The 57107-nt window shown below is 65.5% G+C and carries 51 protein-coding genes and 1 tRNA gene (1 of these 52 cut by a window edge); 27 read left to right on the forward strand and 25 right to left on the reverse strand.

Annotated elements, in window-relative coordinates:
• The first annotated feature begins 104 nt into the window (after positions 1-104).
• The 3 genes from mtgA to fdhF all read left to right on the forward strand — a co-directional run bounded on the left by mtgA (position 105) and on the right by fdhF (position 5495).
• Positions 105-809 carry a monofunctional biosynthetic peptidoglycan transglycosylase gene (gene mtgA / locus NHL60_RS04550; RefSeq protein ID WP_253452004.1) on the forward strand — a complete coding sequence of 235 codons (705 nt, stop codon included), beginning with the start codon at positions 105-107 and terminating at the stop codon, positions 807-809.
• A gap of 109 nt (positions 810-918) precedes the next feature.
• Positions 919-2637: an NADH-ubiquinone oxidoreductase-F iron-sulfur binding region domain-containing protein gene (locus NHL60_RS04555; protein ID WP_253449529.1), complete on the forward strand. Its 1719-nt coding sequence runs from the start codon at positions 919-921 to the stop codon at positions 2635-2637.
• Positions 2638-2648: 11 nt separating this feature from the next.
• The gene (gene fdhF, locus NHL60_RS04560; protein WP_253449532.1) at positions 2649-5495 is read left to right on the forward strand and encodes a formate dehydrogenase subunit alpha; all 2847 of its coding nucleotides are present in this window, start codon (positions 2649-2651) and stop codon (positions 5493-5495) included.
• On the opposite strand, the gene NHL60_RS04565 is transcribed toward fdhF, so the two are convergent.
• Complete coding sequence (locus NHL60_RS04565; RefSeq protein WP_253449535.1) at positions 5455-6387, reverse strand: DMT family transporter; 933 nt, start codon at positions 6385-6387, stop codon at positions 5455-5457. The genes fdhF and NHL60_RS04565 overlap by 41 nt on opposite strands.
• A 308-nt stretch (positions 6388-6695) precedes the next feature.
• On the opposite strand from NHL60_RS04565, the gene NHL60_RS04570 reads away from it, so the two are divergent.
• The 3 genes from NHL60_RS04570 (at position 6696) to NHL60_RS04580 (ending at position 9882) form a co-directional block, all read left to right on the forward strand.
• Positions 6696-7079, forward strand: a complete 384-nt coding sequence (locus NHL60_RS04570) for a DUF4168 domain-containing protein (protein WP_253449538.1) — start codon at positions 6696-6698, stop codon at positions 7077-7079.
• Positions 7080-7237: 158 nt separating this feature from the next.
• Positions 7238-9160, forward strand: coding sequence for a DUF294 nucleotidyltransferase-like domain-containing protein (locus NHL60_RS04575; RefSeq protein ID WP_253449541.1), 1923 nt, complete (start codon positions 7238-7240; stop codon positions 9158-9160).
• On the forward strand, positions 9157-9882 hold the full coding sequence (locus tag NHL60_RS04580) for a 3'-5' exonuclease (protein WP_253449544.1): 726 nt from the start codon (positions 9157-9159) through the stop codon (positions 9880-9882). The genes NHL60_RS04575 and NHL60_RS04580 overlap by 4 nt, the downstream gene beginning before the upstream one ends.
• Positions 9883-9939: 57 nt before the next feature.
• On the opposite strand, the gene NHL60_RS04585 is transcribed toward NHL60_RS04580, so the two are convergent.
• Together NHL60_RS04585 and NHL60_RS04590 are read right to left on the reverse strand one after the other, a co-directional pair.
• Positions 9940-11586, reverse strand: a complete 1647-nt coding sequence (locus tag NHL60_RS04585) for a BCCT family transporter (protein ID WP_253449547.1) — start codon at positions 11584-11586, stop codon at positions 9940-9942.
• Positions 11587-11646: 60 nt separating this feature from the next.
• Positions 11647-12072 (reverse strand): universal stress protein, encoded by a 426-nt coding sequence (locus NHL60_RS04590; protein ID WP_253449550.1) that lies wholly within the window; start codon positions 12070-12072, stop codon positions 11647-11649.
• 331 nt (positions 12073-12403) lie between these two features.
• Here NHL60_RS04590 and NHL60_RS04595 point away from each other — a divergent pair, with 331 nt between their 5' ends.
• Positions 12404-12724: a hypothetical protein gene (locus NHL60_RS04595; RefSeq protein ID WP_253449553.1), complete on the forward strand. Its 321-nt coding sequence runs from the start codon at positions 12404-12406 to the stop codon at positions 12722-12724.
• Positions 12725-12794: 70 nt separating this feature from the next.
• On the opposite strand, the gene NHL60_RS04600 is transcribed toward NHL60_RS04595, so the two are convergent.
• The 6 genes from NHL60_RS04600 to NHL60_RS04625 all read right to left on the reverse strand — a co-directional run bounded on the left by NHL60_RS04600 (position 12795) and on the right by NHL60_RS04625 (position 21305).
• Positions 12795-14183 carry a sigma-54 dependent transcriptional regulator gene (locus NHL60_RS04600; RefSeq protein WP_253449556.1) on the reverse strand — a complete coding sequence of 463 codons (1389 nt, stop codon included), beginning with the start codon at positions 14181-14183 and terminating at the stop codon, positions 12795-12797.
• Positions 14184-14194: 11 nt separating this feature from the next.
• On the reverse strand, positions 14195-15676 hold the full coding sequence (locus NHL60_RS04605; RefSeq protein ID WP_253449559.1) for an ATP-binding protein: 1482 nt from the start codon (positions 15674-15676) through the stop codon (positions 14195-14197).
• A 77-nt stretch (positions 15677-15753) separates the two neighbouring features.
• On the reverse strand, positions 15754-16917 hold the full coding sequence (locus NHL60_RS04610; protein WP_253449562.1) for a PQQ-dependent sugar dehydrogenase: 1164 nt from the start codon (positions 16915-16917) through the stop codon (positions 15754-15756).
• A gap of 104 nt (positions 16918-17021) precedes the next feature.
• Positions 17022-17897, reverse strand: a complete 876-nt coding sequence (locus tag NHL60_RS04615; protein WP_253449565.1) for an AEC family transporter — start codon at positions 17895-17897, stop codon at positions 17022-17024.
• Between the two features lie 66 nt (positions 17898-17963).
• Positions 17964-18878: a LysR family transcriptional regulator gene (locus NHL60_RS04620; RefSeq protein WP_253449568.1), complete on the reverse strand. Its 915-nt coding sequence runs from the start codon at positions 18876-18878 to the stop codon at positions 17964-17966.
• A gap of 219 nt (positions 18879-19097) precedes the next feature.
• A complete protein-coding gene (locus NHL60_RS04625) occupies positions 19098-21305 on the reverse strand; it encodes a TonB-dependent receptor (protein ID WP_253449571.1) in 2208 nt (735 codons plus the stop codon).
• A gap of 244 nt (positions 21306-21549) precedes the next feature.
• Here NHL60_RS04625 and NHL60_RS04630 point away from each other — a divergent pair, with 244 nt between their 5' ends.
• From NHL60_RS04630 to NHL60_RS04660, 7 genes are all read left to right on the forward strand, one after another.
• Positions 21550-22476 carry an ABC transporter substrate-binding protein gene (locus NHL60_RS04630; RefSeq protein ID WP_253452005.1) on the forward strand — a complete coding sequence of 309 codons (927 nt, stop codon included), beginning with the start codon at positions 21550-21552 and terminating at the stop codon, positions 22474-22476.
• A gap of 53 nt (positions 22477-22529) precedes the next feature.
• Positions 22530-23501, forward strand: coding sequence for an iron ABC transporter permease (locus tag NHL60_RS04635; RefSeq protein WP_253452008.1), 972 nt, complete (start codon positions 22530-22532; stop codon positions 23499-23501).
• An 18-nt stretch (positions 23502-23519) separates the two neighbouring features.
• Positions 23520-24635 (forward strand): iron chelate uptake ABC transporter family permease subunit, encoded by a 1116-nt coding sequence (locus tag NHL60_RS04640; protein ID WP_253449574.1) that lies wholly within the window; start codon positions 23520-23522, stop codon positions 24633-24635.
• A complete protein-coding gene (locus NHL60_RS04645; protein ID WP_301271092.1) occupies positions 24632-25444 on the forward strand; it encodes an ABC transporter ATP-binding protein in 813 nt (270 codons plus the stop codon). Before NHL60_RS04640 ends, NHL60_RS04645 begins: the two co-directional genes overlap by 4 nt.
• 56 nt (positions 25445-25500) lie before the next feature.
• Entirely contained in the window at positions 25501-26550 is a 1050-nt protein-coding gene (locus NHL60_RS04650) for an extracellular solute-binding protein (protein WP_253449577.1), read from the forward strand.
• Positions 26551-26623: 73 nt separating this feature from the next.
• Positions 26624-28444 (forward strand): ABC transporter ATP-binding protein, encoded by a 1821-nt coding sequence (locus tag NHL60_RS04655; protein ID WP_253449581.1) that lies wholly within the window; start codon positions 26624-26626, stop codon positions 28442-28444.
• 110 nt (positions 28445-28554) lie between these two features.
• Positions 28555-29916, forward strand: coding sequence for a serine hydrolase (locus NHL60_RS04660; protein WP_253449584.1), 1362 nt, complete (start codon positions 28555-28557; stop codon positions 29914-29916).
• Positions 29917-29936: 20 nt separating this feature from the next.
• On the opposite strand, the gene NHL60_RS04665 is transcribed toward NHL60_RS04660, so the two are convergent.
• The 7 genes from NHL60_RS04665 to NHL60_RS04695 all read right to left on the reverse strand — a co-directional run bounded on the left by NHL60_RS04665 (position 29937) and on the right by NHL60_RS04695 (position 36207).
• Entirely contained in the window at positions 29937-30155 is a 219-nt protein-coding gene (locus tag NHL60_RS04665; RefSeq protein ID WP_253449587.1) for a hypothetical protein, read from the reverse strand.
• Positions 30145-31062, reverse strand: coding sequence for an ABC transporter substrate-binding protein (locus NHL60_RS04670; protein ID WP_253449590.1), 918 nt, complete (start codon positions 31060-31062; stop codon positions 30145-30147). The genes NHL60_RS04665 and NHL60_RS04670 overlap by 11 nt, the downstream gene beginning before the upstream one ends.
• Positions 31063-31115: 53 nt before the next feature.
• Entirely contained in the window at positions 31116-31622 is a 507-nt protein-coding gene (locus tag NHL60_RS04675) for an ATP-binding cassette domain-containing protein (protein WP_253449593.1), read from the reverse strand.
• A 21-nt stretch (positions 31623-31643) separates the two neighbouring features.
• On the reverse strand, positions 31644-33719 hold the full coding sequence (locus NHL60_RS04680) for a TonB-dependent siderophore receptor (protein ID WP_253449596.1): 2076 nt from the start codon (positions 33717-33719) through the stop codon (positions 31644-31646).
• A 105-nt stretch (positions 33720-33824) separates the two neighbouring features.
• Positions 33825-34757, reverse strand: a complete 933-nt coding sequence (locus NHL60_RS04685; protein ID WP_253449599.1) for a helix-turn-helix transcriptional regulator — start codon at positions 34755-34757, stop codon at positions 33825-33827.
• Positions 34758-34773: 16 nt separating this feature from the next.
• A complete protein-coding gene (fhuF, locus tag NHL60_RS04690; protein ID WP_253449602.1) occupies positions 34774-35541 on the reverse strand; it encodes a siderophore-iron reductase FhuF in 768 nt (255 codons plus the stop codon).
• Positions 35542-35607: 66 nt separating this feature from the next.
• The gene (locus NHL60_RS04695) at positions 35608-36207 is read right to left on the reverse strand and encodes a hypothetical protein (RefSeq protein ID WP_253449605.1); all 600 of its coding nucleotides are present in this window, start codon (positions 36205-36207) and stop codon (positions 35608-35610) included.
• 147 nt (positions 36208-36354) lie between these two features.
• Between NHL60_RS04695 and NHL60_RS04700 the strand changes: the two genes are divergently transcribed.
• The 5 genes from NHL60_RS04700 to NHL60_RS04720 all read left to right on the forward strand — a co-directional run bounded on the left by NHL60_RS04700 (position 36355) and on the right by NHL60_RS04720 (position 40536).
• Positions 36355-36431: transfer RNA gene (locus tag NHL60_RS04700), tRNA-Ile, on the forward strand.
• Positions 36432-36528: 97 nt separating this feature from the next.
• On the forward strand, positions 36529-37587 hold the full coding sequence (locus NHL60_RS04705; RefSeq protein ID WP_253449608.1) for a site-specific integrase: 1059 nt from the start codon (positions 36529-36531) through the stop codon (positions 37585-37587).
• Positions 37588-37637: 50 nt separating this feature from the next.
• Positions 37638-38126 (forward strand): NUDIX hydrolase, encoded by a 489-nt coding sequence (locus tag NHL60_RS04710; protein WP_253449611.1) that lies wholly within the window; start codon positions 37638-37640, stop codon positions 38124-38126.
• A gap of 36 nt (positions 38127-38162) precedes the next feature.
• Complete coding sequence (locus NHL60_RS04715; protein WP_253449614.1) at positions 38163-39251, forward strand: IS630 family transposase; 1089 nt, start codon at positions 38163-38165, stop codon at positions 39249-39251.
• A gap of 103 nt (positions 39252-39354) precedes the next feature.
• On the forward strand, positions 39355-40536 hold the full coding sequence (locus NHL60_RS04720; RefSeq protein ID WP_253449617.1) for an IS701 family transposase: 1182 nt from the start codon (positions 39355-39357) through the stop codon (positions 40534-40536).
• A gap of 500 nt (positions 40537-41036) precedes the next feature.
• Here NHL60_RS04720 and NHL60_RS04725 read toward each other — a convergent pair whose 3' ends face one another.
• The 4 genes from NHL60_RS04725 to NHL60_RS04740 all read right to left on the reverse strand — a co-directional run bounded on the left by NHL60_RS04725 (position 41037) and on the right by NHL60_RS04740 (position 44880).
• Entirely contained in the window at positions 41037-41675 is a 639-nt protein-coding gene (locus tag NHL60_RS04725; RefSeq protein WP_367399352.1) for a transposase, read from the reverse strand.
• A 74-nt stretch (positions 41676-41749) separates the two neighbouring features.
• Positions 41750-43276, reverse strand: a complete 1527-nt coding sequence (gene ltrA / locus NHL60_RS04730) for a group II intron reverse transcriptase/maturase (RefSeq protein ID WP_367399343.1) — start codon at positions 43274-43276, stop codon at positions 41750-41752.
• 642 nt (positions 43277-43918) lie between these two features.
• Positions 43919-44386: a helix-turn-helix domain-containing protein gene (locus NHL60_RS04735; RefSeq protein ID WP_253449626.1), complete on the reverse strand. Its 468-nt coding sequence runs from the start codon at positions 44384-44386 to the stop codon at positions 43919-43921.
• Positions 44383-44880: a transposase gene (locus NHL60_RS04740; protein WP_023005187.1), complete on the reverse strand. Its 498-nt coding sequence runs from the start codon at positions 44878-44880 to the stop codon at positions 44383-44385. Before NHL60_RS04740 ends, NHL60_RS04735 begins: the two co-directional genes overlap by 4 nt.
• 181 nt (positions 44881-45061) lie before the next feature.
• On the opposite strand from NHL60_RS04740, the gene NHL60_RS04745 reads away from it, so the two are divergent.
• From NHL60_RS04745 to NHL60_RS04755, 3 genes are all read left to right on the forward strand, one after another.
• Positions 45062-46066 (forward strand): IS481 family transposase, encoded by a 1005-nt coding sequence (locus NHL60_RS04745; RefSeq protein WP_253449629.1) that lies wholly within the window; start codon positions 45062-45064, stop codon positions 46064-46066.
• Between the two features lie 288 nt (positions 46067-46354).
• Positions 46355-47245 carry a PhzF family phenazine biosynthesis protein gene (locus NHL60_RS04750; RefSeq protein ID WP_253449632.1) on the forward strand — a complete coding sequence of 297 codons (891 nt, stop codon included), beginning with the start codon at positions 46355-46357 and terminating at the stop codon, positions 47243-47245.
• A 215-nt stretch (positions 47246-47460) separates the two neighbouring features.
• Positions 47461-48054 (forward strand): LysE family translocator, encoded by a 594-nt coding sequence (locus tag NHL60_RS04755; RefSeq protein WP_110068347.1) that lies wholly within the window; start codon positions 47461-47463, stop codon positions 48052-48054.
• On the opposite strand, the gene NHL60_RS04760 is transcribed toward NHL60_RS04755, so the two are convergent.
• The 5 genes from NHL60_RS04760 to NHL60_RS04780 all read right to left on the reverse strand — a co-directional run bounded on the left by NHL60_RS04760 (position 48013) and on the right by NHL60_RS04780 (position 52109).
• Positions 48013-48831 (reverse strand): helix-turn-helix domain-containing protein, encoded by an 819-nt coding sequence (locus NHL60_RS04760; protein ID WP_367399344.1) that lies wholly within the window; start codon positions 48829-48831, stop codon positions 48013-48015. The genes NHL60_RS04755 and NHL60_RS04760 overlap by 42 nt on opposite strands.
• Before the next feature lie 274 nt (positions 48832-49105).
• Entirely contained in the window at positions 49106-49441 is a 336-nt protein-coding gene (locus NHL60_RS04765) for an AzlD domain-containing protein (protein WP_253449638.1), read from the reverse strand.
• On the reverse strand, positions 49434-50165 hold the full coding sequence (locus NHL60_RS04770; protein ID WP_110068350.1) for an AzlC family ABC transporter permease: 732 nt from the start codon (positions 50163-50165) through the stop codon (positions 49434-49436). The genes NHL60_RS04765 and NHL60_RS04770 overlap by 8 nt, the downstream gene beginning before the upstream one ends.
• Complete coding sequence (locus tag NHL60_RS04775; RefSeq protein ID WP_110068351.1) at positions 50162-50689, reverse strand: helix-turn-helix domain-containing protein; 528 nt, start codon at positions 50687-50689, stop codon at positions 50162-50164. Before NHL60_RS04775 ends, NHL60_RS04770 begins: the two co-directional genes overlap by 4 nt.
• 238 nt (positions 50690-50927) lie before the next feature.
• The gene (locus tag NHL60_RS04780) at positions 50928-52109 is read right to left on the reverse strand and encodes an IS701 family transposase (protein WP_253449617.1); all 1182 of its coding nucleotides are present in this window, start codon (positions 52107-52109) and stop codon (positions 50928-50930) included.
• Positions 52110-52282: 173 nt separating this feature from the next.
• On the opposite strand from NHL60_RS04780, the gene NHL60_RS04785 reads away from it, so the two are divergent.
• The 5 genes from NHL60_RS04785 to NHL60_RS04805 all read left to right on the forward strand — a co-directional run.
• Positions 52283-53587, forward strand: a complete 1305-nt coding sequence (locus tag NHL60_RS04785) for an IS1380 family transposase (protein ID WP_253445583.1) — start codon at positions 52283-52285, stop codon at positions 53585-53587.
• A gap of 182 nt (positions 53588-53769) precedes the next feature.
• The gene (locus tag NHL60_RS04790) at positions 53770-55077 is read left to right on the forward strand and encodes a DNA/RNA helicase domain-containing protein (RefSeq protein WP_301271108.1); all 1308 of its coding nucleotides are present in this window, start codon (positions 53770-53772) and stop codon (positions 55075-55077) included.
• Positions 55078-55184: 107 nt separating this feature from the next.
• The gene (locus NHL60_RS04795; RefSeq protein WP_043527825.1) at positions 55185-55541 is read left to right on the forward strand and encodes a nucleotide pyrophosphohydrolase; all 357 of its coding nucleotides are present in this window, start codon (positions 55185-55187) and stop codon (positions 55539-55541) included.
• A gap of 221 nt (positions 55542-55762) precedes the next feature.
• A complete protein-coding gene (locus NHL60_RS04800) occupies positions 55763-56539 on the forward strand; it encodes a type IV toxin-antitoxin system AbiEi family antitoxin domain-containing protein (protein WP_253449644.1) in 777 nt (258 codons plus the stop codon).
• On the forward strand, positions 56529-57107 hold the 5' portion of the coding sequence (locus tag NHL60_RS04805) for a nucleotidyl transferase AbiEii/AbiGii toxin family protein (RefSeq protein ID WP_253449647.1). The gene runs 342 nt beyond the window's last position; only the first 579 of its 921 coding nucleotides appear in the window; it begins with the start codon at positions 56529-56531; the stop codon falls past the right edge of the window. The genes NHL60_RS04800 and NHL60_RS04805 overlap by 11 nt, the downstream gene beginning before the upstream one ends.

Here is a 57107-nt window from a genome sequence, read left to right on the forward strand (position 1 = left end):
GGAGCCGTTGAGACAGCGTCTGCCGCTCGTCTCCCCGCCGGGCAAGGCCGTATACTGGTGTCAGGGTTTTCGGCGCACAGGGGCGAGCGGCAGTGGTGAGAAAGATGGTAGCGGCATGGGGGGGACGACTCTGGGGCTGGCTGTGGCGAGCCCTGCTGGGCTTCGTGGTGCTCTCGGTGCTGCTGGTGCTGCTCTTCCGCGAGGCGCCGGTATTCGGCTCCATGGTGATGGTGGAGCGCAAGGTCCAGTCCTGGATCGCCAGGGAGCCACTGGAGATTCGCCACCAGTGGCAGCCCTGGGAGGCGCTCTCCAACCATGCCAAGCTGGCGGTGATCGCCGCTGAGGACCAGCGCTTCCCCGAGCACCGCGGCTTCGACCTGGTGGAGATGCGCCGCGCCTGGGAGTCCAACCGCGCCGGCGGGCGGCTGCGCGGGGCCAGCACCCTGAGTCAGCAGACCGCCAAGAACCTCTTCCTCTGGACCGGGCGCAGCTGGACGCGCAAGGGCCTGGAGGCCTGGTTCACCCTGCTGATCGAGACCCTGTGGCCCAAGCAGCGCATTCTCGAGGTCTATCTGAACATCGCCGAGTGGGACAGCGGGGTGTTCGGCCTGGAGGCGGCCGCCCAGCACTATTTCGGGATCTCGGCCAGCCAGCTCAATGCGGTGCAGGCCAGCCGCCTGGCGGCCATCCTGCCCAACCCGCGAGGCTGGGATGCGGCGCGCCCCAGTCCCCACGTGGAGCGGCGCAGCGTCTGGATCCGCCAGCAGATGAATAACCTGGGTGGAGCGACCTACCTGGAAAGGCTGTAGCCAACAAGCCAAGCTGAAGGTGTCAGTCTGCCGTCAGGCCGAGGGCGCCAGCCCAGTAAGCCGGGAACCAACAGCGCAGCGCTTCGCCCCTTCAGACCAGGAGTCCGCCATGGCCGAACCCTCCGCTCCCCCCCAGCGCCGCCGCCGCAGCAGGCCTCGCGGTCGCGAGCTGGCGCCGGTGGCGCTGGCCGCCCTGAGGCTGCTGCTTGGCGATGAGCGCGAGCGGCCGGAGCTGCGTCGCCGCGACCTGCTGATCGAGCACCTGCACGCCATCCAGGATGCCCACGGCCACCTCTCCCTGGTGGAGCTGCGGGCCCTTGCCGCCTACATGAACCTGCCCATGGCGGCCATTTACGAGACCGCCACCTTCTATGCCCACTTCGACGTGGTCCACGACGGCGAGGCGCCGCCGCCGGAGGTCACGGTGCGGGTCTGCGATTCGCTCTCCTGCCAATTGGCCGGCGCCGAGGCGCTGCGCGAACGGCTGGCGGCGGGCCTTGACCCGGAGGCGGTGCGGGTGGTGCGCGCCCCCTGCATGGGGCGCTGCGACACCGCCCCGGTGGTCGAGGTGGGGCACCACCACGTGCTCTACGCCACCCCCGAGGGGGTCGAGGCGGTGGTGGATACCGGCCACACCCATCCCGAGGCGATCCTCTGGCAGCGCCTGGCCGATTACCGCGCCACCGGCGGCTACGCGCTGCTGACCCGGTGTCGTGCCGGCGAGGTGGGCGTCGAGGCCCTGCTCGATGGGCTCGAGCGCGCCGGCCTGCGCGGCCTGGGCGGGGCGGGCTTCCCTACCTTTCGCAAGTGGCAGGCGGTGCGCGCCGAGCCCGCCCCCCGCTACGCGGTGATCAACGCCGACGAGGGCGAGCCCGGCACCTTCAAGGACCGTGTCTATCTCGAGCGCGAGCCGCACCGCTTCCTGGAGGGGGCCCTGGTCAGCGCCTGGGCGGTGGAGGCCAGCGCCCTCTATATCTATCTGCGTGACGAGTATCCCGGGCTGCGCCGGGTGCTCGCCGAGGCGATCGCCGAGCTCGAGGCCGCGTGCCTGGTCGCTCCCGGTTTCGTGGTGCTGCGCCGCGGCGCCGGGACCTACATCTGCGGCGAGGAGTCGGCGCTGATCGAGTCCCTGGAGGGCAAGCCCGGCAAGCCGCGCCACCGGCCGCCCTTCGTGGCCCAGCGGGGGCTCTTCGATCGGCCGACCCTGGTCAACAATGTCGAGACGGTCTACTGGATCCCGCTGATCCACGAGAAGGGCGCCGACTGGTTCGCGAGCCAGGGCCGGCACGGGCGCAAGGGGCTGCGCAGCTTTTCGGTCTCCGGCCGGGTCAAGCGGCCCGGGGTGCACCTGGCCCCCGCCGGCATCACCCTGGCCGAGCTGCTCGAGGAGTACTGCGGCGGCATGGCCGAGGGGCACTGCCTCGCGGGCTACCTGCCGGGCGGCGCCTCGGGGGGCATACTCCCGGCCGGCAAGGCGGATCTCCCGCTGGACTTCGATACGCTCCAGGAGCACGGCTGCTTTATCGGTTCGGCGGCGATCATCGTGCTCTCGGACCGGGACGATCTGCGCGCCGTGGCCGCTAATCTGCTGGCCTTCTTCGCCGACGAATCCTGCGGCCAGTGCACGCCCTGCCGGGTCGGCACCGAGAAGATGCTGACCCTGCTCGAGCGCGACGAGTGGGACGTCGAGGCGCTCGAGCGCCTCGCCCGGGTGATGATGGACGCCTCCATCTGCGGCCTGGGCCAGGCGGCGCCCAACCCGGTGCTGAGCCTGCTGCGGGACTTTCGCGGCGAACTCGAAGCCCAGAACCTCATCGTGAAAGGGTAGGGAGGCAGACCATGCAGACCATGCAGACCACTCAGACCCCGAACCCCGAGACCTTTACCCTGACCCTGGACGGCGTCGAGGTGAGCGCCCGACCCGGCGAGACCCTCTGGCAGGTGGCCAAGCGTGCCGGCGAGACCATTCCCCACCTCTGCTTCAAGGACGCTCCGGGCTATCGGGCCGACGGAAACTGCCGCGCCTGCATGGTGGAGGTCGAGGGAGAGCGGGTGCTCGCCGCCAGCTGTATCCGCGAGGCGGCTCCCGGCATGGTGGTGAGGAGCGCCAGCTCCCCGCGCGCCCGCGAAGCGCGGGAGTCCGTCATGGAGCTGCTGCTCGCCGACCAGCCCGAGCGGGAGGCGAGCCCCGACCGCGCCAGCCACTTCTGGGCCATGGCCGAAGCGCTGGCCATCGACGCCGCGGCGGTGGGCGAGCGGCTGCCCGCCCGGGCGGAGCGCGCCGCGCCCACCGTTCACCATGTGCGCTCCCGAGAGGCGCAGCGCTTACAGGATGCCTCCCATACCGCGATGAACGTCAACCTCGACGCCTGCATCGAGTGCGGGCTCTGCGTGCGCGCCTGCCGCGAGGTGCAGGGCAACGACGTCATCGGCCTGGCCCACCGCGGGGCGGCGGCGAAGATCGTCTTCGACTTCGACGACCCCATGGGGGAGAGCACCTGCGTGGCCTGCGGCGAGTGCGTCCAGGCCTGCCCCACCGGGGCGCTGATGCCGGCGACCCTGATCGACGAGGCGGGCCGCGGCGCCCCCGCCGCGCCCGACCGCACCGTGGACTCCGTCTGTCCCTACTGCGGGGTGGGCTGCCAGCTCAGCTACCACGTCAAGGATGAGCAGATCCTCTTTGTCGAGGGCAGGGACGGCCCCGCCAACCAGGGGCGACTCTGCGTCAAGGGACGCTTTGGCTTCGACTACCCCAACCATCCGGCGCGCCTCACCCGGCCGCTGATCCGCCGGGACGGCGTGGCCAAGGGGCTCGACCCCGACTTCGATCCGGTAAGGCCGCTCACCCACTTCCGCGAGGCCAGCTGGGAGGAGGCGCTGGCGCTCGCCGCCCGCGGCCTCGTCGACCTCAAGTCGGCCCATGGCCCCGGGGCGCTGGCCGGCTTCGGCAGCGCCAAGTGCTCCAACGAGGAGGCCTGGCTCTTCCAGAAGCTGGTGCGCACGGGCTTCGGCTCCAACCACGTGGACCACTGCACCCGGCTCTGCCACGCCAGCTCGGTGGCCGCGCTGATGGAGTGCCTGGGCTCGGGAGCGGTGACGGCGTCGTTCATGCAGGCGCTCGAGGCGGATGTGGTGCTCCTCACCGGCTGCAATCCGGCGGTGAACCACCCGGTGGCGGCCACCTACTTCAAGCAGGCGGCGAGGGGCGGCACCCGGCTGATCATCCTCGACCCCCGCGGCCAGGCGCTGGACGCCTACGCCTGGCGCAGCCTGCGCTTCTCCCCCGGCGGCGACGTGGCGCTCTATAACGCCATGCTCAATGTGATCATCGACGAGGCGCTCTACGACCAGGCCTATATCGACGCCCATACCGAGGGCTTCGCGGCGCTCAGGCAAAGCGTGGTGGACATGACCCCCGAGGCGATGAGCGGCCTGTGCGGCGTGGCCCCCGAGACCATCCGCGAGATCGCTCGCGCCTACGCCACCGCCGAGCGGGCGATGATCTTCTGGGGCATGGGCATCTCCCAGCACGTCCACGGCACCGATAACGCCCGCTGCCTCATCTCGCTGGCCCTGGCTTGCGGCCAGACCGGCCGACCCGGCACCGGCCTGCACCCGCTGCGCGGCCAGAACAACGTCCAGGGCGCCTCGGATGCGGGCCTGATCCCCATGGTGCTGCCCGACTACCAGCCGGTGGCCGACGCCCAGCTGCGCGCCGCCTTCGAGGAGCTCTGGGGCGCCGAACTCGACCCCGAGCCCGGGCTCACCGTGGTGGAGATCATGGATGCCATCCTGGCCGGCCAGGTCCGCGGCATATATATCCTCGGCGAGAACCCGGCCATGTCCGACCCGGACCTGAATCACGCCCGCCAGGCCCTGGCGGCCCTGGAGCACCTGGTGGTGCAGGATCTGTTCGTCACCGAGACCGCCCAGTTCGCCGATGTCATCCTGCCGGCCACCGCCTGGCCGGAGAAGGAGGGTACGGTCACCAATACCAACCGCCAGGTGCAGCTGGGCCGCGCCGCCGTGGCGCCGCCGGGAGAGGCCAAGCCCGACTGGTGGATCATCCAGGAGATCGCCCGGCGCTTCGGCCTGGCCTGGGACTACGCCCACCCGAGCGAGGTGTTCGCCGAGATGAAGCGCGGCATGCCCTCCCTGGACAACATCTCCTGGGAGCGCCTGGCGCGGGAGGGCTCGGTGACCTATCCCTGCCCCGCCGAGGACGCCCCGGGCCAGGACGTGGTCTTCAGCGACGCCTTCCCCCGGGCCGGCGGCCGGGCCAGGTTCGCCCCCACCCGGCCGCTGCCGCCGGACGAGCCCATCGACGCCGACTACCCTACGGTGCTGACCACCGGGCGGCTGCTGGAGCACTGGCATACCGGCGCCATGACCCGCCGCGCCAGCGTGCTCGACGCCCTGGAGCCCGAGGCGACGGCCAGCCTCTCGCCGGGGGAGCTCAACCGCCTCGGGATGGCGCCGGGGGAGGCGATCACCATCGTCACCCGCCGCGGCGAGATCACCCTTGCGGCCCGCAGCGACCCGTGGATGCCCGACGGCATGGTCTTCGTGCCCTTCGCCTATGTGGAGGCGGCGGCCAACCTGCTGACCAACCCGGCCCTGGACCCCTTCGGCAAGATCCCCGAGTTCAAGTACGCCGCCTGCCGACTGTCGCGGGCTGCCCCCTGACCACCAGCACCACCCCGGTGATGGCGACGGCCATGCCGACAAGCGAGATGGGCGGCAGGGCCTCGTCGAAGAGCCACCAGGCCTGCAGGGCGGTCACCGGCGGCACCAGGTAGAAGAGGCTCGCCACCCGGGAGGCCTCGCCGCGCCGGATCAGCGCCATCAGCAGCAGGATGGCGGCGATCGACAGCACCAGCACCAGCCAGCCCAGGGTGAGGGCGAAGGTGGGGGTCCAGGTCACGCTGCGCTCCTCGAAGAGCAGGGCGCCGAGCCCCAGCACCGCCCCCGCCGCCAGGTACTGCACCACGGTGCCGGAGAGCAGCGGCATGCCGGTGCAGTGGCGCTTCTGGTAGAGGGTGCCGCCGGAGATGCCGGCCAGGGCCACCAGGATGGCCAGCAGGGCGCCGGCGCCGAAGCCCTGGAAGAGCGCCTCGCCCGGGTCCAGCTTGCCGCCCAGCACCAGGGCCACGCCCACCAGGCCCAGCACCAGCCCCAGCCACTGGCGGCCGCCCAGCCGCTCGCCCAGCAGGGGGCCGGCCAGCGCCGCGGTGAGCAGCGGCTGTAGCCCCACCAGCAGCGAGGCGAGCCCCGCCGGCATGCCCAGGTAGATGCCGTAGAAGACCCCGCCCAGGTAGGCGCCGTGGACCAGCAGGCCGGAGATGGCGATATGGCCCCAGAGCCGGGCGCCCCGGGGCCACTCCCCGGAGAGCCAGTGGGCCAGGGGTACCAGCAGTGCCAGGGTCAGCGCGAAGCGGATGAACAGGAAGGTGAAGGGCTCGGCGTAGGGCAGGCCGAACTTGGCACCGATGAAGCCGGTGCTCCACAGCACGACGAACAGCAGCGGCATGGCGGCGAGCCACAGGCCGGCGGCACGGGAAGCAGGAGCGGGGGGCATCTGGAACGTCCATGTCAGTTAAAAGGGGAGCCACTGACCATACTGCGCCGCTCGAGTTTCGCCTAGCCCCCGGCAGGCTGCCGGAGGCTCTCCCGGGGAATGAATGTTATTCCCATTCGCCGGCGATGCCTCGAAGCCGCCCATGCCGGGCCTGATGGCGAAGCGATGACTCAGGGTGTCGCTTTTTAGGTACGAATGTAACGCTGGGCGCACTTCATGTTTCCAGCTATTACAAGAAAATTGTGAACGCGAGGCACTCATCGCCGTCACACTCCCCACATACACGCAACGCCCCTCTGGAGGTATTCATGAAACGGATGACTGCTCTGTTCTCTGCCGCCCTGCTCAGCGCCGGCCTGATGTCCGCCACCGCCCACGCCCAGCAGGATCCGGCGGCCGCCCCCGAGCAGCCCCAGGCCGCTGCCCCGGCCATGGACTTCTCCGATGAGCAGCTCCAGCAGTTTGCCGACGCCTCCCAGGAGATCGCCGTGATCTCCCAGGAGTATACCGAGCGCCTGCACGCCGCCGAGGACGAAGCCTCCCAGCAGGAGGTGCGCATGGAAGCCAACGACAAGATGGTCGAAGTGGTCGAGGAGAGCGGTCTCGACGTGGATACCTTCAACGCCATCGGCCAGGCGATCCAGCAGGATCCCGAGCTGATGCAGCGCGTCCAGGAGATGGCCCAGTCATAAGGCTGCGCCCTTCCTGAAGCCGACTCCCATCGGCAGCCGAGACGGCCACCCTCCGGGGTGGCCGTCTTCGTGTGGGCGCCTGCCCGCCATACGCTTTACAGCGCCCCGGCGAACTCCCAGACTTGGCGTGACGATACCGCCAGAGGGGAGCGTGACGCATGGAAGTCGAACTGCTGGAAATTCGCCAGCACATGGGGCGCTTCCCGCCCTTTGATGCGCTCTCCGACGAGCTCCTCGACGAGATCGCCGGCCAGGTCGAGGTCGCCTACTTCCAGGCCGGCAGCGACATCCTGCTGCTCGACCAGGAGATCCACGAGCTGGGCTATATCCGCAGCGGCGCCGTGGAGGTCTATCGCCGCAATGGCGAGCTCTACGACCGCCGCGGTGAGGGCGACATCTTCGGTCACTTCAGCCTGCTGCGAAATCACCGGGTCCGCTATCCCGTGCGGGCTCTCGAGGACACCCTGGTCTACTTCCTCCCCGATGCGCTTTTCCAGCGTCTCTGCGAGGAGGATGAGCACTTCGCCGACTTCGTGGAGCTCGAGCGGCCACGCCTCGAGTCGGTGGTGGAGCATCAGAAGAAGCAGAACGACATGATGATCACCCGGGTGCGCAAGCTGCTGACCCGCTACCCGGTGATGGTGGAGGCGAGCACCACGGTCCAGCAGGCCGCTCGCCAGATCAGCGACTCCGGCGCCTCGGCGGTGCTGGTGCTCGACGCCCCCGGCGACAACCCCCGCTACACCTTCCGGGACAGCGAGGAGCGCGCCTGGCAGGTGTGCGGCATCCTCACCGACAGCGACTTCCGGCGCATGATCGCCGAGGGTCGCGGCCCCGAGACGCCGGTGGGGGAGGTGGTCGGCCACCACCTGGTGGCGATCCAGTCCGACGAGTCGGTGCACGAGGCGATGCTCACCATGCTGCGCAACAATATCCACCACCTCCCGGTGGTGTATCGGCGCCATCCGGTGGGCATCGTGCACCTCTCGGACATCATTCGCTACGAGACCCACTCCAGCCTCTACCTGGTCAGCAACATCTTCAACCAGTCCTCGGCGGAGGGGCTCGCCCGGCTCGCCCCGGACGTGCGCGCCGCCTTCGTGCGCATGGTGGAGGATGGCGCCGACTCGCGGATGATCGGCTCGGCGCTCTCCACCATCGGGCGCAGCTTCACCCGCCGCCTGCTGGAGCTGGCCGAAGAGGCCCTGGGCCCGCCGCCGGTGCCCTACTGTTTCATGGCCATGGGCTCCATGGCGCGCAACGAGCAGTCCATCGTCACCGACCAGGACAACGCCCTGGTGCTGGATGACGCCTTCGACCCCGAGCTCCACGACGCCTACTTCCTGGAGATGGCGAAGATCGTCAGCGACGGGCTGCACGCCTGCGGCTACACCTACTGCACCGGCGATATCATGGCCACCAACCCGCGCTGGCGGCAGCCGCTGTCGGTGTGGAAGGGCTATTTCCTGGACTGGATTCGAGACCCCACCCCGGAGCGGCTGCTGCACAGCTCGATCTTCTTCGACCTGGATGTCGTCCACGGCGAGAACGTCTTCGTCGAGCAGCTCCAGGACCTGGTGGCCGAGCAGGCGCCCCAAAGCCCGCTCTTTCTGGCCGCCATGGCCCGCAACGCCCTGAACCGCACGCCGCCGCTGGGGGTCTTTCGCACCTTCGTGATGGAGAAAGACGGCAAGCAGAACAACACCATCAATATCAAGCGTCGGGGGACCGCGCCTCTCACCGACCTGATCCGCGTTCACGCCCTGGCCTGCGGCTCTCGGGCCCAGAACAGCTTCGAGCGCCTCGACGATATCGGTCGTACCCAGCTGCTGGCGCCGGGGGTCAGCGAGAAGCTGCGTCACGCGCTGGAGTTTCTCTCCATGGTGCGCATTCGCCACCAGGCCTACGATCTGCAGCAGGAGCGTACCCCCGATAACAATATCGAGCCGGAAAACGTCGGCGACACCGAGCGCCATACCCTCAAGGATGCCTTCCAGGTGCTCAGCAACGCCCAGAAGTTTCTCAAGTTCCGCTACCCGGTCCCTTCCGGAGCGGCGCGCCGCTCGCGGGGTAGCCGGTGATTCGGCTGCCGGGCGCGGCGCGCCGGCAGGCGCCCGGCTGGCCCGAGTACCTGGCCGATCGGGCCGCCCGGGTCCAGCATCCGCTGCTCAAGGCCTATTGCGCCGCGGGCTGTCCCGACCCGGCCACCCCCATCGCCGAGGTGCCGATGGCGGCCCTGGATATCGAGACCACCGGGCTCGACCCCCGGCGCCACGCCATCGTCAGCGTCGGCGTGGTGCCCTTTACCCTGGCGCGCATTCCGCTGCGCGAGCGGCGCTACTGGGTGCTCAAGCCGGCTCGCGAGCTCACCGAGACCTCGGTGACCCTGCACCATATCACCCACGCCGAGGTGGAGCGGGCTCCGGACCTCGCCGAGGTGCTCCCCGAGCTGCTGGAGGTGCTGAAGGGGCGCGTCGCCGTGGTGCACTACCGTCAGATCGAGCGGCCCTTCCTCGACAGCGGCATCCAGGCCCGGCTGGGGGAGGGGCTGCGCTTCCCGATGATCGACACCATGTCCCTGGAGGCGCGCCTCCATCGCCAGTCGCTCTGGGCGCGCTTTCGCCGCTGGCTGGGCCGTCCGCCGGTCTCCATCCGCCTGCACAACAGCCGTGAGCGCTACGGCCTGCCTGCCTATCAGGGCCACCACGCCCTGGTCGACGCCCTGGCCACTGCCGAGCTGCTCCAGGCCCAGGTGGCCAGCCGCTACTCGCCCCAGACCCCGGTGGGTGAGCTCTGGAGCTGAACGCGAAAAGGCGACCCGAAGGTCGCCTTTCCACTTTCACGCCGGCTTCGCTTGCCCTTACCTGACGCGAGGCTCGCTCATCAGTCCCTTGATGATGGCGTAGCAGCCCACCAGCAGGACCAAGGTAAAGGGCAGGCCGGTGGAGATCACCGCCGCTTGCAGCGCCGCCAGGCCGCCGCCGATCAGCAGGCCGATGGCGATGGCCCCCTCGATGATGGCCCAGAAGATGCGCTGGGGCTTGGGTGCGTCCACCTTGCCGCCGGCGGTGATGGAGTCGATCACCAGCGACCCGGAGTCTGAGGAGGTGATGAAGAACACGATTACCAGCACGATGGCGATGAAGGAGGTGATCTCGGTGAGCGGCAGGCCGGCGAGCATCACGAAGAGCGCATCCGCCTCGCCCTCGAAGGTGCCGGCCAGCAGCTGGCTGATGCCAGAGCTGCCGAAGGAGGTCATCCACAGTACCGAGACCAGCGACGGCACCAGCAACACGGCGATCAGGAACTCGCGCACGGTACGCCCGCGGGAGACCCGGGCGATGAACATGCCGACGAAGGGCGACCAGGAGATCCACCAGGCCCAGTAGAAGGCGGTCCACCCCTGGCTGAAGTTGGCATCCTCGCGGCCGAAGGGGTTGGAGAGTGCCGGCAGGTAGGTGAGGTAGTGGCCCAGGTTCTTGAAGAAGCCGGTAGCGATCATCAGCGTCGGACCGACGATGATCACGAAGGCCAGCAGCAGGAAGGCCAGGCCCATGTTGAGCTGGGAGAGGCGCTGTACGCCCTTGTCCACCCCGAGAGTAATGGAGCCGATGGCCACGATGGTGATGGCCACGATCAGCAGCACCATGGTGACGTTGGTGTCGGGAATGCCGAACAGGTCGTTCAAGCCGTTGGTGGCCTGCTGGGCGCCCAGGCCCAAGGAGGTGGCCAGGCCGAACAGGGTGGCAAATACCGCCAGGATATCGATCACATGCCCCGGCCAGCCCCAGACGCGCTCACCCAGAATCGGGTAGAAGATCGAGCGCATGGTGAGCGGCAGGCCCTTGTTGAAGGAGAAGATCGCCAGCGACAGCGCCACCACGGCGTAGATGCCCCAGGGGTGCAGGCCCCAGTGGAAGATGGTGGCGGCCATGCCCAGCGCCAGGGCGCCGGCCTCGTCGCCCTCGGCGGCACCAAGGGGGGCCCAATCGGTGCGCGCGCCGTTCTCGGTGCTGATGCCGCCGAGCGCCGCCTGGAAGTGGTCCATGGGCTCGGAGACGCCGAAGTACATCAGGCCGATGCCCATGCCGGCGGCGAACAGCATCGCGAACCAGCCCGCGTAGCTGAAGTCCGGCTTGGCGTCCATGCCGCCGATGCGCACCTTCCCCAGGGGCGTGAAGATCAGCACGACCGACAGCAGCACGAAGATGTTGGCGGCCAGCAGGAAGAACCAGGCCATGTTGCCGGTCAGGAAGGAGAAGGTGGCGCTGAAGAGCGGCGCGACCTGCTCCTGCAGAGCCAGGGTGATGATCACGAAGAACAGCACCACGATGGAGGAGACCGCGAAGACCTTGCCGTGCAGGTCCACGTCGATCCCCATGGGCGAGGCGGAAATATTGTCCTGACCGATCACGTAGTCGGTGTCGATCAGGTTGGCGGCCCCCTCCGGGGCCGGTATGCCTTCGGAAGCCTCCGGCTTCCCGTTGGCATTCTCGTTATCAGCCATAACGGCTATCTCCCTTGGGTGGTCTCTGGTTTGCTCGAGTGGCGAATCCGCTCCGGCGGCTCAGCCCTTGCGGGGCCGCACCAGGAATACCGACACATCGGTATGCGTCGCCACCTTGCCGCCGTGGGACGGCATGATCACGTCGATATGCTTCGGCAGGTGGGTGGGCATCACCACCAGGTCGGCGCCGACCTCATCGATGGCCTTGACGAGGTCCCTGTCGAGGTCGGCCACGGGGTCCGGGCTTGCGATGGTGTGGGTGCTGACCGGCTGGCCATGGACCGCAGCGCGCTTCTGGGCAAAGGCCTCGAGCTTGCGGGTGAACTCCTCGGGGGTCCGGGCCACGCTGCTCGGCGTGGTGGAGGTGACCCCGACGTAGCACACTTCGGCATCGTAGTGGCGGGCCAGGTCCGCCACGGTCTCCAGGGTGGGCTCGATCACCTCGATATGGGCGAGGTCGATCGGCACCATGATCTTTCTGTACATCACGGCATCTCCTTGGTCGGCTGCGATGAGGCTCTCGAGGGCGTCCAGGCCCAGCCGCCAACGGCAGGATGGCGACTCGCGTCTCCGTTCGGTCTACCGAGCAAACTATACCTTTGTATAGCGTTGATTCCGAATAAGCGACGGGGCGAAAACGGGGTGGCAAGGCGCCTCATGTGCCAGATCGACTCACTTCCCGAAGGTGCCCGGGGGCCTGTCGGGATTCGTCTTATTTTCTCAAGTGTATGAAAAATAGATGATATTTATCATTTGGGCTGGTCTGGCATGGAGTGTGCTAAATTTGGGAGAGACTTCGACAAGCGAGGAGGTAAGCATGACCCATCAGCGTTCCGATATGCCGATGCCGTTTGGCCGTCGCCTCAAGGCCATGGCCGCCATCGCCGCGCTTTCGCTCGGCAGCCTGGCCTTGGCCGGCTGCGGGAATGGCGATGATGAGCTGCCGCCCATGGAGCCCGCGGATCCGCCTATGGAGGAGCCGGCCCAGCAGGCGCCCATGGAGGATGAGCCCGCCATGGGGCAGGACCCGGCCATGAATGAGGAGCCCATGGACCCCATGGAGAGCCAGGAGCCGATGATGGACGAGCCGGCAATGGACGAACCGGCAATGGATGAGGAGGAGCCGGGCAGCTTCTGATCGGTTTTCCGGCCTGACCCCTGCGTTCCCCCTGCCAGGTGCAGGGGGTTTTTACATCAGGGCCCCGGGCTCAGCGGTCGTCGAGACGGCGATAGAGTGTGCGCCGGGCGATGCCCAGGATGTCGGCGGTGCGTCGCTTGTTGCCGCCGGTGGCATCCAGCACCTTGCGGATATAGCGCTGCTCGACCTCTTCCAGGCTTGGCCAGGGCTGTGCCCCGTCACCGGGCACCAGGCTGCCTGCCCGGACTTCGCTGCCCTCGGCCCGCGAGGGGTGGGGCCGGTCGCGCAGCCGTTCGGGGAGGTCCGCCAGGCGGATCTCCCCGGCCTCGGCCAGGGTCACGGCGCGCATGATGGCGTTCTCCAGCTCGCGCACGTTGCCGGGGTAGGGGTAGCCGAGCAGCGCCTCCAGGGCGGCAGGCTCGATGCTCTCGATGGGCTTCTCCTGGGCGCCGGCGTGCTTGTCGATCAGCGCCGTGATCAGCCGCTCCACGTCCCCCTCCCGCTCCCGCAGCGGCGGGATGCGCAGCGAGAAGGTCTCCAGGCGATAGAAGAGGTCGTTGCGAAACTGCCCCGTCTCGATGGCCTGCTCCAGATCCCGATGGGTGGCGGCGATGATGCGCACATCCACCGGCTCCTCCCGCTCACCGCCCACCGGACGCACCGTCTTCTCCTGCAGGGCGCGCAGCAGCTTAGCCTGCAGCTCCGGTGACATCTCGCCGATCTCGTCGAGGAAGAGGCTGCCGCCCCGGGCCGACTGGAAGAGCCCCTGGCGGTGCTCGCTGGCCCCGGTGAAGGCGCCCTTCACGTGGCCGAAGAACTCGCTCTCCATCAGCTCGCCGGGGATGCTGGCGCAGTTGACCGCCACGAAGGGCCCCTCGGCGCGCGGGCTCTCGGCATGGATCGCCCGGGCCAGCAGCTCCTTGCCGGTGCCGCTCTCGCCGAGCACCAGGATGGGGGCATCACTTCTCGCCAGGCGGGCGGCGTCATGGAAGAGCCCCTGCATCGCCTCGCTCTCGCCGATGATGCCGTGAAAGTGGCGGGGCGGGCCCTCCCGGTGGAAGCGTTCGGCCAGACGGCGATGCTCCAGCACTCGGAATACCGCCTCCTGGACGTTTTCCAGGTCCAGGGGCTTGGTGAGAAAGTCGTCGGCGCCGAGCTTGAGCGCCTCCACTGCCTGGTCGATGGTGCCGAAGGCGGTGATGACGATGAAGCCCAGCGGGCTATCTTCGGCGCGCAGTCGCTCGAGCAGCTCAAGGCCGCTCATGCCGGGCAGGCGCACGTCGCTGATCACCATGGCCACCGGGGTGTGGCTCAGGGTGGCGATGGCATCCTCGGCGCTGGCAACGCCCAGGGTGCCATGGCCAGCGTCCTGGAGCTCCTCCTCGAGCAGTTCCAGGATGGCCGGGTCGTCCTCGACGATCAGAATCGGGCAGGGGGGCACGGCGTCCTTTCGTGTCACGTTTGGCGTCCTCATGTGGGCGGTTGGGAGGCGGCGGGCAAGGGCTTGCCGTCTTCCAGGCGGTCTTCCAGCGGTAGTGTGATCAAAAAGCCGGCGCCGCCGAGCTCGCTGTCGAAGACCGTGATGGTGCCGCCGTGGTCGTTGACGATGCGATGCACCATGGAGAGCCCCAGGCCGCTGCCCTGGCCCACCGGCTTGGTGGTAAAGAAGGGGTCGAAGACTTGAGGCTTGTCGGCCTCGCTGATGCCGCTGCCGTCATCTTCCAGGCGTAGACGTAGCTGCTCGCCGCGGGTCTCGGCGCTCAGCCGCACGCGACGGGTGCCTGCGGACTGGGCGGCGTTGCGCAGCAGGTTGGTGAGCACCTGGGTCAGCTGCTGGCCGTTGACCAGCAGCCGCGGCGGCGGCTCGGGCAGTTCGGTGTCAAGGTGGGTGCTGTGCTGCTCCAGTTCCTCCTCCACCAGGTCGCGGGCGCCTTGTACCAGGTCGTCCAGGGCCACCCACTCCTTCTCGACGTTGTGGCGCCGCCCCAGCTCCATCAGCTGGCGCACGATCTCCACGATGCGCTCCACCTCGCCGCGAATGCGGGTCAGGCGGGCGCGCTCGTCGTCGCCGATGGTCTCCCGGCGGGCCAGGCGCTGGGCCTGGCCGTTGATCACCGTCAGCGGCGCGCCGATCTCATGGGCGACGCCGGCGGCCAGCACCCCGAGTTCGGCCAGCTTGTGGGACTTGCGCAGCTGTTTCTCCAGGGCGATCTCGTTGAGGCGGCGCGCCTCGATATCGGCATCCTTCTCGGCCATGGCGTCTAGCATGCCGTTGAGGGCCACCGCCAGGCGGCGGTACTCCTCCGGGCCGCGGGGCTCGGCGCGCTGCTGGCGATCACCGTTCTCGACCCGGGCCATCACCTCGAGCAGGCGGTTGAGGGGTCGCTCGATGTGGCGCCTGAAGCCCCACCAGATACCGAACACGATGCCGGCGGAGCCGACCAGGAAGACCGCCCCGGCCACCAGGGTCAGAAAGCCGGTGTAGTTCTCGATGCCGGTGTTGAGGCGGTTGACCTGCAGCACCCCGCGCACTTCGCCGCCTGGCGTGGCCAGCGGCATCAGTGCCGAATAGTAGTTCCAGCCGTCGTGCTGGCGATAGGTCCCGGTGAGCTCGCCGTCTTCCACCACGGCGCGAATCTCCTCGGGCTCGAACAGCTCTCGGCCGAGCCCCAGGCCGTAGACCTCCCGACCCGCCACGTCGAAGACGTAGGCGCCATAGATGCGGTGGAAGGAGAAGGCCGAGTGCAGCGACTCCTCGAGAGACTCCGGAGAATCCCGGGCCAGGGCGTAGCCCAGGGAGGTGCCGATGGCGTGGGTGATGATCTGCACCTCGGTCTGCAGCTTGGAGCGGACGTTGTCCTCCAGGGAGTGGATCGCCACCAGGCTGAAGACCACCAGGATCAGGAACAGCGGCACGATGACGGTCAGAATGATCAGGTTGCGCAGTCGCATGCGGGCTCCCGTGGCTGGCGCTGGCCGGCCACGCTGAGCGCGTGGCCGGCGTCGTGAGCGACCCTTGCCGACAAGCGTCACTGAGCCGGCATCAGCCGGAAGAGGCTGCCGCGCTCATCGTCATCGAGCAGGTAGAGGGCGCCGTCGCGCCCCTGGCGCACGTCGCGGATGCGGCCGATCTCGCCATCGAGAATCACCTCGCTCTCGGCTACCTCGTTGCCTTCCAGCACCAGGCGCTTGAGCAGCTGGCTGCGCAGCCCCCCGGCCAGCAGGCTGCCCTGCCATTCGGGGAAGTGCTCGCTTGCCACCTCGGCGAGCCCAGAGGGGGCCAGGGTGCCGTCGAAGACGTGCACCGGGTCGCGCATCCCGGGCAGGGAATCAGCCCCGATGGGGCGGCCGGTGGCGTAGTCGCGGCCCAGGCTCACCTCGGGCCATCCGTAGTTTTCGCCCGCCTCGATCAGGTTGAGCTCGTCGCCGCCCCTGGGGCCGTGCTCGGTGGCCCAGACCTGCCCCGCTGCGTTCACCACCATGCCCTGAATATTGCGATTGCCGATGCTGTAGAGCTCGTCCAGGGCGTCGGCATCATCCACAAAGGGGTTGTCCTCCGGCGCCTCGCCAGTCTCGGTCAGGCGCAGTACGCTGCCGGCATGGTCCCCCTGGTCCTGAGAGCGCTCGGGATGGCTGCCGCGGTCGCCGATGCTCATCAGCAGGGTGCCGTCGGGCAGCCAGGCCAGGCGCGAGCCGTAGTGGCGGCCGGGGCCGGAGAAGCGGTCCTCGACGAAGAGCTCCTCCACTTCCGCCAGGGCGCCGTCGCCCAGCCGAGCCCGGGAGAGGGCGGTGGCGGTGCCGCCGCTGCCGGCCTGGCTCCAGGTGAAATAGATCCAGTCCTGCTCGCCCCCTTCGCTGCCGTACTCGGGGTGGAGCACCACGTCGAGCAGGCCGCCCTGGCCGCGGGCGTTGACCTCGGGTACGCCCTCCAGATGGCGGATGTCGCCGTTCTCGCTGATATGGGCCAGGCGGCCGGGGCGCTCGCTGACCAGGAAGCTGCCGTCGGGCAGCTGGGCCACCGCCCAGGGGTGCTCGAGGCCGGTGGCCAGGCGCTCCAGGCGCAGGTCGTGGTGGTCGGTGGCGATTCGCTCGATGACTATCTCGGGCAGGGTCTCGGCGGCCAGGGCCTGGCCGCCAACGGCCAGCCCTCCCAGCAGCAGGGCGGTGGGCAGTCTGCGCAGTGGTGCAGGCATGGTCTTCCCCCTCGTTGGCTCGTTCATCGAAAGATGAGGCATCTACCAGCATAGGGACTTTTCGGCGGCGGGCGCGTTCCCTGTCGCCATATGGCAACGCTTGCTTACATCAGCCAGGCCAGCAGCAGCGGCAGATAGAAGAGCGCCATCAGGGTCGAGCAGAACACCAGGCTGGCCACATAGGCGGGCTCGCGGCCGGCCTTCTGGGCGAAGAGGTAGTTGAAGACCGCCACCGGCATGCTCATCTGCAGCACCAGGATGCTCTGGGCCAGGGGGGGCAGTCCCAGCAGGGCGGCGATACCCCAGGCGAGCCCCGCCGCCACCGGGATGCGCACCAGGCTGAAGCCGACCCCGGAGGTGAGGCTCCTGACCTGGATGCTGGCCAGCGACACCCCCAGGGTGATCAGCATCAGCGGCACGGTGAAGCCGGAGATCAGGTCGACGCTGTTGTCGAGCCAGCGCGGGAGCTCGGTGTCGGTGAGCAGCAGCCCCAGGGAGAAGACGATGGCGTAGACGGTGGGGGTGCGGGCCAGGGTCTTCAGGGCGTTGCCCTGGCTCGCCATGATCGAGCCCACGGTGAACTGGAACAGCGATACCGTCACCATCACCGTGATGCCGAAGGCGAAGCCGGCGCTGCCGAAGGCGTAAAGCACTACCGGCAGGCCCATGTTGCCGGTGTTGGGGTACATCATGGGGGCGAGGATCACCCGCCAGTCGCGGCCCAGCAGCCGTGCCATCAGCGGGGTCGCGGCGGCCATGGCGGTCATCACCAGGGCGGCGGCCAGCATGGTGCGCCCGACGCTGCCGGCATCGATCTCGGCGCCGGAGAGGGAGGCGATGATCAGCGCCGGTGTGCCGATATTGAAGACCAGGCGAGTGACGAACTCCACCGGGTAGGGGTGGCCCAGGCGCACCCAGGTATAGCCCAGGCCGGCACCGGCCAGCACCGGGGCCATCACCGCGAAGAGTTCGGCAAGCATGCAGGCGTCCTTGTTGGTCAGGGCGCACTATTGTCCGCAAGGCCAGGGTGGGCGGCAAGGGCGGGCTCAGGCCGCCTGGCGTGCCATCTGCCACGCCTCGGGGACCGCCTGGCGCAGGCAGTCGAGCAGGGCGGTGACCCGCCGCGGCTGATGGCCGAAGGGGTAGAGCAGGGTGATCGGCAGCGGCTCGGGCTGCCATTCGGGCAGGCAGGCCACCAGCTCGCCGGGATGGTGGTGTTCGCGGCGGGCCACCATCCAGTGGGGCAGCAGGCCGAGGCCGCGCCCGCGGGCCACGGCGTCCAGCTGCAGCTCCGGCAGGTCGACCCGCAGCCGCGAGACCGGCGGCTGGAAGTCGAAGCGGCTGCCGTCCCGGTGGTGCAGCGCCACCCCGTCGCGGTTGGCGCCCAGCAGATCGATCCAGGCGTGATGGGCGAGCTCCCGGGGGTGGTCTGGCGACCCGCGGCGGGCCAGGTAGTCGGGGTGGGCGTGCAGGCCCCGGGTCAGGGCCCCCAGGGACTCCTGGCGCAGCGCCGAGCAGGGCACCTCGCCCAGCCAAACGCTCACGCCTCGGCTGTCCGGATGGAGGCAAGGGGTGTCGCAGGTGCGCAGGGTGAGCTCCACCTCGGGATAGCGGGCCAGGAAGGCGTCCAGCACCGGGGCCAGCCAGCTGCGCGTCAGGGCGCAGTGGGCCTCGATGGCCAGCTCGCCGCTCACCTCCTCGCGCAGCTCGTCCAGGGCGGCCTGGCTGCGCTCGGCCAGCGCCAGCATGTCGCGGCAGTAGTCGTGGAAGACCAGACCGGCCTCGGTGGGAATCAGGCGGTTGGCCTGGCGGCGTAGCAGCGGCTGGCCCAGCCGCGCCTCCAGGTGGCTGATGCGGCGGCTCAGCGTCGACTTGGCGAGCCCCAGATCCCGGGCGCTGCGAGTCAGGCTGCCTGAGGCCATGACGGAGGCGAAGGCGTTGAGTTCATCGAAGTCGTGCATGGAAGCAACCGTGGCAGGTGTCCTTGTCCCCGGCAGTATGCCAGCTAATCATGCGGATGAAAATCATTGCTAATTGCTTCTGCGTCTCATGCTTCTCTCTGCCACGCACCCGACGCCGTGGCAAAGGGTGTCGACACAAAAAAGCCCCGGCGGTGCCGGGGCGAAGGTCAGGATCGAAACAGTGCCGTCGGGCGACAGCGCTTCCGGGCGCCGAGCGGCCTAGAAGTCGTAGCTGGCGGAGAGCCAGAAGCTGCGGCCGTCCAGGGCCACGCCGTCGGTGGAGCGTCCGGTCTGGGTGAAGCGGTAGGCCTGGTAGGTGTCACCCTGCCACTCGTAGCTGTCGGCCTTGCCGAAGTCCTTGTCGAAGAGGTTGTAGACGGTGCCGGTCAGGCGTACGTTCTCTGCCAGCTGGTAGGAGCTGCGCAGATGGAAGAGCTCGTAGCCGTCCAGCTTGTTGCCCACCTGCTCGTAGAGCGCCAGGTTCTGGCCCGAGGTGGGCAGGCCGCCGGAGAAGCGCTCCCGGGAGGAGTAATACTCACCGTCCAGGCTGGTGCTCCAGCGGTCGTTGATCTGCCAGGTCACGCCGGCGGTCAGCTTGTGCTTGGGCGCGTTGGTCAGCAGCAGGCCTTCGTTGTCGCCGGAGGTGATCTCGGTGTCGGTCCAGGTATAGCCGCCGCTCAGGTACCAGGAGGGAGTCAGCTCCACCCGGGTGCTGAATTCGATGCCCCGAGTCTCGGCGCGATCGATATTGACCAGCTGGCCGAAGCCCTCCTGGGCGGTGAAGTTGCCCACGCTTAGGCAGTTGGCCAGGCCGGCGTTGGGCGTATTGCCGTCGCTATCCACGAACTGGCAGTTGGGAACATCCGCGGCGCTGGCGATACGGTCGGTGAAGCGGTTGTAGAACGCCGTGGCGCTGGCGGTGATGCCCCGCTGGTTGTCGTAGCTGGCGCCCAGCTCGTAGCTGGTGCTTTTTTCGGGTTCGAGGTCCGGTGAACCGATGGTGACGGTCTGGCCCTGAGCGGTGAAGCCGGTTACGCCGTCGTGAAGCTGGTTGAGGGTCGGCGTCTTGTAGCCGCGGCTGATGCCGCCCTTGAGGGTCCAGTCGTCGCTGGTGTTCCACACCAGATAGCCGCGGGGGCTGAAGTGGCCGCCGAAGGCGTCGTGGTTCTCGTAGCGGCCCCCCAGGGTCAGCGCCAGGTCCTCGGCGAGCCACCACTCGTTCTCGGCAAACAGCGCCCAGCTGTCCTGGCGGAACACCTGACTGCCTGCGGCGCCATCTTCCAGCCGTGAATCGATGTATTGGCCGCCCAGGGTCAGCATATGGTCGCCCAGCGGCATCACGAATTTCGAATCGAAGGTGATATCGCGATTCTCCAGCAGGCGCGGCTCGCCGCCCTCGGCCTCGTAGCCGAAGTCGGGAGCGCTGCCCGCCGGCAGGGTGCGGCCCAGGGTCTCGGTGGTGCTGTGGGTCAGGCTGCTCTCCAGGGTGCCCGCCGGCAGCCGTGCGGTGTGGCCGATGGCCACCTGGTCGCGGTTGAAACGCAGCTCATCCTCGTAGCCGAAGACTCGCTCCGGGGTGTCCAGGTTGCCCAGCCGGCCGTCCGAATTGTCATAGACCTGTCGGGCGCGCTCCAGATCCAGCCACAGCTCGTTCGTCTCGTCCGGGGTGGCGTTGAGCCGGCCGCCGATGGAGTAGATGCGCGCCTCGACGGGGCGAGGGTCGCGGCCGGTGCCGTCTTCGATCAGGCGCTCGGAGGCATCGCGGTCATAGAGGCGGCCGCGCAGCTGGACGCCGAGGCGCTCCTCCACCAATGGGCCTGTGGCATAGAGGTTGAGGGTCTGGGAGTTACCCGCGTCGCGGTCCTCCTGGAAGGTGGTGTCCACCGCCACCGAGCCGCTCCACTCGCTGGCCACCCGGCGGGTAATGATATTGATCACCCCGCCCATGGCGTCGGAGCCGTAGAGGGTCGACATGGGCCCGCGGATCACCTCGATGCGCTCGATGGCGGAGAGCGGCGGAATGAAGCTGGTGGCGGTCTCGCCGAAGCCGTTGGGCGTCACGCTGCCGGCGGTATTCTGACGGCGACCATCGATCAGGATCAGGGTGTACTCCGCCGGCATGCCGCGGATGCTGACGTTGAGCCCGCCGGTCTTGCCGGTGCCCGAACGCACGTCGACCCCGGGCACGTCGGCAATCGCCTCGCCGATATTGGAGAAGCGCCTGCGCTCAAGCTCCTCCCGGGTGACTACCGAGATGCTGGCCGGCGCATCGCGCAGCGCCTGCTCGAAGCCGGCGGCGGTGACCACGATGTTCTCCAGGCGAGCGCTGTCACCGGACTGGGCCTGGGCGGGGAGAGCGGTAACGGCGGCCAGGGCGATGGCGCTGGCCAGCGCCTTGGGCCGGAAGGGGTGGGCTGAGCGAAGCATGGCGTCCTCTTGAATGAGTTTGATTCTCAAATTCAGCGGCGATTCTAGGCCCGAAAGTTCCCCGGCGAACAGCGGCGAGGCCGAAACGCCGCGTTGCCGAAGACGCAACGCGCTCGGTTGCGCTGCCTCGAACGCGGTGTTCCGGCGGTAGGGGTATCTCCTGGGGATGAGAATCATTAACATGCATGGCTTTCAACCTGTCCGGGAGTTCTCCATGCCACGCCAGCCCTTGTTCCCGCCCCTGATGCCCTCCCTTCGCCTGCTGCTGGGCGGGGCATCTCTGGTCCTGGCTCTGGGGGCCCAGGCGCACAGCGTCGAGACGGCCAATGGTCCCGTCGAGGTGCCCGAGTCCCCCGAGCGGATCGTCACCCTCTATGAGGGCGCCCTGGATGCCGCCCTGGCCACCGGCCGGCTGCCCGTGGCGGCGGTGACCACCCGCGGCGGCGACGGCGTGGCCCGCTATATCGAGTCCCACCTGGAGGCGGAGCACCCCGGCGCCGAGCTGGCCATCGTCGGCGTGGTGCGGGAGATCAACCTGGAGGCGGTGCTGGCCCAGCGCCCGGACCTGATCCTGGCCGCGCCGCAGCTCAGCGCCGAGCAGTACGCCCTGCTGTCGCGCATCGCTCCCACCGTGGTGCCGGAGGCTCGCCCCCTGGCGGCGGACAACTGGGAGGCCGAGGCGCGCCTCTTCGGCGAGGCCCTCGGCCAGGCCGACGCCATGGAGGCGGCCATCGCCGAGGTCCACGAGCGCAGCGCCGCCCTGGCCGAGGCGCTGGAGGAAGCCGATGGCCTGGGCAGCGCCAACCTGATCCGTTGGATGCCCCAGGGCCCCATGGTGATGTCGGAGCGGCTCTTTACCTCCGGGCTGATCGCCGAGGCGGGCCTGGATCTCAGCGACGCCGGCCTGGTGCGCGATGGCGTGGTGCACAGCGATACCCTGAGCCTGGAGAGCCTGTCGCGACTGGACGGCGACTGGCTCTTCCTGGCCACTCTCAATGAGGAGGGCCAGGAGGCGCTGGACGCGGCCCGCCGCTCCCCGGCCTTCGCCCGCCTGCCCGCGGTGGCTGCTGACCGGGTGGTGCCGGTGGACGGTCAGCTCTGGACCAGCGCCAACGGCCCCCTGGCCGCCCTGGCGATCCTCGAAGAGCTTGAAGCAGCGCTGCTGCCCTGATGGCGGGAGTGGCGGCCCCTCTAGCCCTGCACGGCCGGCGTTCCCTGGCCGGGATGACGGCGCTGGCCTGCGTCCTGCTGCTGCTGGCGGTGCTGGCCAGCCTGCTGCTGGGCGCCGGTGATGTCGGCCCGGCCCGGGCCCTGGCCGTACTGCTGGGGGCGGGTGACGAGGAGGCACGCTTCGTGGTGGGTTCCTTGCGGCTGCCTCGCACCCTGATCGGTATCGGGGTGGGGCTGGCACTGGCGGTCTCCGGGGCGCTGCTCCAGGCGGTATCCCGCAACCCCCTGGCCGAGCCGGGGCTGCTCGGGGTCAGCGCCGGGGCCGCCTTCGCCGTGGGCGTGGCGCTCTGGCTGGGCGCCAGCACCGCCACCCTGCGCGTGGCCGTGGGCCAGCTCGGCGCGCTGCTCGGCTGCGCCGCCGTGCTCAGCGTGGTACGCCTGCGTGGCGTGGGCAGCGACCCGGTGCGCCTGGTGCTGGCCGGGGCGGCGCTCTCGGCGCTGCTCGCCTCGCTGACCGCGCTGCTGCTGCTGTTCGATCAGCGCAGCGCCGACGAGATTCGCTTCTGGGTGATCGGCAGCCTCTCCGGGCGGCGCTTGGAGGACCTGCTGGCGGTGCTGCCGAGCCTCGCCCTGGCCCTGGGCCTGACCCTGTGGCTGGCCCGCCCCCTGGCGGCGCTGGCCCTGGGCGAGCGGGTGGCCGCGGGCCTGGGGCACCATCCCGGCCGGGTGCGCCTGCTGGTGGTCCTGGCGGTGGCGCTGCTGGTGGGTGCCGCCACGGCCATCGCCGGCCCCATCGCCTTCGTGGGCCTGGTGGTGCCCTTCGCCGCCCGGGCCCTGGCCGGCCCCGATATCCGCCGCACCCTCTGGCTCTGCCTGCCGTTGGGCCCGCTGATGGTGCTCGGCGCCGACGTCGCCGCCCGGCTGCTGGTCAGCCCCGCGGAGATGCCCCTGGGCGTGCTGACCGCCCTGCTCGGCGCGCCGGTGCTGGTGGCGGTGGTGCGCGCCCGCCGCCTGCCGACGCTCTAGGAAAAGGAAAAGACAACGATGGAGACGCAGCGCCTTCGGGGGCAGTCAGTTCGGTGGCAGTCAGCGGCGGCGGGGCAGGACTCGCAGGGCGATAGCCAGCCGCCTTCCGGCTACTGGCACCTGACCGCCGGCCGGGCCAGCCTGCTGCTCGAGCGCCGTGCCCTGGCGGTGAACCTGCTGCTGCTGGCGCTGCTGCTGGCCGCTTCCGCTGCCTACCTGATGGCCGGCAGCATCCCGGTGAGCGCCAGCGAGCTGATCCGGGCACTCGCCGGCGACGGCGAGGTGGTCACCGCTTTCGTGATCCACGACCTGCGCCTGCCGCGGCTGGCGGCCGCCTGGCTTACCGGCGCCGCCTTCGCCGTGGCGGGCTGCCTGATGCAGACCCTGGCCCGCAACCGCCTGGCCACGCCCGGCATCATCGGCATCGACAACGGCGCTACCGCCTTCGCCGTGGCCTCCGTCGTGGGGCTGGGGGTCTCGCTGGCGCCGCCGGCCATGGCCCTCACCGGCGCGGCCACCGCCGCGGCCATCACCTTCGGCCTGGCCAGCGGCGGCGATACCCGGGGCTACCGTTTCATCGTGGCCGGCATCGGCATCGGCGCGGTGTTCGGCGCCGTCACCCAGCTGCTGCTGGCCCGGGTGCCCATCGATACCGCCAACGCCGCCTACCCCTGGACGGTGGGTACCCTCAACGCCCGCTCGGGAAGCGCGGTCAGCGTGCTCGCCCTGGGCCTGGCCGTGGGCCTGCCGCTGGCCCTGGCGCTCGGCCGCTCGCTCTCGCTGATGCGCTTCTCCGACGCCGTGGCCGCCGGGCTCGGCGTGAGGCTGCGCCGCCGCCGCGCGCAGGTGCTCTCGCTCTCGGTGCTGCTGACGGCGCTGGCCGTGGCGGTGGCCGGCCCGGTGGGCATGGTGGGGCTGATCGGCCCGGAGATCGCCCGCTCGCTGTCGTCGTCCCGGGGCGTGCCCCTGGCCGCCTCGGCGCTGGCCGGCGCCCTGGTCATGGTGCTGGCCGACCTGGCCGGCCGCGTGCTGCTGGCCCCCATCGAGCTGCCGGTGGGCATCGTCACCGCCATCGTTGGCGGCCCCTGGCTGCTGTGGATCCTGCTGCGACCCGCCTCGAGGAGGCTGTCATGAATGCGCGAACCCTGCCGCTGCAGCGCCTTGAGGCCGAGGCGCTGCGTCTCGCCCACGGCCGCACCCCGGTCATCGATGGCCTGGATCTCGCCCTGCCGCCGGGCCGAGTGACCGCCATCGTCGGGCCCAACGGCTGCGGCAAGTCGACCCTGCTGGCCGGCCTGGCCCGGCTGCACGCCCCGGAAGGGGGCGCGGTGCTTCTCGACGGCGGCGATATCCGCCGGCTGCCGGCCCGGGAGCTGGCCCGGCGCCTGGCGCTGCTGCCCCAGGAGGCCAGCGCGCCGGAGGGGCTCACCGTGCGCGACCTGATCCGCTTCGGCCGCCAGCCCCACCAGGGCTGGCTCAGCCAGTGGTCGGCGGACGACCAGCGGGCGGTGGAGGAGGCGCTGGCCGCCGCGGGGCTCCAGGCCCTGGCCGAGCGCCCCCTGGAGGCGCTCTCCGGCGGCCAGCGCCAGCGCGCCTGGATCGCCATGACCATCGCCCAGCAGACCCCGCTGCTGCTGCTCGACGAGCCCACCTCGGCCCTGGACCTGGGCCACCAGCTGGAGGTCTTCGAGCTGGTGCGCCGCCTTGCTGCCGCCGGCCGCACCCTGGCCCTGGTGCTCCACGACCTGGCCAGCGCCTGCCGCTACGCCGACCACCTGGTGGCCATGCGCGAGGGGCGCATCGTGGCCCAGGGCGCCCCGTCGGAGGTGGTCACCGAGGCGCTGGTGCGCGAGCTCTACGACGTCGCCTGCACCCTGCTTCATGACCCGGTCACCGGGACCCCCATTCTCACCGATCTGCGGCGCCTCTCGCCCGGCCGCTGAGGCGGCGCCGGTCGCGCTTTCTGCCTGCTCTTTCCCCACCGATAAGGAAAATCGCCATGTCATCCGCTACGTCCCGCACCCTGCGCCTGCTGCCCCTGGCGGCCCTGGTCGCCTCACCCCTGGCCCTGGCCGCCGAGCCCCTCAAGGTCTTCTCGCCGCGGCTGGCCGACCCCGAGGCGCCGATCTACACCACCTTCACCGCCGAGACCGGCATTCCGGTCGAACTGGTGGAAACCTCCATGGAGGCGTTCACGGACGGCATGCGGGCGGCGGCAGAGGAGGGCGCCACGCCGCCCGCCGACGTGCTGATGGTGGTGGACTCCGCGAATATCCATCGCCAGCGTCAGGCCGGCTGGTTCCAGCCGCTGGAATCCGAGACCCTGGAGGCGCGGGTGCCTGCGGCCCTGCGCGACCTCGAGGCGGGCTGGAGCGGCTACGCCACCCGGGCCCGGGTGATCGTGGTTAACGAGGCGAAGCTCGACTGGGTGCCGGAGAGCTACGAGGCCCTCACCGACCCGCGCCTGGCCGGCAGGCTCTGCCTGGGCGGCGGCGCCTCGGCCTACAACACCTCCCTGGTCAGCGCCATGGTGGCGCACCACGGCGCCGAGCAGGCCGAGGCCTGGGTCGAGGGGCTTTCGGCCAACCTGGCGCGCCCCGCCGGCGGGCGCGACGGTGAGCTCTTCGCCGCCCTGGCCGCAGAGGGCGACTGCGCGGTGACCGTCGCCAACCACTACTACCTGCTGCGCATGCTGGGCGGCGAGGAGGCCGAGCAGCGCGAGCTGGCCGAGTCCCTGACCCTGGTATGGCCCAACCAGGCCGGCGAGGGGCTGGAGGGACGCGGCGCCTACCGCAACGTCGCCGCCTTCGCCGTGGCCCGCGGCACCCCCAACGCCGACGCCGCCCGCCTGTTCCTGGAGCACACCGCGTCCGACGCGGTGCAGCAGGACGTGGCCGAGGGCATCTTCTACCCGGTGGTGGCGGATATCGGCCCGGTCGAGGCCGAGGCGGTATTCGGCGAGGCGACCATGGATGCGCTCGCCATCACCGCCATGGGCGAGCAGGCCGAGACCGCCCGGGAGATCATGCTGCGCGCCGGCTGGGAGTAAGCGCGGGGAGCCGGCATTGGCCGGGGGCGGGCGCCCTCGGCTATGCTTCGCGAGCTAAGCACAAGGACGCCCCATGACGATTTCCGCCTCATCCGCCAGTGCCTCACCCAACAGCTTCCAGGCGCTGGTGCGCCTGCTGCGCTACGCCCGCGGCTACCGGCGGCGCATCATCGCCGCCACCAGCTGCTCCATCATCAACAAGATCTTCGATATCGCCCCGGAGATCCTGATCGGCGTGGCCATCGACGTGGTGGTCAACCAGGAGCGCAGCTTCGTGGCGCGGCTGGGCTTCACCACGCCCCAGGAGCAGATCATGATCCTGGCCGTGCTCACCTTCTTTATCTGGGCCGGCGAATCGATCTTCGAGTACCTCTACAAGATTCTGTGGCGCAACCTCGCCCAGCGGCTCCAGGCCGACATGCGCCTGGACACCTACGAGCACGCCCAGCGCCTGGACATGGCCTACTTCGAGTCGAAGAGCTCGGGGCAGCTGGTGGCCACCATGAACGACGACGTCAATCAGCTGGAGCGCTTCCTCGACGGCGGCGCCAACTCGCTGATCCAGGTGGGCGTCACCGTGGTGGCGGTGGGGGCGGTCTTCTTCGTGATCTCGCCCCTGATCGCGCTGCTCGCCTTCACCCCCATTCCGCTGATCATCTGGGGCGCCTTCTTCTTCCAGCGCAAGGCCGGCCCGCTCTACGCCGACGTGCGCGAGAAGGTGGGCGATCTCGCCAGCCGGCTCTCCAACAACCTGGCCGGCATCGCCACCATCAAGAGCTTCACCAGCGAGGCCCGGGAGGCGGCGCGGCTGCGCGAGGTGAGCGAGGCCTACGTGGAGGCCAACCGCCGGGCGATCCGGGTCAGCTCCGCCTTCATCCCGGTGATCCGCATGGCGATCCTCGCCGGCTTTTTGGCCACCTTCACCGTGGGCGGCATGCTCGCCCTGCGCGGCGACCTCAACGTGGGCGCCTACGGGGTGCTGGTGTTCCTCACCCAGCGCCTGCTCTGGCCGCTGACCGGTCTTGCCGAGGTGATCGACCTCTTCGAGCGCGCCATGGCCAGCACTCGGCGCATCCTCGACCTGCTGGCGGTGCCCATCACCGTGCGCGACAACCATGACGCCCCCCTGGCCGAGCCGCTGCGCGGCGAGGTGAGCTTCGAGGGGGTGAGCTTTCGCTATGCGGCAAGCGAGGTGGGAGTGGAGAACATCAGCCTCCGGGTGCCCGCCGGCCATACGCTGGCCCTGGTGGGGGCCACCGGCTCCGGCAAGTCGACCCTGATCAAGCTGCTGCTGCGCTTCTACGACCCCAGCGCCGGGCGGGTGCTGATCGACGGCCAGCCCATCGATCAGGTAAGCCTCGCCTCATTGCGCGGCGCCATCGGCCTGGTCAGCCAGGACGTCTACCTGTTCGAGGGCTCGATTCGCGACAATATCGCCTATGGCAAGCCCGAGGCCGCGGAAGTCGAGATCATCGAGGCGGCTCGCACCGCCGAGGCGTGGGAGTTCATCCAGGCGCTGCCCCAGGGGCTCGACACCCCGGTGGGGGAGCGCGGCATCCGCCTCTCCGGCGGCCAGCGCCAGCGGCTGTCGCTTGCCCGGGCGCTGCTCAAGGACCCGCCCATCCTGGTGCTGGACGAGGCCACCAGCGCCGTGGACAACGAGACCGAGGCCGCCATCCAGCGCTCCCTGCGCAAGATCGCCCACGGCCGCACCGTGATCATGATCGCCCACCGCCTCTCCACCATCGTCCACGCCGACGAGATCGTGGTGATCGAGGGCGGCCGGGTGGTGGAGCGCGGCACCCACGCGGCGCTGCTGGAGGCCGATGGCCGCTACGCCGCCCAGTGGCGGGTGCAGACCGGGGCGCTGATGGAAGGCGAGCCGCTCGGCTGAGGCGCTGCCTGGGGCGGTGCTTGAGACGGTGCCCTTCATCGCGGCGGCGTTGCTCGCGGTTCCGTTCTGGGCAAGACTCGCTCCATCACCTCGAGACAGGAGCGAGCGTCATGTCAGCGAACGTGGGGTCTGGAATATCGGGGCTTCAGCGGCCTGCGCGGCTAGGGCGCCGGGCGCTGGTCGCCGCCCTCGCGGCGGCGGGCATGGCGCTGCCGGCGGCGGCCGAACCGCTTCTCACGGCGGCGGAGTCCGATCCGGTGGCGCTCGGCTGGATGCAGGGCTTCCCGCCGCCGCCCGAGAAGATCATCGGCCAGCCCGACAGCGACTATTTCAGCTTTCCCAAGCTGCGCTGGACGGTGTGTCATTTTCGCGAGCTGCTGCCGACACGGCGGGTGAGTCGCGGCCTCGAGGCGCCACGACCCTTGCCCTATGCCCTGGATCCGAATATCGACGCGGTCACCTTCACCCCACTGGGGGGCGGCGAGCCGATGACCTGGGAGGCGGCCTTCGACGCCAACTACACCGACGGCCTTCTGGTGCTGCACGAGGGGCGGGTGGTCCACGAGCGCTACGCGGGCTGCCTGGACGAGGCTGGCGTGCATGGCGCCATGTCGGTGACCAAGTCGGTGACGGGGCTTCTGGCCGAGATCCTGGTGGCCGAAGGGGTGCTGGACGAGACGGCCCTGGTGGCGGAGATCCTGCCGGAGCTCGAGGAGAGCGCCTTCGGCAACGCGACCGTGCAGCAGGTCATGGAGATGACCACCGGGCTCGACTTCAGCGAGGACTACGCCGACCCCGAGGCGGAGATCTGGACCTACAACGCGGCGGCAAGCCCGCTGCCCAAGCCTGACGACTACGAAGGGCCACGGAGCTACTACGAGTTCCTGGCCACGGTGCAGCCCGAGGGCACCCACGGCGAGGCCTTCGGCTACCGTACCGTGAACTCCGATGCCCTGGGGTGGATCATCGCCCGCACCGCCGGCCGCTCGGTGGCGGACCTGGTCAGCGAGCGCTTCTGGCAGCCCATGGGCGCCGAGCAGGACGCCTACTTCACCGTGGACGCCATCGGCACGCCCTTCGCCGGCGGTGGGCTGAGCGCCGGCCTGCGCGACCTGGCGCGCCTCGGCCAGCTGGTGCTGGAGGGCGGCGAGCTCGACGGCGAGCGGCTCTTCCCCGAGGCGGCGGTCGAGCGCATCCGCCAGGGCGGCGACCGCGATGCCTTCGCCCGGGCCGGCTACGCGAACCTGCCCGGCGGCAGCTACCGCGGCATGTGGTGGGTACTGCACAACGAGCATGGCGCCTTTGCCGCCCGCGGCGTGCACGGCCAGACGATCTACGTCGATCCCACCGCCCGCATGGTGATCGTGCGTTTCGCCTCCCACCCGGTGGCGGGCAACGCGGCCAACGATGCCACCTCGCTACCCGCCTATCAGGCCCTGGCCGAGTACCTGATGGGGCGTGAGGTGGAGTAGCGGACCCGGATTGTCTGCGCCTACCGGCGCCCCAAGCCCCACATGAAGTAGGCGCCGCCCAGCAGCAGGCGCGGGGCCAGGAAGGCAGCGTCATGCCAGCCGTTCTGGGAAAGCGACCCGGCGCCCCAGATCAGCAGCCCCTCCTCGGCGAGCGAGCCGAGCACCAGGGCCAGCAGCGACAGCCCCGGCAGGAGGCAGACGAGGGCAGGGGCGTGACGGCGGGCGGCCTCAGTCGTCATGGGGCGCCTCCTCCAGGGTGGCCACCAGGTGCTCGGCGAAGCGTATCGCCGAGGGCAGGGCGCCGAAGCTCCACACCGGGGGCAGGGTGATCAGGCTGTCCTGGCGCATGCTGGGCTGCTGCTGCCAGAGGCCACTGCCGGCCAGTGCCGCCTCGACGCCTACCGGATAGGGTTCCACCACCACCAGCCGGGCCTCCAGGCCGGCCAGCTGTTCCAGGCCGACCAGCGAGAAGCCCCAGGCGTTGGTCTCGCCGTGCCAGGCGTTCTCCACTCCCAGACGGGCCATCACGGCCTGGTAGAGGCCTCCTTCACCGAATACCCGGACATGGCGCTCGTCCATGAACTGCACCACCAGCAGTGGCGGCACCCGCTCGGGTAGCCGCTGTTGCAGGGCCGCCAGCCGCGCCTCCGTCTCGGCGATCAGCCGCTCGGCGGCCGTTTCCCGCTCGGCCAGGCGGCCCACCTGGTGGGTCAGCTCGTGCAGCTGGAGCCAGGTCTCACGGCCCGGGGTGTAGAGCGGCACTGTTGCCACCGGGGCGATGTGCGACAACCGCGGCGCCAGATTGGCGAACATCTGTGAGATCAGGATGTGATCGGGTGCCAGGTTCGCCAGCAGCTCCAGGTTGGGCTGGCTGCGCAGGCCGAGATCGACGGTCGCCTCGGGCAGGCGCGGCGCGCCGACCCAGGCATGGTAGGCATCGACCTGGGCGACCCCGACCGGCGTCACTCCCAGCGCCACCAGGGTCTCGGCCAGGGTCCAGTCGAGGGTGGCGATGGCCGGCTGGGCCAGGGCGCGAGGTGACGCTGCCAGGCCCAGGGCCAGCAGCAGCGCGACGAGGATGCGGAGGAGCCGCCAGGCGGGCGAGGTCGAAGCGGCCACGGCAGTGCAGAGGGAAGAGACGATCATCGGGGCGCGGGATTTCGAGGCTAGAGAGGGGGGGAGTCGCGGCCATGAGGACGTCAGGCATGCACCAGGGCGACGGAGTGGTGGCCAACGGGGTGAGGCATGACCCGCATGGGGATGCCATAGATGGCTTCCAGGGTGGCCTCGTTCATCAGCTCGTCCGGTGACCCTTGCGTCAGCACGCGCCCGCCGTGCAGGGCGACCAGGTGGTCGCAGTAGCGCGCCGCCATGTTGACGTCGTGCAGCACGATGATCACGCCGAGCCCCAGGCGCTGGCTGAGCTCGCGGCCAAGCAGGTTCTCGGTGGCGGGCACCTGCTGGGGCAGGTAGGCGACCCGGCGGGCGAACTCGCGATGCCCCCAGCGGGAGAGGGGGCGACTGGCGAAGTACAGCTCACCCCGGCTCGCCGGCTGCTGGCGGGCCAGCAGCTTGAGCAGGGTCGACTTGCCTGACCCATTGTGGCCGATCAGGCCATGCACTCGGCCGCCCTTCAGGGTCAGGTCGGTGGCGCCAAGCAGTTGCCGTCCGTGAACCTCGAAGGTGGCAGCGCGGATCTCGAACATGCGGTGTTTCCTATGAGTTGATCAGAATGCGACGTGGAAAGAGGCGGTAACGCTGCGTTCGGCGCCGAAGTAGCAGAAGTTCAGGTCGTAGCAGGAGGCCACGTACGTCTCGTCGAGCAGGTTGCTGACGTTGAGGCGTGCGCTCATGCCGTCGAGGCCCAGGCGGCTCAGGTCATAGCCCAGGGTGGCGTCGACCAGGGTGGTGTCCGGCACCCGCTGGGTGTTGGCGTCGTCGGCATGGATATCGGCGTGATGGCGCACGCCGAGTCCCGCGTCCAGGCCGGCCAGGCCGCCGGACCGGGCGGTATAGTGGCCCCAGACCGCGAGCTGGTGGCGTGGCACCTGGTGGCTGCGATTGCCCTGGGTGGCGTCGCCGGTCTTCACCAGGGTCACGTCGGTGTAGCCGTAGGCGGCCTGCAGCGAGAGGGCGTCGGTCAACTGGTGGTGAGCCTCCAGTTCGACGCCGCGGGACTGGATCTCGCCGGTGGCCCGATAGAAGGTCTCGTTGGGCCGCTTGGCGGAGACGTTCTCCTGGGTGATATCGAAGAGGGCGAGGCTGTAGCGGTCACGGCTGCCCGGGGGCTGGTACTTCAGGCCCAGTTCCCACTGTTCGCCCTCGGTGGGGGCCAGCAGGTCGCCGTCCTGGTCGGTGGTGCTGTTGGGGCTGAAGGAGGTGGAGTAGCTGGCATAGGGCGCCAGGCCGTTATCGAACGCATAGAGCAGGCCGGCGCGGCCGCTGACCTGGGTGTCGTCCAGCACGCTTTGGGTGCCGCTCACCGGGTCGCTGTTGGTGATATCCACCCAGTCGTGGCGCAGGCCGAGGTTGGCTCGCCAGTTGCCGAAGGCCAGCTGATCCTGGAGGTAGAGGCCGGTCTGCTCCAGCTCGCGGCGCTGGCGTACCTCCGGGAACATCATGCTGGGCCCGGCGCCGTACTGGGGATCGAAGGCGTCGATGGCCGGGAAGGCCCCGGAGGTCCAGGTGACGTCGTTGTTGCGCCGCTGATGGTCCAGGCCTAGCAGCAGGGTGTGATCCACGCCGCCGGTGGCCAGGCGCGCCTCCAGCTGGTTATCCACGGTCAGGGCATCGAGGGACTCTTCGCCGCCGGAGAAGTAGCGGTTGAGTTCGGTTTGCGAGGCCCAGCCGTAGGCGTAGACCTGGGCCAGCTCCACCTCGGTCTCGGTATAGCGCAGCCGTTGGCGGGCGCTCAGGCCGTCATGGAAGCGATGCTCGAACTCGTAGCCGACCATGAGCTGGTCGCGCTCGAATGTCTCGAAGGCCTCCTCGCCCTCGAAGAAGGTGTTGGCGATGCGGCGGCCGTTACGGTCCACCACCGTGCCCTCGAAGGGCAGGCCGGCATGGTAGCCTCCCTCCGGCTCACGCTGCAGGTAGGCGTGGAGGGTCAGGCTGGTGGCGTCGCTGATGTCCCAGCTGAGCTGGGGGGCGATGGCGTAGCGCCGCTCCTCCACCGGGCCGAACTGGGTATCGGCGGCCCGGGCCAGGCCGGTGAGGCGGAAGGCCAGGCGGCGCTCGGCGTCCAGCGGGCCGGTGACGTCGAAGGCGGCGCTGCGCTGGGCATTTTTGCCCAGTCGCAGGCGCAGCTCGCCGCTGGACTCGAACTCCGGGCGGCGACTGGTCTGGGCCACCAGGCCCCCCGGGGAGGCGCGGCCATAGAGCACCGAGGCCGGCCCCTTGACCACTTCGATACGCTCCAGGAACCAGGGATCGATCACCAGCGAACTGAAGGAGCCGCCGTCGCTCATCACCTTGAGGCCGTCGAGGAAGGTGTTGTTGATGCTGCCGTCGGCGAAGCCGCGCAGCACCAGGTAGTCGTAGCGGTTGGAGGCGCCGATCTGGTTGGTGAAGACGCCGGGGGTATAGTCGGCGGCGCGCTGGACGCTCTCGGCGCCACGGGTCTCCCAGTCCACTCGCTCGACCACCGAGATCGTCTGAGGCGTCTCGATAAAGGGCGTCTCGGTCTTGGTGGCGGCGCTGGCGGTGACCGTCAGGGTCTCCAGGGCCTCGTCGGCCAGGAGCGGGTTGGACAGGGAGATGGAGGCCAGGGCAGTGGCGAGGGTCAGGGGATGCAAGCGGGGCATGGATCACTCTCGGACGATAGATTTGCAAGTGAGAATTGTTTCACTTATTCGCTCCGGTGAGTTATGCGTGCCGCGCAAGGGGTTATGGGCGAGTGCCAGCCTGCTTCAAGGGCGGGAACTCGACAGGCTCCCAGGGGAAACGCCATAGGCGCGGCGGAAAGCGGTGATGAAGTTACTGGCGTGGCGATAGCCGCTCAGATGGGCGACCTGCTGGACGCTATACCCGCCGAGCAGCAGCTCCCGAGCCCGCGCCAGACGCCGGCGGCGCAGGTAGTCGATGGGCGAGCAGCCATAGGCGGCGCGGAAGCGGCGTGCCAGGGTGCTGGGGCTCATGGCGGCCAGGCTCGCCAGGGCCGCCAGGTCATGTTCCCGCTCGGGATGCTCCTCGAGCAGGCGGCGGACCGCCTCCAGGCGTCTGGCCGGCGCCGCGGTGGCCGTGGCCGGCAGACGTTCCGGAGCGGGAGGAGTGAGCCCCTGGGCCAGCAGCTGCAGCGCCAGACCCTGGAAGAAGAGACGGCGTGCCTGGCCGGAGAGGCCGCTGCGGTAGCCCTGCTCCAGGGTCAGAGCCAGGGCGTTGGGCAGCGACCAGGCGTACGGAGCCGCCGGGGGGAGCGAGCCGCACCACTGGCCCATGGCCTCATCGCTCAGTGCCAGGCTAAGGGTGCGCAGGCGCTGGTCGGCAGGCTGATGGGCACCGAGTACCTGACGGTCGTCGAGACACAGGGTGTAGGCCTCGCCGGCGGTCAGCCAGCGCTCCCTGCCCGCCAGCCCCAGGCGTACCCGACCCTCCAGCACCGCCACGATCAGCAGCGCCGCCTGGCCTCGGGAGCGAGACGCATAGGGCTGGATCACCTTCAGGTCGGAGAGCACCAGCTCGGCCCCCGCCGTCAGCGTGACCTCTTCCACCCGGCCCTGGGCAATGGGCAGCCGGGCGGCGCGCTCCGGCTGGCCGGGCGCCACCGGAAAGCGGTAGTCGATCTGGTAGCGGCGGCCATAGCCGAGGAAATCGGCGACGGTGTGGCGGCGGGGCGGAAACATGGCCTGTCACCTGCGCCTATGGCCTAGGCCGTCGACAGCTCAGCGGGCAGTTACCGCAGACGCCGAGCTCCTCGATCAAATAGCGTATGCAGCACAGGCGACGCACCCGCCGCAGGCTTCCGTCATCACGCTCGACGTAGCGCACCGGCCGGTAGAGTGGGTTGCGACGTCCGTCTGGCAGCGTGCGGCTTTCCACCAGCGCCATGGCGGGTTCCGCGACGTCCGGCGCGGCCATGGGGTGGTCGGCCAAGGCGCCGGCGAAGTGCTCGAAGTAGTTGCCGGCGTTGCTCCAGAACATCTTCGGGGAGGCACCGGTGGCCGCGGCCAGGGCCTCGATCAGCGGTTCCAGATGACCATCGAGCAGGGTAGCGAAGCGCCGACAGGGGTCGAGGTCGGCCAGGGGGCGGCCGGAATGGCGCAGCGCCAGGCCGGTGGTCTGCCCCTCGGGAGACTGCTCGAGGTGCAGCTCGTCGAGCCCCAGCGGTAAGTCGCGCTCAAGCAGCAGGTTGGCGGCCAGGCAGTGGGCCGCCAAGGCGCTGAAGTGCCACTTGGACCATAGCGAGGCCACGGCGCGGCGGTCGCCATGACCGTAGCGGGCGCCGAAACGCGTGAGCAGCGCGCCCAGCGAGGTTGGATCGATCAGCTGTCGGGCCGGCATGCCGAGGTGGGGTGACAGGGGAGTGACCGCCGGCGGGGCAAGGTGCTGCAATGGGCCGATGTAGAGCTTGGCCAGGGAGGAGGGCATGGCGAGACCACTGGATTCGCGGAAAGCTCTATTATACAAATAATAATCATTATCAAAAGTGTCGGTGTGCGCCATGCCCAGCGCGGTATCGGTGCGCCGCAGCGACTACCGCCTCACCAGCACCGCATCCAGGCTCACCGGCACCTCGTCGCCGATCCGCTCGTAGCCGAGCAGCCGCATCACCGAACGCAGCGTCGGGTCGGCCATCAGCTCGCGGCCGTCCAGCGCCACCCGCTCGGCGTTGGTGACCCGCACCCGCTCAGGCGATTCCCGAGTGAAGCGCACCGCCAGGGGCTCGGTTCGGGTGCTGTTGCCGGACTGCACTGCGAGCATCAGCACCTCCACCAGGGAGTCGCCCACGCCAAGGGCCTCCAGGCGCTCCGGCGGGAAGCGGGTGGTGAGCGTGGCCATGGGGCGCTCGGTGAAGCCAGAGAGCCAGGGCGGCAGGGGCCCCATCCGCTCGATCACGTCGCTCTGGGCCAGCCGTAGCGGCAGCACCAGGGTGCCGTCCGCCTCGGCGGTGCCGGTGAGCCGGCGCACCTCGTGCTGGCGGGGGATGGGGCCCTCGGGGGCGAGCTGCACCACGGTGGCGGCGACCCGCGACTGGGCCGGGTCGAGCTCCCAGGCGGCGGCGGGCAGGGCCAGCAGCAGAATGAGGAGGGTAGGGCCAAGCACTGGCAGGCTGGCAATAGAGCGACGTGGCACCGGCGTATCTCCAGAAGGGCAGGCCCATGAAAGACCGCGGCAACCGGGGAAGGTGCCGCTGACCGCAGGGGAGACCGATCGGGCTATGGCCAGCTCCCCTGCCATTCGCTATCATACGCCGGCGCGTTCGCGCATCCTTCGCTGAAAGGGCCTATAGCTCAGTTGGTTAGAGCAGGGGACTCATAATCCCTTGGTCGCAGGTTCAAGTCCTGCTGGGCCCACCATTCAAATCAGCTACTTAAGGATTTTCTTTGGTGAGTCCCATAGTCCAAGGGTACAGTTTCGGTACAGTACCGATCCTTCAGCCCCCTGGAGACTTTCATGGCCACCATCGTCAAGACCCCTGCCGGTAGCTGGAAAGCCGTCATCCGCAAGACCGGCTGGCCCACCACCGCCAAGACCTTCCGCACCAAACGAGACGCCCAGGACTGGGCACGCCGCACCGAAGACGAAATGGTGCGTGGTGTCTATATCCAGCGCAGCGCTTCGGAGCGCATGACGCTCGAAGCCGCGCTCAAGCGCTACCTGGCCGACGTCACACCCACCAAGAAGCCCAGCACCCAAAAGAGCGAGCGGCACAAGGCGGGCACGCTGATCGAACACCTGGGAAAATACTCCCTCGCAGCCCTGACGCCGGAACTGATCGCCAACTATCGCGATACTCGCCTCAATAGCATCGGGCATCGTGGTCAGCCTATCAGCGCCAATACCGTGCGCCTGGAGCTCGCCCTGCTCGGCCACCTCTACACCGTGGCTATTCAGGAATGGGGGCTCGGCTTGACCTACAACCCCGTCCAGAACATCCGCAAGCCCAGCCCAGGGGAGGGGCGTGACCGCCGACTGAGTCCCGATGAGGAGAAGCGCCTGTTCGCCGTGCTACGGCAGCACAGCAATCCCATGCTGGCCTGGATCGCCAGAATCGCTTTGGAGACGGGTATGCGCTCCTCAGAGATCCTGACCCTCACCCGAGTGAAGCGCCGCGTGGTGCGCCTCACGGACACCAAGAACAACGAAGCTCGCCTGGTGCCGTTGACCCAGGCGGCCACCGAGGTGTTCAAGCAAGCGCTGAACAACCCGGTGCGTCCGTTGGACTGTAATTTGGTGTTCTTTGGTGAGCCTGGCAGGGACGGCAAGCGCGGTCCTTACGCTTATACCAAGCTCTGGAACCAGGCGAAGAAGCAGGCCGGACTCGATGACTTCCGCTTTCATGACCTGCGCCATGAGGCCGTCAGTCGTCTAGTTGAGGCGGGTCTATCCGATCAGGAGGTCGCCGCGATCAGTGGTCACAAGTCCATGCAGATGCTGAGGCGGTATACGCATCTGAGAGCAGAGGATCTGGTCGAAAAGCTTGACGGAATAAGATACGGTCGATCATTCTAATACCACTTGTATAATATTATTATCCATTTTTAATCGATACAGAGGGTGTGATGTCTGGTCAGGGTGGTTGTGAGTTTCCAGAGACGTCGAAAAAACGCCCGGTGGTAGCAACCATCGCAGTTCTGTTAAAAGATGGTAAAGTACTTTTAGTACGTCGCTCTAACCCACCAGATGCGGGTCGATGGGGTTTCCCTGGTGGAAAAATTGAGCGAGGAGAAACAATTGAAGAGGCTGCGCTGAGAGAGCTTTACGAGGAAACAAGTGTTACCGCCAACGTGCATAGGGTGTTCAATGCTGTCGACGTATTAGACTTTGATAAAAGTGGTGAGCTTGAATATCATTTTGTGCTTGTTGCTGTACTCTGTGTATGGGTCTCAGGTGAGCCCTTCGCGGGTGATGATGCACTAGATGCTTGCTTTTTTGAAATTGATGATGTGAACCAAAAAAGTCTGGCTATTAGCTTAGATGTTGAGAAAGTGGCAAGACAAGCTATGGTAATTTACGAAAATGAGCTAGTGTATCGTCCCGTAAAAAAATAGTACAATTATGGGCAGATCCCAACCAGGATGCTGCCCATGCCTCGCGGACGCCCCAGCCCCCCTGTCGTGTTGAGTCACGAAGAGCGTGCTCACCTCCTGAGCCTCGCCAACTCTCGGGCCCTTCCCCATGGATTGGTTCAACGTGCCCAGATCGTATTGGCCTGTGCCGATGGTGAAACCAACTCCGCCATCGCCGAGCGCATGCGGCTGAACAAGAATACCGTCGGCAAATGGCGCAAACGGTACATCGAATTCGGCATCGAGGGCTTGCATGACGAGCTGAGAAGTGGCCGTCCTCGATCTTATGAGGATGAGGAAGTGGCCGAGGTCATCAATCGGGCGCTCCAGACGGAACCGCCCAATGCCACGCATTGGAGCGTACGCACCATGGCCGAGGAGACGGGCGTGTCCAAAAGCACCGTCCAGCGTTGGTTCGATCTCTTCGGTATCCAGCCGCATCGCCAACGCCACTTCAAGATCTCCAACGATCCCTTCTTCGTCGAAAAAGTGCGCGACATCGTCGGGCTCTACCTCAACCCACCTGACCACGCCATGGTCTTGTGCGTCGATGAGAAATCCCAGGTACAAGCGCTGGACCGTACCCAGCCCGTATTGCCCATGGGGCTGGGCTATGTCGAAGGTATCACCCATGATGACATCCGACATGGCACCACCACATTGTTCGCCGCCCTGGACATCGCTAGCGGCGAGGTCATCAGTCAATGCAAGAAGCGCCATCGGCACCAGGAATTTCTCGCCTTCTTGCGCCATATCGATGCCAACGTGCCCGACGATCTCGATATCCATCTCATCGTCGACAACTACGCCACCCACAAGCACGCCAAAGTCAAAGCATGGCTCGCCAAGCGGCCGCGCTACCATATCCACTACACCCCGACCTATGCCTCATGGCTCAACCAGGTCGAGCGCTGGTTTGGCATCATCACCCAGAAGGCTATCCGCCGCGGCTCGTTTTCCAGCGTCAAGGAACTCGTGAAAAAGATCGAACACTTCGTTGACCGTTACAACGAGCACGCCACGCCATTCGTCTGGACCGCCACCGCCGAATCCATCCTCGCCAAGGTCAAACGAATTTGTTCGCTAATTTCTGGGACATCACACTAGTTTAGGAAGGATGGTTTTAACTTCTAATTCTTCTAATACTACAGCCGTAACTCAATGAGCTACAATGCATGTGGTTGATATGGAAGCGATCACGCGGTGAAGTATGCAAGAGCTGGATCTCTCTGTCTCAGCATTGTTGGATGACCTGACGGATCGGTTAGGCCCACTCTTTCCACGTTCGGAAACGCGAGCTCGAGCTCTACGCTATATCCAGGGGCTACTCAGTCAGTGTGAACGTAAGAACAGCTGGCATCTTGCCGAGTGGCTCGGCGATGCCACCCCAGATGGGGTGCAGTACCTGTTGGATCGAGCCCGCTGGGATGCGGACGCGGCACGCGATGTCCTCCGCCAGTGGGTGATCGATATGCTGGGCTCGCCTGACGGTGTTCTGGTCCTTGATGAGACGGGCTTTATCAAGAAAGGCCAGCACTCAGCCGGTGTGCAACGCCAGTACAGTGGCACTGCCGGCCGTATCGAAAATAGCCAAGTCGGCGCCTTTCTTCTCTACGCCAGCCAGGCAGGGCATGCCTTCCTGGATCGTGCTTTATACTTGCCCAAGTCCTGGACACAGGATCGCGAGCGTTGTCGGCGTGCAGGAATCCCCGATGACGTCGAATTCGCCAGCAAACCTGAACTCGCTCGCCGGATGCTGGAACGTGCGCTGGACCAAGGAATACCTGCCGCTTGGGTGACGGGGGATAGCGTCTATGGCGGTAACCGAAGCCTACGTCTGTGGCTGGAGGATCGGTCGCAACCCTTTGTTTTAGAAGTGGCTTGTAACGAAACCTTATGGTGGAAGAGCTTTCAGTATACGCGAGCTGACGAGATTGCGGCGGCACTGCCGAAGGACGCTTGGCAGACCGTGTCTGCTGGCTCGGGCAGTAAGGGCGAACGCTGGTACGACTGGGCGTTGGCCCCTCTAATGAGATTACAGCCCACAGAAGAAGCTCGCCGCTGGGGGCATTATCTCCTGATCCGACGCAGCCTCTCCAAGCCGGATGAACTGGCCTATTATGTGGTCCACGCGCCCAAAGATTGGGTGTCGATCAAAACGGTGGTGCAGGTCGCGGGGCAACGCTGGAAAATCGAGCAAGGTTTTCAGACAGCCAAGGGGGAATGCGGTCTGGATGAGTATGAAGTGAGGCGCTGGGGCAGCTGGCATCGCCACATCACCTTATCGCTGCTGGCCCACGCCCTCTTGGTGGCGATTCGGAAAGCGAGTCAGCAGCAAAAAAAACCGTTGCTGACAGGATCCAATGGACACTTCCCGAACTCAGACGGATGATCGGGAGATGGGTATGGCAAGGACAGCAGGCCTTGTCTCATGCGCTTCATTGGTCGGATTGGCGACGAAAGCACCAATATCGGGCTTGGCTGTGCCACTGTCGGCAGCAGCAAGCCCGGATGGAAATGCGTGAACGAGAACTCCAGCAGTTACGGCTGTAGTACTAAAGGGGGCCTGCCCCGGAACAGCCCATCACATTCATGAGGTTCTGAAAGGAGCTCTGAGCTCTACACCGCCGAGGCCATGGGGCTCGGCGGTGTCGTGTCTGGCGTCCAGAAGCAGAGGGAGGAGGGATGGGGCGTTCTTGGGCCATGTTTGGACAAAAATAAAAAATATAGATATTTTTAAGGATGGTCAGCATCTCCCCCTTGGCCCATGGAGACCCAGTCATGAGCTTGCTGATCCGGTTTTCTTTCGTCGCCATGCAGCTGCCCGCTGCATCCTCGACTCTGGCCAAGCGACCCGGTAGTTGTCAAGGAATCTGTCGCCTCTGAGGTCATTCACGCCACCTGCTTTTCTGGTTCGATGACGGAGACCTGGAGCTCCCGCTCCGGGTTGAGTGACACGGTGCCGATCGGCGTCCAGTTGCGGGTCTTGCCGCTCCAGCGAGCGGGATTGGCATCACGCGCCGCCTGATTGATGACGTGGCGCTTGGCCAGCACTGCCTTGTCTTCGCCCGCATGGCGCTGTGCCGGCGTCACCAGGCGGATCCCGCTGTGGCGATGCTCGTGGTTGTACCATTGGACGAAGCCGGCCACCCACTCTTGCGCGTCGCTAAGCGTGGCGAACCCGTGTATGGGGTAACAGGGCCGGTACTTGCAGGTGCGGAACAGCGCCTCCGAGTAGGGATTGTCATTGCTGACCCGCGGTCGGCTGAAGGAGGGCGTGATGCCGAGCTCATGCAGCTTCTCCAGCAGCGTGGCGCCCTTGAAGGGGCTGCCGTTGTCCGCGTGAAGCACCAGCGGCTGGTCAATGATCCGTTCTGCCAGCACGGCACGCTCCAGCACGGTGCGGGAGTTGTGGGCCGACTCGGCCAGGAACACCTCCCAGCCGGTGACCTTGCGGCTGAAGATGTCGACCATCATGACCAGGTAGTAGTGCTGCCCCTTGATCGGGCCGCCCAGTGGAGTAAGAAGCAGGGCGTAGTCGAGCTATTTCCCTGCTTCTCCTCCCCGAACCGTACGTGCACCTTTCAGCGCATACGGCTCTCCATTCAAGCGTGACTCAAAGCCATGGCAACATCTCGGTAGCGCGAAGTGACGGTGTTGCGTACCTCTTCCCGTGGCAGATAGGGATTTGACTCAGGAAGCCGCCATCGGAAGGTCATCTTTCGACTGGTCACCAGACGTCTTAGGCTCGTTACGCAGAAAACACCTCTGCCATTTGGGCCAAAGAATTTCCATGTCTTGGCTTGTTTCTCTGTTGGTCTCAGGAAGTGTTTTCGCATCATAGACTTTATCGACGCGCGATACTTCCTTGAAATCCAGTGGCTAAATCGCCAGAAAACAATGCCATCTATCTTCCTGTAAGTGATCGCGGTGAAGTCGGTATGCTGGTAGAAATTCGCCCATCCCGCCAGTCGGCGATTCAGGCGGTCCACCATGTCAATCCTATTCGCGCTATGATTGCTAGACAGTTCTTTCGCCAGAGATGCAGCGAAATTCTTTGCCTTTTCGCGGGGGATGGACGTGACCGGGCGCATTGTGCCATTGGGTCCGCGTTTACGGACTACTCTATGACCCAGGAAAATGAACCCATCATTCACATGTGTAATATGGGTTTTATCCATATTCAGAGTTAATGAGAGGTCGTCCTCAAGGAACATTCGGCACTCCTCGCGGATGGCCTCAGCATGCGCCTTGTTTCCTTTAACAACCAAGACGAAATCATCAGCGTAGCGGCAGTAAGCTACCGCTGGTCGCCAACGTCGTCTTTCTCGCATAGCGATTGGAAATTCCCGTTGGATGCTAGAGTTCCAGTACCAACGATCTTTGCGGGCCTTCTTGCCAAGATAGCGTTTCTCAAGCCATTGATCGAATTCATTCAGCATGATATTCGACAGTAATGGTGAAAGCACACCACCTTGCGGAACGCCGTCGTGAGCAGCATGAAACAGCCCTTTGTCGACATGGCCCGCTTTGATAAATTTCCATAGGAGGTCTAGGAAACGATTGTCACAAATCCGCCTGCGAACGCACCGCATCAGCTTTCGGTGGTGGACAGTATCAAAGTAGCTTGCCAAGTCGCCTTCTATGACCCAGCGGCCCTTCGTTTCTCCACTATCCGTAAGCTGCAATTTCACGGTTCGGATAGCATGGTGCACGCTTCTTTCGGGACGGAAGCCGTAGGATAAGCGATGAAAGTCGCTTTCCCATATGGGCTCCATGGCCATCAGCATCGCACGTTGTACAATCCTATCTCGCAGTGTTGGTATCCCCAGTGGGCGCTTCTTGCCGTTGGCCTTCGGAATATAGATACGACGAGCAGGCTGAGGCTGATAGGTTCCAGCCAGCAGCTCTGAGCGAATATCATCCACGTAGTGGGTAAGATTCTGCTCCATTACTCGTCGAGTCACACCGTCGATTCCGGCAGTCTTGGCCCCCTTTGATGCCAGTGTTTTCCACGCAGCACTCAGGAGCCAGTCGCGCCCTGCAATCAGCCTCAACAGTCGATCAAACCTACGATTCGGATCTTCTGTTGACCATGTTGCTAGCTTGCTCTGCATTTCCCTGATTATCAAAGGTCTTCACCTCTCTCGGTCAGGTAATTAGTGGAACAAGCCACTTGAACTGCCTCCCTTCGCCATGTGATGGGCTTTCCCCACCTCGGACTACTACGGAGGCTCCGCCAGCTTGTCGGGCATCGGGGTCGCACTCCCTTACCATCCCATACAAGCCTTCCCTCGTTTACATGCTGGACTCAAGTGTATGGAGGAGGTTGCCGATCGCAATCTTTACCCTTGCATGCTGCAAGTTGGTGCACCCGGTATGGATTAGCTGCGCACTGTCCATACCTCTGTTGGCAACGACGTGGCTATTCGTCGCCCACAGCAGAAGTGAGCCATACTTGTACTCACTGCTGGGGGTGCACACCTCCAATAAGCCGTGTAGGAGGTGGCGACACGTTCAGCCCACAGACGCGGATTAATCGGTTCGTGTTCCTCAACCTTTCCATACTTAGCCTAGAGGTGCATCTTGGCGTAACAGCTTCGCCTCACACCCCGTTTCCCACGGGTTACATCACCCTGCCAGTGCACAGCAGGTCACTGCCGCTTCGGCTCATGCCCTCTCACAGCAGAGGGCAGCCCTTCACTAGTAGCATCCTGCTCGGCATGAAGGTATTCCAGTCATGCTCGTGCCCATTCAGCTACTTCCTGCTGCCTTCAGGGTCGAGGCACACACCACGTGCAATCCCACGACCACACCTGGTTCGGCGCAGTGGCCTGGTAGGTCGTGGGCTTGGCGCGGCGTTGAGGTGGCTTGGCACGGCCCCGGTGCACCATTTCGCGGTGCTTGCGCATCACCCGGTAGAATGACGAGGGTGAGGCCAGGTAGCGCTGCTCCTCATCGAACAAGCGCACCACGATCTGCTCTGGCGGCAGGCTGGCGTACTCGGGGCGGTGGCACACATCGAGGATTTCCTGTTCTTCGGCCGGTGTCAGCGCATTAGCCGGCACCGGCCGGTCGACCAAAGGGCGCTGGTCCTCGTGCAGCGTTCCGCCGCGCGTCCAGCGCTGGTACGTTCGGGCGGTGATGCCCAGCTCGCGGCAAGCAGTCTCCAGGCGTGCTCCCTGGGCCCTGGCCTCGTCGATCAGCGCGATGGCGCGTTGGCGATCTGGGGTGCTGATCATGCGTCCTCGTCCCCCCAGATCGCCCTCGCCTTTTTTCTGAGGGCCAGCAACGCTGCGGTCTCCGCCAGGGCCTCGTTCTTGCGGGCGAGCTCCTTTTCCAGCGCCTTGATGCGCTTGCGCTGCTGCTTGGCCTCATCGGCTTCACGCTGGCGTTCGGAGTGCGAGAGGCTGGCAGCCTGTTCGCAGTCATGGCGCCACCGCTCCAGCTGCTCGGGGTAGATCCCGCGGCGGCGGCAGTACTCCGCCGTCTCCTGGGCGTTCATCGAAGCGGTTTCAAGCACGGCGTTGAACTTGTCCTTTGACGACCAGCCATCGGCGCCCTTGCCCAGCGCATCCGGCAGGCAGCGCCCTTCGGCACGGGCTTCCTTGCGCCACTTGTAGACGGTGCCCAACGAGATCCCTTCCTGCTCCGCGATCACCTGCGGGGAGAGGTTGTGGGGAGGCAGCAGCTTGGTGACCACGGCTTGCCGGCGCTCCTCTGAGTAACGAGGCATGAGTGTCTCCTTTCGCCCCCTGGTCGGTTTACAAGAACAGGGTATCAGAGGGCACGACAGTCATCCTGACACTGGGGGGACCTGAGTTTTTGTCGGGTCCCGGATGATCAAATCGCCTATAGGAGTTATCCTTTGCTAGCCGCCAGGGGGCTTCTTCAGCAATTCATCCGGGAACAGGTTCATGGACATCAAGCTGCATAAACAAGCGACGACGACACCGAAGATCCGTGCCGAGATCCAGGCAGCCCCCTCCAGCATCACGGACAGCGAGCTGGCCCGGCAGTATGGCGTCGCTACTGCGACCATCCAGCGATGGCGTTACCGCGACGATGTCTATGACCGATCGCATACCCGTCACAACCTCCTGGCCACGCTCACAGCTGAGCAGGAGGAGGTGCTGATCACGGCTCGTGAGTTCCTGCGCCTCGGCCTGGATGATCTCCTCGTCGTGGCGCGTGAGTTCCTGAACCCCGGCTTGTCGCGCTCCGCCCTGCATCGCATGCTCAAACGGCGTGAGGTGCCGACGCTGGCGGAACTGGCGCGGCAGGATGCCGGTGGCGACGAGAAACCCCGGCACAAGCCCTTCAAGGACTACGAACCGGGCTACGTGCATATCGACATCAAGCACCTGCCCCAGATGCCCGACGAGGAGAAGAAACGCTACCTGTACGTTGCCATCGACCGTGCGACACGCTGGGTCTACCTGGAGGTGCGACGCAGCCAGTCCGCGAAGGATGCTCGGGCGTTTATGAAGGAAGTGGAGAAGAAGGCACCTTTCAAGATCCAGACGGTGCTGACCGACAACGGCAAGTCGTTCACGGACCGCTTCACGCGGGCAGGTGAGCGCAAGCCCAGCGGGCACCATCCCTTCGATCAGGAGTGCCAGGCCCATGGTATCGACCATCGCCTGATCAAGCCGGGAAGGCCACAGACGAACGGCATGGTGGAGCGGTTCAACGGCCGCATCAGCGACGTGCTGGCCACCCGGCGGTATACCTCAGGCGAGGACCTGGAGCAGACGCTCAAACGCTACGCTTGGCTGTACAATCACCACATCCCGCAGAAGGCGCTGCATCATCAAGCACCGATCACGGCGATGAAGGAGTGGCAGGCCAAGCGACCAGAGTTATTTACCAAGCGGGTAATCAATCACACGGGACCCGACAGTTATTTACCAAACGGGTAGTCAATCACATGGGACCCGACATGTAACAAGGTGGCGCGTGCTTCCTTTGCATGTCACTCAGAGTGTCCAGAAAACGATCGTTTGACGGACAAGAGTACATCATTCGCAGGAGCTCTGAGCAAGCGGGTTGTCGCTTTGGACAAATACGTTTCCCTATTGATAGATTTCTAATTCTAGTAGCTTGAGATCTGCGCATGAACATATCATAATTTAGCGATACCTCAATCTGCCCGACTGATGGGGCCAAGTTTCCAAGCGGATAGTCAATAACACGGGATCCGACAAACAATGAATAAACACTATTATTATCTTCTCGATGTTTTCACTGACCGAGCATTTTCTGGAAACCCGCTCGCGGTGTTTCCGCGTTCCGACGAGCTAGATTCCAACAAGATGCAGGCCATAGCCAACGAATTGAACCTATCCGAGACTGTCTTCGTTGGCGAGGCGATTGCTCCTGCGTGTTACCCTATCCGCATCTTTACGCCAACCATGGAACTGCCCTTCGCCGGTCATCCGGTGATAGGCACCGCCCACTTACTGGCGGAGCTGGACATGGCAAAGCGCGACCGCCCACTTACGCTGAAAGCTGATGTCGGATCCTTAATGGTGGACTACGATCATGACCTGGCCCGTTTCACCGCAGCGGTGCCGGTGGAGATCCAAGCCAGCACACTGAATCAAGCGACCGCGGAGGAACTGCTCGGTCTCAATGCCGGAGAGGTTAGTAGCGAACCAGTACTGGCTTCCTGTGGACTCCCTTACCATCTAATCGAGCTCGACTCCCAGGAAGCCCTAGGCCGGGCCCGGCCCTCGCCCAAAGCTTGGTCGGAGTGGGTATCACCTAGCGGCTACGAACAGATTTATCTCTATGTACTCGAAAAATCTTCTGGCCAGGAACATTCGATACACAGTCGCATGTTCTCCACAGAAGGCGGTGTTCGTGAAGACCCTGCTACCGGGAGTGCCGCAGCAGCGTTGGTAGGATATCTCGCAGAAGCTATACCACGTCCTGATCTATATCAGTGGAGAATCCGTCAAGGAATAGAGGTGGGCCGCCCCAGCCTCATCTTCGCAGAAACAGAGCGAAACGATAATGCTTCATTGATCCGCATCGCTGGGCAAGCAGTGATCGTCGGTAACGGCACACTATATCCCAGATTGAGAAACTCTCACTGAGTCTCGAATTTTTGGATATAAGAGCATAAAGTTATTTGGTTTTTTGGAGGCGCTGAGCAATCAGCGTTCCTATAACGACATCAATACTGGCTTCCAGAAGGCCATAGCCATTGCCAGGAATAGACCGAGTCATAGGCGGCGCAACCTCAATTTTTTTCAATACCTGGTTCGACGCTCAGGGCAGACTCTGCATGTGACCTTAGCGGAAAGTATCAATGAGCCTTTCCCTGATTTTACCCATGTCTGCCTACGCCTTGGCTAGCTCCATATCCCCTGGGCCGGTTAATCTTGTTTGCTTAAGCAGTGGCACACGCTATCCGGTTCCCCAAGGCCTGATCTTTGTGACCGGCGCCACCTTGGGCTTTACTGCGCTGTTCATTGCCGTGGGATTGGGCCTTTACTCGCTTCTGACGGTAGTGCCTGTTGCCGAACAGTTGTTGCGATTGGGTGGCATAGCCTTCCTACTGTACCTGAGTGTAAAACTGGTCATGGACAGCGGCCAACTGCCAGAGAATGGCACAGAGAAGGCTCCCGGTTTCGGTACCGGGGCGCTAATGCAGTGGCTTAACCCCAAGGCCTGGCTGGCCTCGGCTTCCGGCATAGGCGCCTACACCAGCGCGAACGACCTGCAGCAAATCCTGCTATTCGCCATAATTTATCTCCCGATCTGCTGGCTGTCACTCGCCTGCTGGGTATATGCCGGTGCATTTATGCGCCGCTATGTTCATAAACCTATAATACTGGTCACTATAAATCGTATATTGGCCTTACTTCTCGCCATCAGTTGCATTTATCTGCTGATGGGATGAGGCGTTCCGATATTGGTTTGGCGTTGCGGCCATCAAACGCTTGAAAGTGCGCTGGAAGTGCGGTTGGTCAGCAAAACCTGCGTTCATGGCCGCCTCCACAATGGGGGTGCCGTTTTTCAGCTCACGGCGTCCGAGTTGAACACGCCGGTTCACCAAGTAGGCATGGGGTGTCAGACCAAAATACTGCCTGAACGCACGAATCAAGTGGCCGGCACTGTAACCGGAAATCTCGCAAAGCGTATCGAGCGAAACATCCTCCGCCGCATGATCATCCAGATAATTGGCCAACACCACCAATGCTTGCGGTGCCCTTTTATCCTGAATCTCAGGTAGTGTTGCCAACACTTGCATCAAGTCTGACAGAAACCCCACTGTCTCTGTCTGTTTTTCCAGAAGCTCACGCTGCGGGTCCAGAAGGCAGCCCGCCATGCGACAATAGCGTTCATACCATATTGGCTCAGAGATTGTTGCCGTATGGATGTCCTGCCACTTCCGTTCCGGAAGTAAACCCGCCTGAAACCGCAAATCCGTCAGCCAGTCGATATCCACATACAGCATCAGGTACGCCCACGGCTGACTGTCGATGGGATTGCAGGCATGGACCCACTCCGGATTCATGAGCACAAGGTCGCCAGCACTCACCCGGCAATGATCATTCCGATACTGAAAGGTGCTTTCACCTCCAGTGATGGCTCCAATCGACCACTGGGTGTGACTGTGAGGGTAATAACACACCTGGCGACCGTCCTCAACATTGCGCAACTCCACGTGAGGCATGCGACTTTCTCGCCAGAATAGAGGTTTACTTTGACTTCTCATAAATTATAACTTCCCTGATATTTTGTTTCCGACTTTCCGTATTCTTCAATAAGCAGGTGACAACAATTATCGCTTCGTGAATCCGAATTTGGCGGCCTCATAGCAACATAAATTCCGATGAAATAGAGTGGACTGTAGTGCGTCAATCTGGGTGAGAAACCAGCGACCATAACGCCATCGAGTCGGCGTCACACAGCCAACCACACTGTCCGGCCAACTGATGGATGATAAATTATCCAAACAACGTCACGACCGCCCCGTAGGTCGCTATCCCGGCTGCGACCGGCCAGCCCAGGGTGCGCGTGCGCCACCAGACGGCGAGGGTCGCTAGCATACCGATGACAGTGGCCAACCAGGCGAGGGGCCCGGGTGTCACTGGCACCAGCGAGACTCCAAACACAGCGGCGACCATCAGCGGTCCAAGCAGGCTCAGCCATTGGGGCATGGCCTCGGGGGCGTCGTCACCGAGCCGCTTGAGGCGGCGCTGCATCCACAGTAGCGGCAATAGGCGCATCAGCAAGGTACCTAGCGCAGCGGCTAGCACGGCGATCCACAGGGCGTTACTCATGGTGGTCTCCTTGCATGGCGGTGTCGAATTTCACGAACTGGAAACACAACATGCCGCATACGGCGGCGAGGGGAATCGCTACGTTGGTCAAACCCAGGAGCGTCAGCAGCAGGGAGCTGGCGATGGTAACGCTCAACGCCAGGCTCCAGCGCCGGGAGGTGAAGCGGGGCGCCACCAGCACCAGAAACAGAGTGGGCAGGGCGAAGGGTAGGATCTCGCCCATCAGCGCCCAGCGGGCGACCAGCTCACCGCCGGCCAAGGCCCCAAGCGCCGTGCCGCCGACCCAGATCGCCCAGGCCAGCAGGGCGGCACCGGTGAACCAGCCGAGGCGCTGTGCTTCCGGCAGCTGGGGCAGGCGAGCGTGGGCCAGGGCGAAGACCTGATCGGTCAAGGTGTGCATCAACCAGCCCCACCAACGGCTGGAAGTTAGCCAAGGCGCCAGATTGGGGGCGTAGACCACATGGCGCAGGTTGATCAACAGCGTCATTGCCACCACCAGCCACAGCGGAGATCCGGCAGCGATCATGCCGACGAACAGGAACTGTGACGCGCCGGCATAAAATAACGTTGAGATGATCACCGCCTCCCAGGCATTGAAGCCGGCTTGGGTGGCGATCAGCCCGAAGGAGATGGCCACCGGCACATAGCCGCCCAGCAGCGGAATAGCCTCGCGCATGCCGGAAAGCCAAGGTCGGACCGGCGAGGTGGCGGCTTGCAGGCTCATGAGGTGGGCTCCTCATGATAGATGACGCTGACCAGTAACGTGGCCCAGGTGTCTCCAGTTCGGTAGAGGTGGGGCAGGTCGGCGGCAAAGGTGAGGCTGTCGCCGGCGGAGAGTGGCAGGGTCTCACCCTCCGGCCCGGCCTCCAGGCTGCCACTGATCAGGGTAAGGGTTTCTCGCGCGCCGGAGGTGTGGGGCTCGGCGTGTCGCGTGGTGTGGGGCGCGCAACGCATCCAGTAGGCATCGACCTGAGGCGTATCCTGGCCTTGATCAAGCAGGCGCACCTCCACGCCGTCTTCTCCCAGTGGCACGCGGATTGGTGCTACTAGGGTGCCGAAGGGGACTTTCAACTGCACCGCTAGGCGCCAGATGGTGTCGAGTGTGGGGTTGCCGTTGCCCTGCTCAAGACGTGACAGGTTCGACTTGGCGATGCCGGCGGCGGCGGCTAATTGCGACAGTGATAGGCCTCGCGCCAGGCGCAGAGCCTGAAGATGTTGGCCCAAGGTACCGAGTGAGAGCATGTCCATAGTGGGCGGCCTCGAGTTGTTCCTTTAAAAGAACGTTCTATAAAAGGAACAGAGGCCTGTCAACCGCTCCCCTAGTACTACAGCCGTAACTGCTGGAGTTCTCGTTCACGCATTTCCATCCGGGCTTGCTGCTGCCGACAGTGGCACAGCCAAGCCCGATATTGGTGCTTTCGTCGCCAATCCGACCAATGAAGCGCATGAGACAAGGCCTGCTGTCCTTGCCATACCCATCTCCCGATCATCCGTCTGAGTTCGGGAAGTGTCCATTGGATCCTGTCAGCAACGGTTTTTTTTGCTGCTGACTCGCTTTCCGAATCGCCACCAAGAGGGCGTGGGCCAGCAGCGATAAGGTGATGTGGCGATGCCAGCTGCCCCAGCGCCTCACTTCATACTCATCCAGACCGCATTCCCCCTTGGCTGTCTGAAAACCTTGCTCGATTTTCCAGCGTTGCCCCGCGACCTGCACCACCGTTTTGATCGACACCCAATCTTTGGGCGCGTGGACCACATAATAGGCCAGTTCATCCGGCTTGGAGAGGCTGCGTCGGATCAGGAGATAATGCCCCCAGCGGCGAGCTTCTTCTGTGGGCTGTAATCTCATTAGAGGGGCCAACGCCCAGTCGTACCAGCGTTCGCCCTTACTGCCCGAGCCAGCAGACACGGTCTGCCAAGCGTCCTTCGGCAGTGCCGCCGCAATCTCGTCAGCTCGCGTATACTGAAAGCTCTTCCACCATAAGGTTTCGTTACAAGCCACTTCTAAAACAAAGGGTTGCGACCGATCCTCCAGCCACAGACGTAGGCTTCGGTTACCGCCATAGACGCTATCCCCCGTCACCCAAGCGGCAGGTATTCCTTGGTCCAGCGCACGTTCCAGCATCCGGCGAGCGAGTTCAGGTTTGCTGGCGAATTCGACGTCATCGGGGATTCCTGCACGCCGACAACGCTCGCGATCCTGTGTCCAGGACTTGGGCAAGTATAAAGCACGATCCAGGAAGGCATGCCCTGCCTGGCTGGCGTAGAGAAGAAAGGCGCCGACTTGGCTATTTTCGATACGGCCGGCAGTGCCACTGTACTGGCGTTGCACACCGGCTGAGTGCTGGCCTTTCTTGATAAAGCCCGTCTCATCAAGGACCAGAACACCGTCAGGCGAGCCCAGCATATCGATCACCCACTGGCGGAGGACATCGCGTGCCGCGTCCGCATCCCAGCGGGCTCGATCCAACAGGTACTGCACCCCATCTGGGGTGGCATCGCCGAGCCACTCGGCAAGATGCCAGCTGTTCTTACGTTCACACTGACTGAGTAGCCCCTGGATATAGCGTAGAGCTCGAGCTCGCGTTTCCGAACGTGGAAAGAGTGGGCCTAACCGATCCGTCAGGTCATCCAACAATGCTGAGACAGAGAGATCCAGCTCTTGCATACTTCACCGCGTGATCGCTTCCATATCAACCACATGCATTGTAGCTCATTGAGTTACGGCTGTAGTACTAGCCTGGATAATGCATCAGACATGAAAAAGGCGGCTGAAAATCGGTTATAATTCAAGCTCCTACACAAGAATCAACCGCCTCAGCCGCCATGACAAAATGTACCATGCCGTCCGCCTCCTTTCCACGCTGCAGAGGTCGTCAGATCATCGCCCGTTTTGATGGCGGTGATGTCACTTCTGACGGCGGTATCCTGCTGCTGCGGCAGCTCGATCGCGAGATGGGCCTGACCCGCGCCGTCGCTCGCCGACTCAGCGACGAGCGCGACGCTCAGCGCTGCCTGCACCGCACCGAAACCCTGGTCCGGCAGCGCATGTTCGGCCTGGCACTGGGCTATGAGGATCTCAATGACCACCATGCGTTGCGTCACGACATCGCCCTGCAGACCGCCGTCGATACCGATGGCGTGCTCGCCAGTCAGTCCACCTTGTGCCGCTTCGAGCAGCAAGCTGACCGGGACTGGGCGATCACCATCCACGAGGAGATGATCGAGCAGTTCATCCGCTCGTTCCGGCGGCCACCCAAGAAGCCGCTCTACCTCGACTTCGATGCTACCGACGATCGGGTGCATGGCCAGCAGCTCGGGCGGCACTTCAACGGCTACTACAACCACTACATTTTCCTGCCGCTGTTCGTGTTCTGTGGCGACCAGCTGCTGGTCAGCTACCTGCGTCCGGCCTCGCTGGATGCCGCTCACCACGCCGGTGCCATCCTCGCTCTGCTGGTCCGTCGGCTGCGCCAGGCGTGGCCTGAGGTGAAGATCGTCTTCCGAGGCGACAGCGGCTTCTGCCGTCCGCTGATCCTCAACTGGTGTGACCGCCACGGCGTCGATTACATCATCGGCCTCGCCGGCAACAAGCGCTTGGCCAAGCTGGCTCTGAACATCGACTACGCGTCGGCCATCCGCTTCGAGAAGACCTGGGAGAAGGAGCGTGTCTTCGGCTTCATCGAGTACGCTGCCAAGAGCTGGAAGGAGCGTCGACGAAGGGTGATCGTCAAGTCCGAGACCAGCCGGCGTGGCTTCAACACCCGCTACGTGGTCACCAGCCTGCGCGGCTGCAGCGCCGAGTGGCTCTATGACCACCGCTACTGTGCCCGGGGCGAGATGGAGAACCGCATCAAGGAGCAGCAGTTCCTGTTCTCCGACCGCACCAGCTGCCACGAGTGGTGGCCCAACCAGTACCGGCTACTGCTCTCGGGGCTGGCCTATCTGCTCCTGGAGCGACTGCGTCGGATTTACCTCAAGCGCACCGACTTCGCCCAAGCCCAGGTCAATACCATCCGCCTGAAGCTGCTGAAGATCGGCGCCGTCATCACCCGCAACACGCGCACGATTCGGCTGATGTTGAGCAGCCAGTACCCGGAGCAAGACCTCTTCCTGAAGCTGGCTGGCAAACTGGTGCCTGGGTAGCGCCGCGGCGTGCTGTCCCCGGCACAGAAAACACATGGGGGTTGGGGGCAGTGCGTCCTGAGCGCAGAAAATTGATCAAGAAATAGCCAATCTCAAGCCCGGAGCGCCATCGTCTTCACCGAGCCTGAGATCTGGGAGCCTCTGGCCGGCCAGATGCAATATCCGGGCTAGGCGAGAGCCAGATCAAGGAGGTGATCGCCGCGTCACGCTTCTCTATCTTCTTCATCGATGAGGCGCAGCGTGTGACGCTGAAGGACGTGGGCACGGTCGAGGAGATCCGGCGGCGGGCGGCCGAGGGCGGCGCCGATGTCCACGAGCTCGAGCTGGCGTCGCAGTTTCGCTGCAACGGCTCGGATGGCTATCTGGCCTGGCTCGATCACGCCCTTCAGATTCGCACCACGGCCAACACCGACCTTGAGGACATCGACTACGACTTCCAGGTGTTCGATGACCCGAGTGCCATGCGCCATGCGATTCTCGAGAAGAACCGCAAGGCCAACAAGGCCCGCATGGTGGCGGGCTACTGCTGGCCCTGGGCCAGCAAGAAGGACAAGCAGGCCATGGACATCGTGTTTCCCGAACATGACTTCGCGGCCCAGTGGAACCTCGATGACGACGGCATGCTGTGGGCCATCGCCGATGGATCAGCAGAGCAGGTCGGCTGCATCCACACCTGTCAGGGGCTCGAATTCGACTACGTTGGCGTCATCATCGGCGACGACTTCGTGATTCGTGACGGCCGCGTGGTGACAGACGCGGCCAAGCGGGCAGGGCAGGATCGCTCCGTGCATGGCTACAAGAAACTGCTCAAGGAGCAGCCCGAGCATGCCCGTGCCCTGGCGGACCAGATCATCAAGAACACCTATCGCACGCTGATGACTCGGGGCCAGAAGGGTTGTTACGTCTATGCCACGGACCCCGAGACCCGTAAGTACTTCGCGGCCTTCGCTCGTTCACAGGCAGCCACCGAGCATAACGATCTGGCTGAAGAGGCCGAGACGCTGGATGGCTTGCATCTTCCCATCGTGACGCGTGATGAGGCAGTGCCGTTCGAGCGCCATGTGCCCGTGTACGACCTGAGCATCGCTGCCGGCGAGTTCAGCGAGATGCAGATCGCCGACGCCGAGCACTGGGTCGAGCTGCCGGACTTCATGCGCGCGAGCCCTGACCTGTTCGTCAGCCGGGTAGTGGGGGAGTCGATGAACCGGCGCATCCCCAATGGCGCCTGGTGCCTGTTTCGTGCCAACCCCGGCGGCACTCGGCAAGGCAAGGTCGTCGTGGTGCAGCATCGCGCCATCGAGGACCCTGACCACGGCGGCAGCTTCACGATCAAGCTGTATCATAGCGAGAAAGTCGAGGAGTATGGCGAGTTCGTGAACCAGCGCATCGTGCTGAAGCCCCAGACCAACGCCTTCGGCTACAGGGACATCGTGCTCGAGGACGAGCTCGAGGACCTGAAGGTCATCGGCGAATTCCTCTCCGTGCTGTGAGCGAGTGGGCGGCCGGATGGTCGCCTATGCCAATGCTGGCTGGATAGCGAGCGGCAGAGCAGGCATGCTCACCGCTGTCCGATACCGTAGAACCAGGTGACCCCGAGATGTCAGACCCGTTCAAGCAGCTCCGCGACGCCATGGACCAGTTTGCCACCGAGCGCGACTGGGACCAGTTTCACTCGCCCAAGAACCTGGCCATGGCGCTGACGGTGGAGGCCGCAGAGCTGCAGGAGTGCTTTCAGTGGCTGACCGAGGCGCAGTCCAGGGAGCTGGATGAGCAGCAACTGGCCGCCGTGCGCGATGAAATTGCCGATGTTCAGCTCTATCTGATCCGGCTGGCGGGCAAGCTGGACGTGGATATCGAAGCGGCATGCCGGGCGAAGATGGAGAAGAATGCGGAGAAATATCCCGCCGACCAGGTGAAGGGAAGCGCAAAAAAGTACACGCACTACCAAGACTGACGTGATGCGTGGCCGCTCTGTCCCCTGCAGCGGCCTTCTCTGCCTGGCTTCTGCCCTCAAGCTTCCTTCCGCTAAATTTGAACTCAGGCAGGGCCGGAGACTCGGCTTTCGGTTTAAATTCTTCTCCAAAAGCGGCCATTAATGGCGATTCTGTGTTTGAAGATAAACCAACGTGGTTTAATATTCACTCTGAAGACGGAATTTAAGGCCGATTTTTTAACGTGAAAATAAACCAGCTGCTGCACAAGATCCCGTATGGCGCCGTCGTGACGACTGCCTGGCTGGCATCACGCGGCGTCACCTCGGATCAGGCGCGTAAGCTGGCCAGCAGTGGCTGGCTGCAACGCGTGGGGCACGGCGCCTACTGCCAAGCGGGGGAGCCTCTTACCTGGGAGAGCGCTGTTTTTGCCCTGCAGGCGAGCGACGACACGGGCTTACCACCGCTTTGGCCGGGTGGCCAGACGGCCCTGGCACTGCATGGTTTTGCCCACTATCTGCCCATGAGGGAGCGTCCGACGCACCTGTATGGCAGGGAAGCCGCTCGGCTGCCCCGGTGGTTGAGTGACGCCGAGTGGGCAGGGCGGATGGTGCTCCACTCTGAAAAGGGCCTGCCAGTGCAGCTTCCCGGTAGCTTCACGGACTACTCGCCGGATGGCAGAGCCTTCAGCTTGCAGGTATCGACCCCCGAGCGAGCGGTTCTGGAGTGGATCGCCGTGATGCCCAATGCGCTGCTGTTCAGCAGTGAGCTGGTGGACACCTTCGGCGGGCTCAATACGCTGCGTCCGCGACGGCTTCAGGCATTGCTGGAGGGATGCCGTTCGGTGAGAACCAAGCGTGCCTTCCTGGTGCTGGCTCGCCATGCTGGGCATGCCTGGTACGGTCGTCTGGAACCACGCCGACTGGACCTCGGCAAAGGCAAGCGGCAGCTCTGCCAGGGCGGCAAGCTGGACAGGGAATATCACGTGACGGTGCCGGAGGCGTTCCTGCATGCCGATTGAAGCTCGCTACCACGAACAGGTCAGGCTGCTGGTCTCGCTGCTGCCTTTCCTCAATGACGAGCCGTGTTTCGCCCTCAAGGGCGGTACGGCCATCAACCTCTTCGTGCAGCCATTACCCCGCCTATCGGTCGATATCGACCTGGCCTACCTGCCGCTGGAGCCCCGTGACGAGGCACTGCGACGCTGTCGCGAGGCGCTGCAGCGACTGGCAGAGACCTTCAGCGCCCGACTGCCAGGCGTGCGCGCCGAGCTTCAGGATAATCGCCGAGATGAGCTGAGAATCCTGGTGCGACGGGGGCGTAGCCAGGTGAAGGTGGAGGTATCGCCAGTAGTACGCGGCACTCTGCACCCGCCCCAGGAGCGCGATGTCGTTGAAGCCGTGGAGGACGAGTACGGCTTTGCTGCGGTGCGGGTGGTGTCGCTGCCGGACCTATATGGCGGAAAGATCTGCGCTGCGCTGGACCGCCAGCACCCCCGGGACCTTTTCGATGTAAAGCTGCTGCTGAACCAGGGCGGCCTGGATCGAAGCGTATTCGAAGGCTTCCTGGTCTATCTGCTGGGGCATCCC

Origin of the sequence: Halomonas sp. Y3, assembly GCF_024137965.1 — a bacterium.
Lineage (GTDB): Bacteria > Pseudomonadota > Gammaproteobacteria > Pseudomonadales > Halomonadaceae > Halomonas > Halomonas mongoliensis.

Bases quoted from the DNA above. Each gene is read 5' to 3' on its own strand.
- mtgA (WP_253452004.1), top strand. From the start codon at position 105: ATGGTAGCGGCATGGGGGGGACGACTCTGGGGCTGGCTGTGGCGAGCC.
- NHL60_RS04555 (WP_253449529.1), top strand. From the start codon at position 919: ATGGCCGAACCCTCCGCTCCCCCCCAGCGCCGCCGCCGCAGCAGGCCT.
- fdhF (WP_253449532.1), top strand. From the start codon at position 2,649: ATGCAGACCATGCAGACCACTCAGACCCCGAACCCCGAGACCTTTACC.
- NHL60_RS04565 (WP_253449535.1), bottom strand. From the start codon at position 6,387: ATGCCCCCCGCTCCTGCTTCCCGTGCCGCCGGCCTGTGGCTCGCCGCC.
- NHL60_RS04570 (WP_253449538.1), top strand. From the start codon at position 6,696: ATGAAACGGATGACTGCTCTGTTCTCTGCCGCCCTGCTCAGCGCCGGC.
- NHL60_RS04575 (WP_253449541.1), top strand. From the start codon at position 7,238: ATGGAAGTCGAACTGCTGGAAATTCGCCAGCACATGGGGCGCTTCCCG.
- NHL60_RS04585 (WP_253449547.1), bottom strand. From the start codon at position 11,586: ATGGCTGATAACGAGAATGCCAACGGGAAGCCGGAGGCTTCCGAAGGC.
- NHL60_RS04590 (WP_253449550.1), bottom strand. From the start codon at position 12,072: ATGTACAGAAAGATCATGGTGCCGATCGACCTCGCCCATATCGAGGTG.
- NHL60_RS04595 (WP_253449553.1), top strand. From the start codon at position 12,404: ATGACCCATCAGCGTTCCGATATGCCGATGCCGTTTGGCCGTCGCCTC.
- NHL60_RS04605 (WP_253449559.1), bottom strand. From the start codon at position 15,676: ATGCGACTGCGCAACCTGATCATTCTGACCGTCATCGTGCCGCTGTTC.
- NHL60_RS04610 (WP_253449562.1), bottom strand. From the start codon at position 16,917: ATGCCTGCACCACTGCGCAGACTGCCCACCGCCCTGCTGCTGGGAGGG.
- NHL60_RS04615 (WP_253449565.1), bottom strand. From the start codon at position 17,897: ATGCTTGCCGAACTCTTCGCGGTGATGGCCCCGGTGCTGGCCGGTGCC.
- NHL60_RS04620 (WP_253449568.1), bottom strand. From the start codon at position 18,878: ATGCACGACTTCGATGAACTCAACGCCTTCGCCTCCGTCATGGCCTCA.
- NHL60_RS04625 (WP_253449571.1), bottom strand. From the start codon at position 21,305: ATGCTTCGCTCAGCCCACCCCTTCCGGCCCAAGGCGCTGGCCAGCGCC.
- NHL60_RS04630 (WP_253452005.1), top strand. From the start codon at position 21,550: ATGCCCTCCCTTCGCCTGCTGCTGGGCGGGGCATCTCTGGTCCTGGCT.
- NHL60_RS04635 (WP_253452008.1), top strand. From the start codon at position 22,530: ATGACGGCGCTGGCCTGCGTCCTGCTGCTGCTGGCGGTGCTGGCCAGC.
- NHL60_RS04640 (WP_253449574.1), top strand. From the start codon at position 23,520: ATGGAGACGCAGCGCCTTCGGGGGCAGTCAGTTCGGTGGCAGTCAGCG.
- NHL60_RS04645 (WP_301271092.1), top strand. From the start codon at position 24,632: ATGAATGCGCGAACCCTGCCGCTGCAGCGCCTTGAGGCCGAGGCGCTG.
- NHL60_RS04650 (WP_253449577.1), top strand. From the start codon at position 25,501: ATGTCATCCGCTACGTCCCGCACCCTGCGCCTGCTGCCCCTGGCGGCC.
- NHL60_RS04655 (WP_253449581.1), top strand. From the start codon at position 26,624: ATGACGATTTCCGCCTCATCCGCCAGTGCCTCACCCAACAGCTTCCAG.
- NHL60_RS04660 (WP_253449584.1), top strand. From the start codon at position 28,555: ATGTCAGCGAACGTGGGGTCTGGAATATCGGGGCTTCAGCGGCCTGCG.
- NHL60_RS04665 (WP_253449587.1), bottom strand. From the start codon at position 30,155: ATGACGACTGAGGCCGCCCGCCGTCACGCCCCTGCCCTCGTCTGCCTC.
- NHL60_RS04670 (WP_253449590.1), bottom strand. From the start codon at position 31,062: ATGATCGTCTCTTCCCTCTGCACTGCCGTGGCCGCTTCGACCTCGCCC.
- NHL60_RS04675 (WP_253449593.1), bottom strand. From the start codon at position 31,622: ATGTTCGAGATCCGCGCTGCCACCTTCGAGGTTCACGGACGGCAACTG.
- NHL60_RS04680 (WP_253449596.1), bottom strand. From the start codon at position 33,719: ATGCCCCGCTTGCATCCCCTGACCCTCGCCACTGCCCTGGCCTCCATC.
- NHL60_RS04685 (WP_253449599.1), bottom strand. From the start codon at position 34,757: ATGTTTCCGCCCCGCCGCCACACCGTCGCCGATTTCCTCGGCTATGGC.
- NHL60_RS04705 (WP_253449608.1), top strand. From the start codon at position 36,529: ATGGCCACCATCGTCAAGACCCCTGCCGGTAGCTGGAAAGCCGTCATC.
- NHL60_RS04710 (WP_253449611.1), top strand. From the start codon at position 37,638: ATGTCTGGTCAGGGTGGTTGTGAGTTTCCAGAGACGTCGAAAAAACGC.
- NHL60_RS04715 (WP_253449614.1), top strand. From the start codon at position 38,163: ATGCCTCGCGGACGCCCCAGCCCCCCTGTCGTGTTGAGTCACGAAGAG.
- NHL60_RS04720 (WP_253449617.1), top strand. From the start codon at position 39,355: ATGCAAGAGCTGGATCTCTCTGTCTCAGCATTGTTGGATGACCTGACG.
- NHL60_RS04735 (WP_253449626.1), bottom strand. From the start codon at position 44,386: ATGATCAGCACCCCAGATCGCCAACGCGCCATCGCGCTGATCGACGAG.
- NHL60_RS04740 (WP_023005187.1), bottom strand. From the start codon at position 44,880: ATGCCTCGTTACTCAGAGGAGCGCCGGCAAGCCGTGGTCACCAAGCTG.
- NHL60_RS04745 (WP_253449629.1), top strand. From the start codon at position 45,062: ATGGACATCAAGCTGCATAAACAAGCGACGACGACACCGAAGATCCGT.
- NHL60_RS04750 (WP_253449632.1), top strand. From the start codon at position 46,355: ATGAATAAACACTATTATTATCTTCTCGATGTTTTCACTGACCGAGCA.
- NHL60_RS04755 (WP_110068347.1), top strand. From the start codon at position 47,461: ATGAGCCTTTCCCTGATTTTACCCATGTCTGCCTACGCCTTGGCTAGC.
- NHL60_RS04760 (WP_367399344.1), bottom strand. From the start codon at position 48,831: ATGCCTCACGTGGAGTTGCGCAATGTTGAGGACGGTCGCCAGGTGTGT.
- NHL60_RS04765 (WP_253449638.1), bottom strand. From the start codon at position 49,441: ATGAGTAACGCCCTGTGGATCGCCGTGCTAGCCGCTGCGCTAGGTACC.
- NHL60_RS04770 (WP_110068350.1), bottom strand. From the start codon at position 50,165: ATGAGCCTGCAAGCCGCCACCTCGCCGGTCCGACCTTGGCTTTCCGGC.
- NHL60_RS04775 (WP_110068351.1), bottom strand. From the start codon at position 50,689: ATGGACATGCTCTCACTCGGTACCTTGGGCCAACATCTTCAGGCTCTG.
- NHL60_RS04780 (WP_253449617.1), bottom strand. From the start codon at position 52,109: ATGCAAGAGCTGGATCTCTCTGTCTCAGCATTGTTGGATGACCTGACG.
- NHL60_RS04785 (WP_253445583.1), top strand. From the start codon at position 52,283: ATGCCGTCCGCCTCCTTTCCACGCTGCAGAGGTCGTCAGATCATCGCC.
- NHL60_RS04795 (WP_043527825.1), top strand. From the start codon at position 55,185: ATGTCAGACCCGTTCAAGCAGCTCCGCGACGCCATGGACCAGTTTGCC.